Origin of the sequence: Devosia marina (assembly GCF_009758415.1) — a bacterium.
In the GTDB taxonomy this organism is placed as follows: Bacteria; Pseudomonadota; Alphaproteobacteria; order Rhizobiales; family Devosiaceae; genus Devosia; species Devosia marina.
In genome coordinates this window covers 1,358,759-1,415,641 of sequence record NZ_WQRF01000001.1, presented here as the reverse complement: position 1 = coordinate 1,415,641, position 56,883 = coordinate 1,358,759, and the positions used below count along the sequence as shown (strand labels likewise).

Annotated in this window: 53 protein-coding genes and 2 other RNA genes (2 of these 55 only partly in view); 31 read left to right on the top strand and 24 right to left on the bottom strand. The window is 62.4% G+C overall.

The features are described 5' to 3' along the window. The 12 genes from GO014_RS06860 to GO014_RS06805 all read right to left on the bottom strand — a co-directional run. Positions 1-525, bottom strand: the start of a protein-coding gene (locus GO014_RS06860; protein ID WP_157289600.1) for a carboxynorspermidine decarboxylase. 576 nt of this gene lie to the left of the window's left edge; only the first 525 of its 1,101 coding nucleotides appear in the window; it begins with the start codon at positions 523-525; its stop codon lies off the left edge, out of view. 145 nt (positions 526-670) lie between these two features. Beyond that, entirely contained in the window at positions 671-817 is a 147-nt protein-coding gene (locus GO014_RS06855) for a hypothetical protein (protein WP_157289599.1), read from the bottom strand. Between the two features lie 134 nt (positions 818-951). Continuing rightward, an RNA gene (rnpB, locus tag GO014_RS06850) (RNase P RNA component class A) lies at positions 952-1,335 on the bottom strand. 32 nt (positions 1,336-1,367) lie between these two features. Further along, complete coding sequence (locus GO014_RS06845) at positions 1,368-2,144, bottom strand: J domain-containing protein (protein ID WP_246204394.1); 777 nt, start codon at positions 2,142-2,144, stop codon at positions 1,368-1,370. A gap of 60 nt (positions 2,145-2,204) precedes the next feature. Next, positions 2,205-2,933 (bottom strand): hypothetical protein, encoded by a 729-nt coding sequence (locus GO014_RS06840; RefSeq protein ID WP_157289598.1) that lies wholly within the window; start codon positions 2,931-2,933, stop codon positions 2,205-2,207. A gap of 129 nt (positions 2,934-3,062) precedes the next feature. After that, positions 3,063-3,956, bottom strand: a complete 894-nt coding sequence (metF, locus tag GO014_RS06835) for a methylenetetrahydrofolate reductase [NAD(P)H] (protein ID WP_157289597.1) — start codon at positions 3,954-3,956, stop codon at positions 3,063-3,065. Between the two features lie 3 nt (positions 3,957-3,959). Further along, positions 3,960-4,919 (bottom strand): ArsR/SmtB family transcription factor, encoded by a 960-nt coding sequence (locus GO014_RS06830; RefSeq protein WP_104893824.1) that lies wholly within the window; start codon positions 4,917-4,919, stop codon positions 3,960-3,962. A gap of 618 nt (positions 4,920-5,537) precedes the next feature. Further along, the gene (locus tag GO014_RS06825) at positions 5,538-6,143 is read right to left on the bottom strand and encodes a nucleoside/nucleotide kinase family protein (RefSeq protein WP_157289596.1); all 606 of its coding nucleotides are present in this window, start codon (positions 6,141-6,143) and stop codon (positions 5,538-5,540) included. Between the two features lie 100 nt (positions 6,144-6,243). Beyond that, positions 6,244-6,630, bottom strand: coding sequence for a DUF302 domain-containing protein (locus GO014_RS06820; RefSeq protein WP_343030805.1), 387 nt, complete (start codon positions 6,628-6,630; stop codon positions 6,244-6,246). Positions 6,631-6,857: 227 nt separating this feature from the next. Next, a complete protein-coding gene (locus GO014_RS06815; RefSeq protein ID WP_157289595.1) occupies positions 6,858-7,889 on the bottom strand; it encodes a histidine kinase dimerization/phosphoacceptor domain -containing protein in 1,032 nt (343 codons plus the stop codon). A 3-nt stretch (positions 7,890-7,892) separates the two neighbouring features. Then, a complete protein-coding gene (locus GO014_RS06810; RefSeq protein ID WP_116588269.1) occupies positions 7,893-8,336 on the bottom strand; it encodes a response regulator in 444 nt (147 codons plus the stop codon). Then, positions 8,333-9,829: a sensor histidine kinase gene (locus GO014_RS06805; protein WP_157289594.1), complete on the bottom strand. Its 1,497-nt coding sequence runs from the start codon at positions 9,827-9,829 to the stop codon at positions 8,333-8,335. The genes GO014_RS06810 and GO014_RS06805 overlap by 4 nt, the downstream gene beginning before the upstream one ends. A gap of 219 nt (positions 9,830-10,048) precedes the next feature. Between GO014_RS06805 and rsmH the strand changes: the two genes are divergently transcribed. The 6 genes from rsmH to mraY all read left to right on the top strand — a co-directional run bounded on the left by rsmH (position 10,049) and on the right by mraY (position 17,260). Continuing rightward, on the top strand, positions 10,049-11,035 hold the full coding sequence (gene rsmH / locus GO014_RS06800) for a 16S rRNA (cytosine(1402)-N(4))-methyltransferase RsmH (protein ID WP_425482064.1): 987 nt from the start codon (positions 10,049-10,051) through the stop codon (positions 11,033-11,035). Next, positions 11,032-11,415 (top strand): cell division protein FtsL, encoded by a 384-nt coding sequence (ftsL, locus tag GO014_RS06795; RefSeq protein ID WP_157289593.1) that lies wholly within the window; start codon positions 11,032-11,034, stop codon positions 11,413-11,415. The genes rsmH and ftsL overlap by 4 nt, the downstream gene beginning before the upstream one ends. Continuing rightward, the gene (locus GO014_RS06790) at positions 11,415-13,151 is read left to right on the top strand and encodes a peptidoglycan D,D-transpeptidase FtsI family protein (RefSeq protein WP_157289592.1); all 1,737 of its coding nucleotides are present in this window, start codon (positions 11,415-11,417) and stop codon (positions 13,149-13,151) included. The genes ftsL and GO014_RS06790 overlap by 1 nt, the downstream gene beginning before the upstream one ends. A gap of 9 nt (positions 13,152-13,160) precedes the next feature. Further along, positions 13,161-14,597 (top strand): UDP-N-acetylmuramoyl-L-alanyl-D-glutamate--2,6-diaminopimelate ligase, encoded by a 1,437-nt coding sequence (locus GO014_RS06785; protein WP_425482063.1) that lies wholly within the window; start codon positions 13,161-13,163, stop codon positions 14,595-14,597. A gap of 159 nt (positions 14,598-14,756) precedes the next feature. After that, a complete protein-coding gene (locus GO014_RS06780) occupies positions 14,757-16,148 on the top strand; it encodes a UDP-N-acetylmuramoyl-tripeptide--D-alanyl-D-alanine ligase (protein WP_157289591.1) in 1,392 nt (463 codons plus the stop codon). A gap of 26 nt (positions 16,149-16,174) precedes the next feature. Beyond that, positions 16,175-17,260 (top strand): phospho-N-acetylmuramoyl-pentapeptide-transferase, encoded by a 1,086-nt coding sequence (gene mraY / locus GO014_RS06775; protein WP_116588275.1) that lies wholly within the window; start codon positions 16,175-16,177, stop codon positions 17,258-17,260. Between the two features lie 146 nt (positions 17,261-17,406). Here the strand turns inward: mraY and GO014_RS06770 are convergent, their stop codons facing one another. Then, positions 17,407-18,105: an anti-sigma factor gene (locus GO014_RS06770; RefSeq protein ID WP_157289590.1), complete on the bottom strand. Its 699-nt coding sequence runs from the start codon at positions 18,103-18,105 to the stop codon at positions 17,407-17,409. Continuing rightward, entirely contained in the window at positions 18,102-18,656 is a 555-nt protein-coding gene (locus GO014_RS06765; RefSeq protein WP_246204393.1) for a sigma-70 family RNA polymerase sigma factor, read from the bottom strand. The genes GO014_RS06770 and GO014_RS06765 overlap by 4 nt, the downstream gene beginning before the upstream one ends. A gap of 153 nt (positions 18,657-18,809) precedes the next feature. Between GO014_RS06765 and GO014_RS06760 the strand changes: the two genes are divergently transcribed. From GO014_RS06760 to ftsA, 7 genes are all read left to right on the top strand, one after another. Then, positions 18,810-19,595 (top strand): DUF4394 domain-containing protein, encoded by a 786-nt coding sequence (locus tag GO014_RS06760; RefSeq protein WP_157289589.1) that lies wholly within the window; start codon positions 18,810-18,812, stop codon positions 19,593-19,595. A 190-nt stretch (positions 19,596-19,785) separates the two neighbouring features. Further along, a complete protein-coding gene (locus GO014_RS06755; protein ID WP_116588675.1) occupies positions 19,786-20,946 on the top strand; it encodes an FtsW/RodA/SpoVE family cell cycle protein in 1,161 nt (386 codons plus the stop codon). Then, positions 20,943-22,061 carry an undecaprenyldiphospho-muramoylpentapeptide beta-N-acetylglucosaminyltransferase gene (gene murG, locus GO014_RS06750; protein ID WP_157289588.1) on the top strand — a complete coding sequence of 373 codons (1,119 nt, stop codon included), beginning with the start codon at positions 20,943-20,945 and terminating at the stop codon, positions 22,059-22,061. Before GO014_RS06755 ends, murG begins: the two co-directional genes overlap by 4 nt. Further along, a complete protein-coding gene (gene murC / locus GO014_RS06745) occupies positions 22,058-23,476 on the top strand; it encodes a UDP-N-acetylmuramate--L-alanine ligase (protein WP_157289587.1) in 1,419 nt (472 codons plus the stop codon). Before murG ends, murC begins: the two co-directional genes overlap by 4 nt. Further along, the gene (locus GO014_RS06740) at positions 23,473-24,393 is read left to right on the top strand and encodes a D-alanine--D-alanine ligase (RefSeq protein WP_157289586.1); all 921 of its coding nucleotides are present in this window, start codon (positions 23,473-23,475) and stop codon (positions 24,391-24,393) included. Before murC ends, GO014_RS06740 begins: the two co-directional genes overlap by 4 nt. Further along, positions 24,381-25,262, top strand: a complete 882-nt coding sequence (locus GO014_RS06735) for a cell division protein FtsQ/DivIB (protein ID WP_157289585.1) — start codon at positions 24,381-24,383, stop codon at positions 25,260-25,262. The genes GO014_RS06740 and GO014_RS06735 overlap by 13 nt, the downstream gene beginning before the upstream one ends. After that, complete coding sequence (gene ftsA, locus GO014_RS06730) at positions 25,259-26,572, top strand: cell division protein FtsA (protein ID WP_157289584.1); 1,314 nt, start codon at positions 25,259-25,261, stop codon at positions 26,570-26,572. Before GO014_RS06735 ends, ftsA begins: the two co-directional genes overlap by 4 nt. Here the strand turns inward: ftsA and GO014_RS06725 are convergent, their stop codons facing one another. Together GO014_RS06725 and GO014_RS06720 are read right to left on the bottom strand one after the other, a co-directional pair. Continuing rightward, on the bottom strand, positions 26,573-27,373 hold the full coding sequence (locus GO014_RS06725; RefSeq protein ID WP_157289583.1) for an aminoglycoside 6-adenylyltransferase: 801 nt from the start codon (positions 27,371-27,373) through the stop codon (positions 26,573-26,575). Positions 27,374-27,432: 59 nt separating this feature from the next. Beyond that, entirely contained in the window at positions 27,433-27,894 is a 462-nt protein-coding gene (locus tag GO014_RS06720; protein ID WP_157289582.1) for a VOC family protein, read from the bottom strand. Positions 27,895-28,131: 237 nt separating this feature from the next. Between GO014_RS06720 and ftsZ the strand changes: the two genes are divergently transcribed. From ftsZ to GO014_RS06685, 7 genes are all read left to right on the top strand, one after another. Continuing rightward, complete coding sequence (ftsZ, locus tag GO014_RS06715) at positions 28,132-29,796, top strand: cell division protein FtsZ (RefSeq protein ID WP_157289581.1); 1,665 nt, start codon at positions 28,132-28,134, stop codon at positions 29,794-29,796. Positions 29,797-29,906: 110 nt separating this feature from the next. Then, the gene (gene lpxC, locus GO014_RS06710) at positions 29,907-30,863 is read left to right on the top strand and encodes a UDP-3-O-acyl-N-acetylglucosamine deacetylase (RefSeq protein WP_116588285.1); all 957 of its coding nucleotides are present in this window, start codon (positions 29,907-29,909) and stop codon (positions 30,861-30,863) included. Between the two features lie 95 nt (positions 30,864-30,958). Then, entirely contained in the window at positions 30,959-31,804 is an 846-nt protein-coding gene (locus tag GO014_RS06705; protein ID WP_116588286.1) for an outer membrane protein assembly factor BamD, read from the top strand. A gap of 168 nt (positions 31,805-31,972) precedes the next feature. Next, a complete protein-coding gene (gene recN, locus GO014_RS06700) occupies positions 31,973-33,643 on the top strand; it encodes a DNA repair protein RecN (RefSeq protein ID WP_157289580.1) in 1,671 nt (556 codons plus the stop codon). A gap of 156 nt (positions 33,644-33,799) precedes the next feature. Beyond that, positions 33,800-35,974: an NAD-dependent DNA ligase LigA gene (ligA, locus tag GO014_RS06695; RefSeq protein ID WP_157289579.1), complete on the top strand. Its 2,175-nt coding sequence runs from the start codon at positions 33,800-33,802 to the stop codon at positions 35,972-35,974. Between the two features lie 19 nt (positions 35,975-35,993). After that, positions 35,994-37,247, top strand: coding sequence for a hypothetical protein (locus tag GO014_RS06690; protein WP_157289578.1), 1,254 nt, complete (start codon positions 35,994-35,996; stop codon positions 37,245-37,247). Positions 37,248-37,298: 51 nt separating this feature from the next. Then, positions 37,299-37,763 carry a YqhG/Tai3 family protein gene (locus GO014_RS06685; RefSeq protein ID WP_157289577.1) on the top strand — a complete coding sequence of 155 codons (465 nt, stop codon included), beginning with the start codon at positions 37,299-37,301 and terminating at the stop codon, positions 37,761-37,763. A 40-nt stretch (positions 37,764-37,803) separates the two neighbouring features. Here the strand turns inward: GO014_RS06685 and GO014_RS06680 are convergent, their stop codons facing one another. Beyond that, positions 37,804-39,627 carry an aminopeptidase P family protein gene (locus GO014_RS06680; RefSeq protein WP_157289576.1) on the bottom strand — a complete coding sequence of 608 codons (1,824 nt, stop codon included), beginning with the start codon at positions 39,625-39,627 and terminating at the stop codon, positions 37,804-37,806. Positions 39,628-39,749: 122 nt separating this feature from the next. Between GO014_RS06680 and GO014_RS19370 the strand changes: the two genes are divergently transcribed. Beyond that, entirely contained in the window at positions 39,750-39,881 is a 132-nt protein-coding gene (locus GO014_RS19370; RefSeq protein WP_281351140.1) for a hypothetical protein, read from the top strand. Positions 39,882-40,000: 119 nt separating this feature from the next. Next, positions 40,001-40,132, top strand: a complete 132-nt coding sequence (locus GO014_RS19365; RefSeq protein WP_281261866.1) for a hypothetical protein — start codon at positions 40,001-40,003, stop codon at positions 40,130-40,132. 119 nt (positions 40,133-40,251) lie between these two features. Here the strand turns inward: GO014_RS19365 and GO014_RS06675 are convergent, their stop codons facing one another. Continuing rightward, positions 40,252-41,121: a 50S ribosomal protein L11 methyltransferase gene (locus GO014_RS06675; RefSeq protein WP_157289575.1), complete on the bottom strand. Its 870-nt coding sequence runs from the start codon at positions 41,119-41,121 to the stop codon at positions 40,252-40,254. An 83-nt stretch (positions 41,122-41,204) separates the two neighbouring features. Here GO014_RS06675 and GO014_RS06670 point away from each other — a divergent pair, with 83 nt between their 5' ends. Further along, complete coding sequence (locus GO014_RS06670) at positions 41,205-41,534, top strand: putative quinol monooxygenase (protein ID WP_343030803.1); 330 nt, start codon at positions 41,205-41,207, stop codon at positions 41,532-41,534. Positions 41,535-41,671: 137 nt separating this feature from the next. On the opposite strand, the gene GO014_RS06665 is transcribed toward GO014_RS06670, so the two are convergent. Further along, on the bottom strand, positions 41,672-43,990 hold the full coding sequence (locus GO014_RS06665; RefSeq protein ID WP_246204391.1) for an ATP-dependent helicase: 2,319 nt from the start codon (positions 43,988-43,990) through the stop codon (positions 41,672-41,674). Positions 43,991-44,196: 206 nt separating this feature from the next. On the opposite strand from GO014_RS06665, the gene GO014_RS06660 reads away from it, so the two are divergent. After that, positions 44,197-46,377 (top strand): esterase-like activity of phytase family protein, encoded by a 2,181-nt coding sequence (locus GO014_RS06660; protein ID WP_157289573.1) that lies wholly within the window; start codon positions 44,197-44,199, stop codon positions 46,375-46,377. 218 nt (positions 46,378-46,595) lie between these two features. Then, entirely contained in the window at positions 46,596-50,243 is a 3,648-nt protein-coding gene (locus GO014_RS06655) for an AsmA family protein (protein WP_179952929.1), read from the top strand. Here GO014_RS06655 and GO014_RS06650 read toward each other — a convergent pair. From GO014_RS06650 to ssrA, 3 genes are all read right to left on the bottom strand, one after another. Beyond that, complete coding sequence (locus GO014_RS06650; RefSeq protein ID WP_116588297.1) at positions 50,209-50,448, bottom strand: ribbon-helix-helix domain-containing protein; 240 nt, start codon at positions 50,446-50,448, stop codon at positions 50,209-50,211. The genes GO014_RS06655 and GO014_RS06650 overlap by 35 nt on opposite strands. Positions 50,449-50,461: 13 nt before the next feature. Continuing rightward, the gene (locus GO014_RS06645) at positions 50,462-50,950 is read right to left on the bottom strand and encodes an SspB family protein (RefSeq protein WP_157289571.1); all 489 of its coding nucleotides are present in this window, start codon (positions 50,948-50,950) and stop codon (positions 50,462-50,464) included. 113 nt (positions 50,951-51,063) lie between these two features. Further along, positions 51,064-51,424, bottom strand: a transfer-messenger RNA (tmRNA) gene (gene ssrA, locus GO014_RS06640). Positions 51,425-51,489: 65 nt separating this feature from the next. Between ssrA and GO014_RS06635 the strand changes: the two genes are divergently transcribed. Then, positions 51,490-52,041 carry a thermonuclease family protein gene (locus GO014_RS06635; RefSeq protein WP_246204390.1) on the top strand — a complete coding sequence of 184 codons (552 nt, stop codon included), beginning with the start codon at positions 51,490-51,492 and terminating at the stop codon, positions 52,039-52,041. 3 nt (positions 52,042-52,044) lie between these two features. Here GO014_RS06635 and GO014_RS06630 read toward each other — a convergent pair whose 3' ends face one another. Continuing rightward, positions 52,045-53,307 (bottom strand): alpha/beta hydrolase family protein, encoded by a 1,263-nt coding sequence (locus tag GO014_RS06630; protein ID WP_157289570.1) that lies wholly within the window; start codon positions 53,305-53,307, stop codon positions 52,045-52,047. 243 nt (positions 53,308-53,550) lie between these two features. Here GO014_RS06630 and GO014_RS06625 point away from each other — a divergent pair, with 243 nt between their 5' ends. Next, on the top strand, positions 53,551-54,000 hold the full coding sequence (locus tag GO014_RS06625) for a hypothetical protein (protein ID WP_157289569.1): 450 nt from the start codon (positions 53,551-53,553) through the stop codon (positions 53,998-54,000). A 2-nt stretch (positions 54,001-54,002) separates the two neighbouring features. Here GO014_RS06625 and GO014_RS06620 read toward each other — a convergent pair whose 3' ends face one another. Then, complete coding sequence (locus GO014_RS06620; RefSeq protein ID WP_246204388.1) at positions 54,003-54,284, bottom strand: YdeI/OmpD-associated family protein; 282 nt, start codon at positions 54,282-54,284, stop codon at positions 54,003-54,005. 118 nt (positions 54,285-54,402) lie between these two features. On the opposite strand from GO014_RS06620, the gene GO014_RS06615 reads away from it, so the two are divergent. The 4 genes from GO014_RS06615 to GO014_RS06600 all read left to right on the top strand — a co-directional run. Continuing rightward, complete coding sequence (locus GO014_RS06615) at positions 54,403-55,197, top strand: thymidylate synthase (protein WP_157289568.1); 795 nt, start codon at positions 54,403-54,405, stop codon at positions 55,195-55,197. After that, complete coding sequence (locus GO014_RS06610) at positions 55,194-55,520, top strand: MazG nucleotide pyrophosphohydrolase domain-containing protein (protein ID WP_157289567.1); 327 nt, start codon at positions 55,194-55,196, stop codon at positions 55,518-55,520. The genes GO014_RS06615 and GO014_RS06610 overlap by 4 nt, the downstream gene beginning before the upstream one ends. A 58-nt stretch (positions 55,521-55,578) precedes the next feature. Continuing rightward, entirely contained in the window at positions 55,579-56,586 is a 1,008-nt protein-coding gene (locus tag GO014_RS06605) for a DUF4424 domain-containing protein (RefSeq protein WP_157289566.1), read from the top strand. Between the two features lie 99 nt (positions 56,587-56,685). Continuing rightward, positions 56,686-56,883 carry the 5' end (the start) of a GNAT family N-acetyltransferase gene (locus GO014_RS06600; protein WP_157289565.1) on the top strand. It continues 285 nt past the right edge of the window, so the window shows 198 of its 483 coding nt (coding positions 1-198); the start codon lies at positions 56,686-56,688; its stop codon lies off the right edge, out of view.

Below are 56,883 nucleotides of genomic sequence, written 5' to 3'. Positions count from 1 at the left end.
AGAAAAGGCCTCGACCGAGTCGTTCTCGCAATTGCAGTGCAGCATGAAACCGGACACCCGATCCATGGCCGCTTCCACTTTCGCCCGATCGCTCTCGCCGAGCCGGCTGAACTTGCGGGCCGGATCGGCCAGGTCGAAATGGGAATGGCTGACGCCGGGATTGACGCGCAAGCCGACCGGCAGATGTGCGGCTCTTTCACCGAAGCGGTCGACCTGGTTTACCGAGTTGAAGATGATCTTGTCGGCATTGGCGATGGCTTCATCAATTTCTCCATCCGACCAGGCGACAGAATAGGCATGCGTTTCCCCGCCGAACTTTTCCCGGCCCAGCTTCAACTCGTTGAGCGAAGACGAGGTCGTGCCATCCATATGCGGCGCGATCTGCGGAAAGGTCGACCAGGTCGCAAAGCATTTGAGTGCCAAAAGGCACTTCGCGCCCGATGCGGCACGCAGCGTATCGACGCGCTCAAGGTTCCGGGCCAGCGCGGTTTCGTCGATCAGATAATAGGGGGTGGCCAAAGGCATCGCGCTGACGTCAAGCTCCATGGGCGGAAAGGCGCACGATGTAGCGGCCCCGCCCGTCATGATCAAGTGGTCAAAAAAGCACTATCCCCGAAGCATGGCCTCGGGGACATGGCGTGATTGCTATTGCACGCGCAGACGTGGGCAATCAGTCGTCGGAAGTATCGGTCAGCGACTTCACGACGCACATCGATTTGTCAGAGAAGGGGCAGGTATCGCCGGTCCAGGCAAAGGCCGGGGCTGCAACGCCAGCAATGATGGTCAGGGCGATAAAGGCAGAGAGGATCTTGTTCATTGTGGGGCTCCTTGTTGTCGAGAACAGGAGATAACTTGTCATCACCCAGATTGCGGCAACATTGCCGCGAGCTATCCGTTGCTTGCCGCTGCGTTAAACTACGGTCATGAAACGGAAAGTCGCGCTAGGGAGGCAACGCCAGTTGACCTGTAAGCCGGGTTCTGTAGGGCCGCGTTGCCGCGACGTGGTGACCATTCATCTGAGGCGGCTGTTGCCAGCGCGCTCGTGCAACCAACCCGGACGACATGGCCTCGAAACAGGCTGGGCCGAAGCCCGCGTCATCCCTATTTGGTCTTGCTCCCGGTGGGGTTTGCCGTGCGGTCCCTGTCGCCAGGCACCCGGTGCGCTCTTACCGCACCCTTTCATCCTTACCCCGGCATGCTGGGGCGGTTTGCTTTCTGTGGCACTTTCCCTGGGGTCGCCCCCGGCGGCTTTTGGCCGTCACCGTGTTTCGATGGAGCCCGGACTTTCCTCCAGCGGACAGTTACCCATCCGCCAGCGGTCACCCGGTCAACTGGCGCCGCCTATGTGCGGGAGTGGCGCCTCGCCGTCAAGCCAGCAGCGGCTGCGGCTTGGGCCGCGTGATCGCCTGATAGGCCAGGTTGATTGCCGACATGCGCGCGGTGGCGACATCGATCAGCTCCTCGGGCACGCCCTTGGCGATCAGCCGGTCGGGGTGATGCTCGGCCACCAACAGCCGATAGACCCGGCGCACCTCCTCGGGCGGGGCGTCGTGGCTGAGGCCGAGGACGGTGTAGGGATCAACGCCTTCTTCAAGCATCACATGCTGAGCGGCAATCTGTTCGAACCGTGCGTCGTCGAAACCAAAAATTCCGCTGACTTCGCGCAGATAGTCGAGCTCTGCCTCATGCACCAGACCGTCGGCGGTCGCGATGAAGAACAGGCTGTCGAGCACATGCTCAAGCGTGTCGGGGGTATCGGCAAAGAACCGCGCGACCTTGCGGGCATAGGCGTCGTAGCCGGCCACATCCTGCTTGGCGAGGTTGAACAGCTTTTCCACCTGCTGCTCATTGCCCTTGGTGACTTCCACAGTCGCGTTGAATGCGCGGACTTCCGAGGCCGTGACGGCGCCATCAGCCACGGCCATCTTGGCGGAGAGGGCAATCAGGGCCAGTGTGAAGGCGGCATCGCTGCCTCCTGGGAGCCAGGTATCGGGGTCCAGAATATTGGCGACATGGCCGGCCACGCCGGTGCGCTGGGAAAAAGATCCCAGGAAGGCAGCGAATTTCTGCCAGACATCACGATTGTCTTCGGCCTTGCGGACGCAACACAGCATTTTCGGGGCTTCCCTTTCCCGCTGGGCCATCAGAATTACCCCGTCTTGCCGGTTTGGTCCATGGCCGTGGCGGCATGGTGGGTCTGCGGGTCACTCAAAGGCATAGTCGTCATAGCTATAGGCCCGCGGGAAACTGTTGACCCTGGCGCTGGAATTCGGGCCCTCGTCCAGGAAAAAGCCGTCCGGATCGTATTCGGACGGGACCGGGGCCGCTCGGGCCTGCTGGCGGGCGAGAAACTCCGAGAGCGGACCGCTCTCCCAATTTTCCAGGTCCTCGGCCGTCACCAAGAAGTCTGGCTGGTCGATCACCAGCGGGGGCTGCGTGATGACCGCGCTGCGGGGAACGGGTGCGGGGCGCTGGGAAACCGGGGTCGGGAAGGTCACCACCTTGGTGGGTAAAGTTGCCACAGGCTCCGGTTCGGGCGTGGGCGCAGGCTTGGTCACCTCTTCCTCGGCTGGCGCGAGGGCTGCGGTCTGGGTGTGCTCGGATTGAGTGCGCGCGGTCGGGCTGCCGTCGCTGATATAGCTGGGCAACTTTTTTCCCGATTGAAGGAAGCTGTCCACGGCATCGCTTTTGGCGACCGGCGGGTTGATGGTGGTTGTGGCGGTTTCAATGGGGTCGGGTTCGGCCGCCAGGGCAGGCTCGGGGGCCTGTACTGGGGGCGTGGGCGCAGGCGCGCTCTGCTTCTCGACCACGGCGATCTGCGGGGTATCCGTGGGGCCGAACTGGCGCAATGCGGCGTCGGCCGCGGGGATGGCAACAACGAGCACGGCGCCGGCCCAGGCCAGGCCATTGGTGATACGGCGATCAATCTGCATCGAAAAGGTCTTCCAACAAGCTCCGCCCGAGCGCGGGGACATCGCCCTTTTTCATGGCCATAATATGAAAAGCCATTTTGCCACGAGCCTGAACCCTGTCGCCTGAACGCAGGCTGAACGCCGCCGTCGCTAGGTCCGCCGCCCCAAAAGCCGCGCCAGGGCGAGGACCAGGTTGGAGCGGTTGAGGGTATAGAAGTGGAACTCGGTGACACCCTCATCGAGCAACTCGGTGACCTGCTCGGCGGCGACGGCCGCGGCCACCAGGGCGTGGGTTTCCGGATCCTCCTCAAGGCCCTCGAAGCGCTCGGCCAGCCAATCGGGGATGGATGCGCCGCAGCGGGCGGCAAAGCCGGAAATCTGCTTGAAGGAGTGGATGGGCTGAATGCCCGGCACGATGGGGGCGGTGATGCCGGCTTTGCGGGCGCGGTCGAGATAGCGCAGAAAATCGGTGTTGGAAAAGAACATCTGGGTGATGGCGCGGTCGGCACCGGCATCGATCTTGCGCTTGAGATTGTCGATATCGGCATCCCAATCGGCGCTTTGCGGGTGCTTTTCGGGATAGGCGGCGACCGAAATGTCGAAATTGCCCAGGCGGCGAATACCGGCGACCAGATCGGCCGCGTTCTGATAGCCATCGGGATGTGGCGTGAAGGGCTGGCCGACGCCTTCTGGCGGATCGCCGCGCAGGGCCACGATCTTGTTGACGCCAGCCTCGGCATAGCCGCGCACCACTTCATTGACCTCATCGCGGGTGGCGCCGACGCAGGTCAGATGCGCTGCGGCGGGCACGCCGGTATCGGTGGTGATGCGGCGCACCATGCGCAGGGTGCGTTCGCGGGTCGAGCCACCGGCGCCATAGGTCACCGAGACAAAACGGGGGCTGAGCGGGGCGAGCTTACCGATGCTGTCCCAGAAACGCTGTTCCATGGCGTCGGTCTTGGGCGGGAAGAACTCAAAGGATAGCTGCAGGTCCGGGCGCTGGTCAGCGGTCTTGCGGCTGGCGCGCAGATTGTCGTCGATCATGGTCTATTCCGTCTTGCTGCGGTCGCCGAGGTGCCAGAGGCACACGGTCAGCCCGCGATCCTTGCTGTCACTGGGAAATTCGCGCGCGGCGCGCACATCGAGCCCGGCCAGGGCCGCCCAGTCATTCATTTGCTCCCGCGACAGGCCAAGCCGGCGATGGGCGTGCTCGGTGCGCAGGAATTCGAGTTCATGGGGGGCAAAATCCACAATGAGGATCTCCCCGCCCGGCTTGAGCAGACGACGGGCCTGGGCCAGCATGCGGCCCGGATCGTCGAAATAGTGCAGTACCTGGTGGATGACGATGACATCGGCCAGACCAATGGCCGGGTCCAGCCCGCCAATATCGCCCAGGCGCACCTGGGCATGGCTGATGCCGGCTGCGGCCAGGCGCGAACGCGCCACGGCGAGCATTTCGCGGCTGGAATCGACGCCAATGCCGCGCGCATAGGCGGGGGCCAGCACTTCGAGCATGCGGCCGGTGCCGGTGCCCAGATCGACCAGCAGGTCGACCTTGCGCCCGCCCAGCTCGGCCAATACCGCCGCTTCCACGGCGGCTTCGGGCACATGCAGGGTTTTCAGCAAGTCCCAGCTTTCCGCGACCTTGGCGAAATAGTCGGCGGCCTGGGCCTGCTGGGCGGCGCGCGCCTCGGCCTGGCGGGCCTTGTCACGCTGGCGCTCGGGCGCATCGGGGTCGACCCGCGCGGTCAACCAGCGCGCCAGATCAGCGCCTTGCCCCTCGGGCGCCAGCCGATAATAGGCCCAGGCCCCTTCGGCGTGGCGCTGGACGAGACCGGCATCGGCCAGGAGCTTGAGATGGCGGGATACGCGGGGCTGGCTCTGGTCGAGGATTTCGGTGAGATCCTTGACCGAATGGTCGCCATCGGCCAGAAGCGCGAGCAGGCGCAGCCGGGTGCTTTCCCCCGCCGCCTTCAACACCCCGACCAGTTTGTTCAATCCGCTCATCGCGCCCTCAGATATAAAGATATCTTTATATCTATTTCCGGCTTGAGGTCCAGCGCATTCTTGCGAGCGTGGCACCCGCCATTCGAGCCTTGTTCGCTCACGTCGCGCCATTGGCGCGATGTGCCCTGCGTTCGGACATGCCACCCGCCATTCGAGCATAGCTCTTATGGCCTTCTTGACTTGTGCGGCTCCACCGGAGCCACCCATCCGCGTCGCGGATCGTCTGCGAAGTCACCTAAAATCTCCCCACCGGGGAGATTTTGCCCTTCGGGCATGGTTCGAAGCCGCCCGGCCCTGCGGCGTCGCGGTTGCACGGTAACGAACGGCCAGTGGCCCTTCCGAAACGAGGTAGAACGAGCCACTGGCCGTTCGTCACGGAAACACGGATTTTCCACGGGTCCGGATTCAGGCGGTACCGTTGTCGCAGGTCCGGCTGCCGAGCTTCTACCCGCGTAAAGAGGCGCCCCTCTTCCCGGCCTCCCCATCCGGCCCTGCGTCGGGGCCGCGTGTGCGACGGGGATGGGAGGAGGATAGGGGAGGATTTTGGGGCGGGGATTACTTTTTTGCTCAGCGGCAGATATCGAGCCCATGTCTGCCGTCGACGAGTGTGGTGCGCGCCTACGAAACGGACATTTCCGAGTACCCGCGCCCCATGACGATATAGTCGGCGCGATCCCTTGGGTTGCTTCCTAGATACACTTCAACGCAAGGCATGAAGAGGTATCGCCATTCGTCGGCCCAGTCTCCAACACCACGCTCCAAGCTTGCCAGCAGCGTGCTCTTGGCGTCACTTTCTACCCAGAATGATATGTCGTAGAGGGGCTTCAAATCAGGGTGCAACGATGACACTCCCTCAATAATGACCGGTTGGGCCAAGGTGACGTGCCGGGCCTTCTCCACTGCGCGTCCGGTGCTCCAGTCATACGGGAAATATGAACAGTTGCCGTCACGGTGCAGTGTTTGCACTGTGTTGAGAAAATCTCCATAGCGGATGTACGGGAAAGGAAAGCTTGGCTCGACTGAGCCGCGCCACTGTGCTTCCGGCTTTACGAAATCATCCAAGTAGATCGCTTCGGCACCAATAGCCTCAATCATCTGGTCAGCGAGAGTGCTTTTGCCGCTCACTGGCAAGCCGTCGATGGCAATCAGCCGCGCCCGAGCAGCCGTTGATATCGCTTCGGTCGCGTCGACTACTCGGCCCCCGTGTCCTGCCCCTAGTGGCATGGCGCGCTCCTTACCCATGTCTGCAAGGGCGAAGTTTTACACTAAACCAGCCTGTCTTCTATCCACCCCACATCTGCCACTAGGCACTCGTTCTCCGTCGCTAGAGCGCCTTTACGACATCGGAGAGCATGGCCTGAACCTTGCCGGCCACGGCTTGCAGTTCCGCATTGCCGATGGCCTGCATTGAGGCGACAGGATCAATGGCGCTGACTTCGACCACGCCGTTTTCCTGTTCGCGGACGATTACATTGCACGGCAGCATGGCGCCGACCCGGGGTTCGAGCTTCAATGCCTCGAATGCCATTTTCGGGTTGCAGGCGCCAAGGATCAGGTATCCGGGCAGGTCGGCGTCCAGCTTGGACTTCATGGTCTTCTGAACGTCTATCTCGCTCAGGACGCCAAAGCCGTTGTCGGCCAGGACCTGTTTGGTGCGCGTTACGGCCGCGTCAAATGCGGTGTCAGGCAGTTGCTTGTCGAAAGTATACACGTTCCGTCTCCTCCTGGGATGAGTGAGTTGAACGCTTGGGTGGCCAGATGGATCGCGTCGATTTGTAAAAAAATGTTACGGCGCTCCTGACGTGATCGAAATTGTCGAGCACCCAAACCGGTGCCCGGGCCAGACGAGGTGCTGGTCGAGACGGGCGGAATGGTGGTGACCATGCCGGTGGCGCAGGGACCGTTGCTGCTGGCGCAGCCGAGCGTGGCGGTGGGTGCCTAGCCTTCGAAGGTCACCACGACCTGGGTGCCAGGGCCTTCGCCATATTCGACGCTGGCATCGAGGCTCGCGGCCATGGCCTTGACGATGCGGCTGCCCAGGCCCGTGCCCTGCGGCTTGCCATTGCCGGTCCAGCCAATGCCGTCATCTTCGACCACCAGGCGCACCTGGGTGCCGTCGCGGCGCATATTGATGCGCACTTCGCCCGGGTCGCGGTCGAGATAGGCATATTTGAGGGCGTTGGTGACCAGCTCGGTAACGATGACGCCGAGCGAGGCCACTTTTTCTGTGGGCAGGGGGAAGCCTTCGACATCGACGCGGATGCTGGCGGTGCTGCCTTCGGCCTGCAGGGAATTTTCCAATTCGCCGATCAGGCTGTTGATGTACTCGCCCATCTGCACATTGCGCACATCGTCGGAGGTGTAGAGGTGGCGGTGCACGCCAGCGATGGCCTGGATGCGCACCTGGGTTTCAGCCAAAGCGCGCTTGGCCTCGGGGTCATCAAGGGCATTGGACTGCAGGCCCACCAGGGCGGCGACCATGGCCAGCGAATTGCCGACGCGATGATTGACCTCGCCAAGCAGCATTTCGGCGCGGTCGCGGGCGTCTTCCACTTCGCGCTCGGCCTTGGCCTTGGCGCGGGTGAGGCGCACATGCTCGATGGCGTGGTCGATGGCGGACAGCAGCAGGGGCATGAAGTCTTCCGAGCCGGATTTGGGCACGAAATCGGTGGCGCCGGCCTTGAGCGCGTTGACGGCAATCGACATTTCCGAGGAGCCGGTGACATAGACTGTGGCCGGGCGGTCTTCCAGGCCTTCCATGCCGGCGAGCACGTCTAGGCCGGTGCCGGTGGGCAGGTAATGATCGAGCGCGACGACGTCGATGACACCATTGCGGATCAGTTCGAGGCCCTCTTCGCCGGACTGGGCATGCGAGAAGATGTAGCCGCGCCGCTGCATGGCCTTTTCGACCAGACGGATCAGGCCTGGATCGTCATCGATGTAGAGGACATGCGGTGTGCGGCTCGGCATCAGCTATTCGGTCTCGGGGATCTGCATCACGGAGAAGAACAAGCCAAGCTGCTTGATGGCGTTGGCAAAGCCGTCATAGTCGACCGGCTTGGTGATATAGACATTGGCGCCCAGATCGTAGCAGCGCTGGATCTCGCGCTGGTCATCGGTGGTGGTGAGCACAACGACCGGTGAGCGCTTGGTGTGCTCGTTGTTCTTGACCTTTTCGAGGATGTCGATGCCGGTCATGTCGGGCAGGTTGAGGTCGAGCAGCACCAGCAACTGCCGGCCCTTGTTGACCAGGCCCGAACCGTCCGGCCCCATCAGATAGGCGACCGCGTCGGTGCCATTGGTGAAGGGCACGATCTCGTTGGCGACGCCGGCGCGGCGGATGTTCTTCTCGATGAGGCGGGCGTGGCCTTCATCGTCCTCGACCATAATGATGGTGACGGGCCGTGCATTGTTCATGCGCCTAGTCTCCCCAGAAAGCCGCGGGAATCGCGCGGCAGATTAATTGTGAATGTGGTGCCTTTGCCCAATTGCGAGGTCAATGTTACATCGCCGCCCAAGCTGCGCACCATGGTGCGGACATGGGCGAGGCCAATGCCTTCGCCCGGATTGTTCTGCGAGCCGGAGCGCCGGAACAGTTCAAAGACGCGTTCATGGTCAGTGTCGGCAATGCCTCGCCCATTGTCCTCGACCTCAATGACCACGCGATTGCCCGGAACGTGCCGGGCGCGAATATCAACCCGCAAGGGGCGCTCGGGTTCCCGGTACTTGACGGCATTGTCCAGCATGTTGCCCAGAATCTGCTCGAGCGAGAGGCGGTCGGTGATGAGCTGGCCGACGCGGATATCGGTTTCGATGGCGCCGTCGCTTTCGGCCACCTGGTGGTGGACCGCTGCTGCGCTGGCTTCGACGATCTCATTCAACTCGACCGGTTCAAGCTTGAGCTGGCGTCGGCCTTCGCGGGAGATCTTGAGGATGGCGTTGATCAGCCCGTCCATCTTGCGCGTGGCGGCGCGGATGAAGGTTATCGCCTCGGGGAGGTCTTCGGTTGCGGCAAGCCGGGCCTGGCTGGCGACCGGATCATCTGCGCTGACCTCCTGATCTTCCATATAGGCCTTTACCTCTTCGACGCTGGTTTCGAGCTCGGCCGTGAACCCCATGATATTGACGAGCGGGGCGCGCAAATCGTGGGTGACGATGTAGGCGAAGCGCTGGATTTCCTCGTTGGCCTTGCCCAGGTCGGCGGTGCGCTCGCGCACGCGTTCTTCGAGCCCGGCATTGGCTTGCTCGACTGCCTTGCGGGCATTGGCCAGTTCCTGGGTATAACTCAGGACTGCCCAGATGGCGCCGGCGATCACCGCGAATATGGCGAGTGCGCCGACAATGGAGACGATACGCAGCAGGTTGGCCGTATCGCGCTGGTCCCGGACACCGCTATCGATCCTGACGTCCGCAGCGCTGATCAGCGCCTCGAAAAAGGATCGGGCTCGCTCCATGGCCTGGTTGCCGGCGTCCGTGCCGACAATCTCGATAGCTTGGTCGCGCTGGCCTGCCGCGACCAGATCGATGGTTCGGTTCATTTCGGACAGTTTGAAGTCGATATCAGCGTGAAGCTGGGCCAGTGGATCGGCAGCTTGTGGATAAGGTGCCAGAACCGCGTCGAGACGCGCCAGTGCTTCCGCGATGAGGGGCAGCGCGTCGTTGTACGGATCGAGATAAATCGGGTCGCTGGTGATGACAAAGCCGCGCTGGCTGGTCTCGGCGTCCTGTAGAAGGGCACGCAGGTCTACGGTCGCGCCGCGTGCTTCACGGGCTTCTACGACTTCATTGAAATAGACTTGGGTCCGCTCGACCAGCCAGAGCGTCGTGCCCACGATACCCATGAGGGCCAGCAGGCCGACGAGCAGCAGCAAGGCGGTGGACCGCACGAATGTCTTGCTGGTGATCGGCATGGTTTTCCTTATTGGAGGTGCCTCTACATCGCCCGAAGTGACGCATAGGGCAATATGCATAGATTAACTGGGGCCGGTTTTTATGACGTGCGCCTGGCGCGGTCCTGCGGCGAATGGGAAACAGATTCTTAAGCGTCGCTGTGCAAGATCGGCCAATAGTTTAAGTAACCGGCCCGAGGCGGCCGGAGTGGAGTGTTAGCGGATATGGGCAAGCCTTCCCTGCCCGAAACCGAAGAGCCGGGTGGTCCGCATGTGCCCGTGCTGCTTGCAGAAGTGCTGGCGGCGCTGGAGCCGGTGGCGGGCCGTCGCATAGTCGATGGCACCTTCGGCGCAGGGGGCTATTCGCGGGCCATGCTGGAAGCCGGAGCCGAGGTCATCGGCATCGATCGCGATCCTTCGGTCGCGCCGCATGTTGACGCTCTCAAGGCCGAGTTTCCGGATCGCTTCACTTTTGTCGCCGGTACATTCTCCGAGCTGGACACGCTTGTTGCCGGTCTCGATGCGGTGGATGCGGTGGTGCTCGATATCGGTGTGTCCTCGATGCAGCTCGACCAGGCGGAACGCGGTTTCTCCTTTATGCGGGACGGCCCCCTCGACATGCGCATGAGCAAGTCGGGCACCAGCGCTGCGGACCTGGTCAACGAACTCGAAGCCGAGCCGCTGGCCAATCTGCTCTATGCCTATGGCGAAGAGCGCAAGTCGCGCCGCATTGCCCAGTTTATCGTGGCGGCCCGGCAGGAGGCGCCAATTACCACCACGCTGGAATTGGCGCGCATCATCGAAAAGGCCATTGGCCGCAAGCCAGGTGATGCGCACCCGGCGACGCGCTCGTTTCAGGCCCTGCGCATTGCGGTCAATGGCGAGTTCGATCAATTGGTCGAGGGCCTGTTTGCGGCCGAACGGCTGCTCGCCGAAGGCGGGCGGCTGGCCGTGGTGAGCTTTCACTCGCTTGAAGATCGCATCGTCAAACGCTTCTTCGACCCCGACAAAGGCGGGCCAACGGCATCGCGCCATCTGCCGCAGGTCGAGACAGCGCCTCGCCGCTGGCAGCCTGTGTCCAAGGCGATCAAATCGGGCAAGGCCGAGCTGGTCCGCAATCCGCGGGCCCGTTCGGCGGTTCTGCGCAGCGGCGTGCGGACCAGCGAGGCTGCGCGCGCCGTGGACCTTTCCGGGCTGGGTGTCCCGCAGGTCAGGGGCGCCGCATGATCCGCAATCTCAACATCTTCTTACTGTTCGTGTCAGTGGTGATGCTGGCCGGTGTTTATGCGCTGAAATTTTCCATTGAGGGGACAGCGTCCGCACGCACTGCGCTGGCGACTCAGATCGAAGACCAGGAAGGGCAGCTTTCCCTGCTCAAGGCCGATTGGGCCGTACTGAACCAGCCCGGCCATATCGACCCCATCATCAAGCGGCATCAGGAAGAGCTGGCGATCGGTCCTGTGCAGCAGGAACAGTTTGGCGCCTTCACGGCGCTGCCTATGCGTCCGGCAAAACCCGATACTGCGGCGATGGATGCCCTGTTTGCTGCCATTTCCGAGGGTATTGATCCGATCGACGCCATTCTTGAGATGGAGGTCATTGAATAATGGCTGCCATCACAGAGGGCCATGTGCCGACTATTGCAATCGAGGGGGCCCGCAAACAGCGCGGAAACCTGACTCAAGCCCGCATTCGCTGGATGGTGCTTGCGGTCGTGCTCGGCCTGGGGCTGGTGAGTGGCCGGTTGGTGCAGTTGGGCATGGCCGAAACCGACCAGACCATTGAGGGGCAGACCCGCGATGCGATTACCGCGACGCGGCCACCGATTCTGGATCGCAACGGGCTGGAAATGGCGGTCGATATCCGCGTTCCCTCGCTTTATGCCGAACCGCGCCGGATCATCGATGTGGAGGAAGCGGTCCGCGAGTTGCGCACCGTGCTACCCGATCTCGACGAGGACTGGTTGCGCGATCGGCTGACCGGCGATCAGGGTTTTGTCTGGGTCAAGCGTGAACTGACCCCGGCCATCCAGGAAGCGGTGATGCGGCTGGGCATTCCCGGCATCGACTTCATCACCGAATCCAAGCGCTTCTATCCAGGCATGAACGAGGCCGCCCATATTCTGGGCTCCACCAATGTGGACAATCAGGGCATTGCCGGTATCGAGCGGCATATGGACACTGAATCGGTGGCGCTGTTGCAGGAGCTGGGGCTGGCGCGGGGTAATGCGCTGACGCCGGTGGAGCTGAGTGTCGACATGCGTGTGCAGCATGTGTTGCACGAACAGCTGATGGACGCGATGACGCGCTATCAGGCCGTTGCGGCAGCTGGCGTGATGCTGGACATTCATACCGGCGAGGTGATCGCACTGGCCTCGGTGCCAGATTTCAATCCGAATGAGCCGGCGACGGCACTGGTGAAGGACACGTTCAATCGGATCACATCGGGTATTTTCGAGCCGGGCTCGATCTTCAAGACGGTGACCATGGCGGGAGCGCTCGATAGCGGCGCAGTGGCCATTACGGACGAGTTCGACGCGCGCTACGGTATTCGTTTCGGCCGATACACAATCGACGACTTCCACGGCAAGCACCGCATTCTGGCGCTGCCTGAAGTGTATAAGTATTCTTCAAATATCGGCACGATCCGCGTCATGCAGGCCATGGGCAAGGACAATTACCGTGCCTTCCTCAGCCGCATGAAATTCGACAAGCGCGTGGAGTTCGAACTGCCTGAAATGCGCGTGCCGACGGTGCCGGACAGTTTTTCGGAAGTGGGCGCGGCCACGGCTTCGTTCGGTCACGGCCTGTCTGTGTCGCCGCTCCATATGGCCACGGCCTATGCGGCCTTCGTGAATGGCGGCAACTATATTGCCCCGACGCTCTACAAGCGCGATATCGCCGAGGCCGAGGCGCTTTACGAGCGAGTGCTGCGGCCCGAGACCAGCGCCTATCTGCGCTATCTGATGCGGCTCAATGCGATTTCGACGGGTGGGTCGGGATCGCGAATGAACAAGGCTGCGCAGGGCTATCGCGTGGGGGGTAAGACCGGTACGGCGGAAAAGGTGGTGGATGGGCGCTATTCGTCCAGCAAGGTGACCAATTTCTTCGCTTCGGCCTTCCCACTCGACAATCCGCGCTACACCATGGTGATCATGGTGGACGAGCCCAAGGCGGAAAACGCCCAATCGGGCACGACGGCTGGCTGGAATGCCGGCACGTTGACCGGCCGTGTCGTCCAGCGTGTCGCCCCAATGCTCGGAATTGCCCCGGACTTCAGCGAAGCGGTCGATCAGCAGATCGTGCCTGCGGAAGTCAGACAACTCTATCCAGAAGGATTCTGATCGGTGTCTATCAGTGTAACCCAGTTGCTCGAAGGGTCCGGCGCCCGCCCCAAAAAGGGTCTCGGCGCGGTCTTCGGGCTGAATTCGGATAGCCGCCGGATTGAACCGGGCGATATTTTCTTTGCGCTGCCGGGCGCCAAGGTGCATGGCAATCAATTCGTGGCGGATGCAGTCCAGCGCGGTGCATTGGCCGTTGTGACCGATACTGCCCCGCCGGGGGATCCCGGCGTTCCGGTGATCATCGTCAAGGATGTGCGGGCGTCCTATGCGCGTGCGGCCAGCCGCGTGTTCGAACCGCAGCCGGAAATCCTTGTGGCGGTGACGGGCACCAATGGCAAGACCTCGGTCGCCTCATTCGTGCGCCAGATCTGGGACCATGCCGGGGTGCCTGGCGCCAGTATCGGCACGTTGGGCATCGAAACCTCGAAGCGCGTCATTGAAGGCGCGCTGACCACGCCGGATTCACGCACGCTGCACCAAGCGATGCGGGCGCTCAAGGCGCAGGGGATCGATCATGTGGCGCTTGAGGCCTCGAGCCATGGGCTGGACCAGCATCGGCTTGATGGCGTGCATTTTGAAGCGGTGGCCTTCACCAATCTCAGCCGCGATCATCTCGACTATCACAAGGACATGGACGAATACCGCAATGCCAAGTTGCGGCTGTTCACCGATCTGCTGGTGGATGGGGGCGCGGCGATCGTCAATGTCGATGACCCAGAGCATGAGCAGTTCATGTTCGCGGCGCTCTCGGCCAGTGCGACACTGCTGACGGTGGGGCGCGAAGGCGCATATATGGAAATTCTCTCGATCGAGCCGGAAGGCTATGGGCAGCGCGTGGAAGTGCGCCATATCGGTGAGAAGGTCAGTTTCCATCTCAAGATCCCGGGCGAGTTCCAGGTGTCCAATGCGCTGATCGCGGCGGCTCTGGCCATGTCGGCGGGTGTGGACAAGGCGGATGCCTTCGCCGCGTTGCCGGAGCTGGTGGGCGCCCGCGGCCGGTTGGAGCTGGTGGCCGAGCATAATGGGGCGGCGATCTTCGTGGATTATTCGCATAAGCCCGAAGCGCTGCGCGTGGCACTGCAGACTCTGCGGCCCTATGCCAAGAACAGGCTGCAGGTGGTGTTTGGCTGCGGCGGGGACCGGGACAAGGGCAAGCGCCCTCAAATGGGCGAAATTGCCAGCGATCTTGCCGATGTGGTGATTGTCACGGACGACAATCCACGCACCGAGGACCCGGCCGCGATCCGCGCCGAAGTGCTCGCTGGGGCCAAGGGGGCGAGGGAGATTGGTGACCGTAAGCAGGCCATTGAAGAGGCCGTCAAATCGCTCAAGCCGGGCGATGTGTTGCTGGTGGCCGGCAAGGGGCACGAGACCTATCAGATCGTGGGCACCACCAAGTCGCACTTTTCGGACCACGAAGTGGTCGCGGCGGCGATCAAGGGGTAGGGAGCAGATGCGGCCATTTGCACCCCTCCACACCCTCCCCCTTGCGGGGAGGGCCGGGGAGGGAGAATCCCGCGCTCCGGGCATCTTTTCTTGCCGCCGCCCCCTCCCAACCTCCCCCGTCAAGGGGGAGGTGTCGCATCCAGTGCGCGGAAATCCCTGATGACACCTCCTCTTTTCACACTCGATGCCATCCTGGCGGCCACCGGTGGCAATGCCACCGGGGTTTCGGCGGGAGAGATCAATTCGATCTCCATCGACTCGCGTGAGTTGGGGCCCGATGCGCTGTTTGTAGCGATCAAGGGGGATCGGTTTGACGGGCATGACTTTGTCGATACGGCGCTGGAGAACGGTGCGGTCGCGGCGCTGGTCAGCCGGGGCGAGGGGGACGGCCGGATTGTCGTGCCCGATGCGCTGGGCGGGTTGCGCGATCTGGCAATTGCCGCGCGGAAGCGAAGCCGGGCCTTTGTCGTTGGCGTGACGGGGAGCGTTGGCAAAACGACGACCAAGGAGGCGCTGCGGCTGGTGTTCGAGGCGGCGGGGGAGACGCACGCCTCGATCAAGAGCTTCAACAATCATTGGGGCGTGCCGCTGATGCTGGCGCGGATGCCGGAGACAGCTCAGTTCGGCGTGTTCGAAATGGGCATGAACGCGCCCGACGAGATCCGGCCGCTGAGCAAGCTCGTGCGACCGCATGTAGCGGTGATTACCAATATTGCGCCGGCGCATCTGGAGAAGCTTGGGAGCCTCGACAATATCGCACGGGCCAAGGCCGAGATATTCGAGGGCCTGGAGCCGGGCGGAACGGCGGTTCTCAATGCCGATCACCCACAGATTAATCTTCTGCTCGAACTCGCAGCGGCGGCCGATGTCGGGCGCGTGGTGACCTACGGATTCGCGCGGGGCGTCGACTGGCAGATCACAACACCGGAAATGGCAGCGGACCGCAGCTTTGCGACGGTTGTGCACGAGGATGAGACCCATGCGCTGACACTGGGCGTGACCGGGCGGCACATGTTGTCCAACGCGACGGCGGCGCTGGTGGTGGCGCATCTGGCGGGGATCGAGCCGGAGACGGCGTTGCGCGCATTGGCCGGTTTTGGCGCACAGCCGGGGCGGGGGCAGCGCGTGGTGGTTGGGCCGGAAGACCGGCCGCTGCTGCTGATCGATGAGAGCTACAATGCCAATACCGCCTCAATGGGGGCGGCGCTGGAGGTGTTTTCGGCGCTGGAGGCGCCGGGCGGGCGCAAGATCGTGGTGCTCGGGGACATGCTGGAGCTAGGCGAAGCCGGCGCGGCAATGCATGCCGGACTGGTCGACGCGGTCAAGAATAGTGGCGCGGAACGTGTGCATCTGGTGGGCGAGAGCATGGCAGCGCTGGCCGCAGTGCTGCCGCCAGCCCTGTTGGCGGGGCACTACAACTCCATTGGAGAAGGTCTGGACGTGATCGTGGCCGACCTTGCTTATGGCGACGCAGTTATGGTCAAAGGGTCCAACGGCGTGGGCCTCTCGCGCGTCGTCACCGAAGTCAAATCGCGATTTGCGCAAAGCTGATACACCCGAAAGTGTAGTAGACAAGAATGCTCTATTTCCTTGGCCAATTGGGTGAGCAGTTCGCCGCCTTCAATGTGTTCCGCTACATCACCTTCCGCACGGCGGGCGCGGTGGTGACGGCGCTGTTTTTTGTTTTCATGTTTGGCCCGGGGATGATTGCGTTGCTGCGCGTCAAGCAGGGGCGTGGACAGCCGATCCGTGAAGATGGTCCGGCGGGACATTTGCTGACCAAGAAGGGCACGCCCACCATGGGCGGACTGATGATCCTGTCAGGCGCAGTGATCTCGACCCTTTTGTGGTCGAACCTGACCAATGGCTATGTCTGGGTGGTGCTGTTCGTCACAATCGGGTTTGGCGCCATCGGCTTTTACGACGACTATCTCAAGGTCAAGCGGATGAGCCATACCGGCTTCGGCTCCAAGCAGCGGCTCATTCTTGAGGCGCTTATCGGGGGTATCGCGGCCTTCTTCATCTCGCAGCTGGCTTCAGGCTCCTATGGGACTTCGTTGCTGTTCCCCTTCGTCAAGGATCTGGCGCTCAATCTGGGCTATTTTTACATCCTGTTCGGCGGCTTCGTGGTGGTGGCGGCGGGCAATTCGGTCAATCTGACCGACGGGCTGGATGGCCTGGCGATTGTGCCGGTGATGGTGGCGGCGGCCTGTTTCGGGCTTATCGCCTATCTGGTTGGGTCGCAGACCTATGCCGACTATCTGCTGCTCAATGGTGTGCCGGGTACGGCGGAACTGGCGGTGGTCTGCGGGGCGCTGATCGGGGCTGGGCTGGGCTTTTTGTGGTTCAATGCACCGCCGGCGCAGATCTTTATGGGGGATACCGGTTCGCTGGCCCTGGGCGGTGCGCTGGGCACGATTGCGGTGGCGACCAAGCATGAGATCGTGCTGGCGATCATTGGCGGGCTATTCGTACTCGAAACCGTGTCGGTGATCGTGCAGGTGACATCGTTCCGGCTGACCGGCAAGCGGGTGTTCCGCATGGCGCCGATCCATCACCATTTCGAGCATCTGGGCTGGACCGAGAGCCAGGTGGTAATCCGGTTCTGGATCATTTCCTTCGTGCTGGCGCTGATCGGGCTGTCGAGCCTGAAACTGCGCTGAAACCATTTCGGCGCGGGCGCGTTCTTGCGTTCACCTGTGACGCAGGAGCGGGCCTGGAGCCCCAAGATGAACATGTCCGGAGACAACCGGACACAAGATCCTGACGAAAAGTCCCCGGCCTCGTCCGGGGATTGTTGTTTCTGTCGTTAGAGCGGCGACTTGGCGAAGCCCTTCACCAGGATCGGTCCGGTCGGACGCCCTGTCGGTGAGCCGCCGGATGGTTCAAGCGTAATCTCATAGAGCTGGCCGGGTTCAGGCGGCGGCAGGTCGGGCCCGGACAGGGACAGCGTTGCCGGATCGTCAAAAATGCCTATGGAAACCGGACCGGTCTCCGGATCGGGCAGGGTCCAGACCTGATAGACCCGGTTCGCAGGACGGGCGGTCAGATCAAGCGGAACGAGGCGAATGGTGTCGTCGGCAAAGGCCTCGACTATGGCGCCGGGCTCCGAGCCATCCTCGGTCAGAAGCACCGCGATCATTACCGGCTGGCGCGAGGTCGTCAGGTTGGTGCCGGTCAGATAGCCGACGGCCAAGGCAACCAGAATACTGGCGGCCATGCCGAGCCGCCGGGTCCAGCGATTGTCATTGGCGGGGCGGAGGTGAGCCGGTTGCGCCTGTTCGTCTTCTGGCGCATCGAGGCGTTCGGCGATGCGCTGCCAAAGAGCGAGGTCGACGGGCAGTTCGCCGGCGGTGTCATCAAGCGTTTGAAGCTGCGCGCGCAGTTTCGCCACCGCCGCGGCCAGTTCGGGTTCGCTGCCGAGGCGCGCTTCGAAATCCTGTGCGTCGCTGCCTTCGAGCAAGCCCAGCACATATTCGCCGATGCGTTCGCGATCTTGCGGGGTCATGCCAGGCACTCCTGCAGGGCGACGACGCCACGCCGGACCCATGACTTGATGGTGCCCAGTGGCACTTTCATGGTGGCGGCGGCCTCGCCGTGGTTGAGGCCAGTGACATAGCAGAGCAGAACAGCTTCGCGCTTGGAGGCGTCGAGGGCCTCAAGGCAGTGGCGGAGGGCATCGCGGGCAGACAAGGCATCGAAGGCCGCTCGCACATCGGCAGAGCGGTCGCCCAGTTCGGCCAGTGTTTCACCGTCCTTGTAATCCATGCGTGCGCCGTCGCGCAGCATATTGAGGGCGCGGTTCCTGGCCATGACGGTCAGCCAGCCCCGCGCAGTGCCCTTGGAACGGTCATAGTTGCCGGCATTGCGCCAGACAGACAGAAAGACCTCCTGAATGGCTTCTTCGGCCAGATCGCGACGGCGCAGGATGCGTTGGGCGACGGCCAGTAGGCGCCCGGATTCAGCTTCGAACAATTGCGCCAGCGCGGCGCGCTCGCCCTTGGCGATCTGCGGTATCAGGTCTTCAGGCGCGGTGTGTGGCTTCATGGTGTGGAGCATGTCGGCAAATCTCGTTCCTGTCGATTACCCGCCAGCCGGTCTTGTGGATGCAGTGCCAAAGTTTTTTTGTGGCCGTTGCATCCGGCCGCAGTCGCCCATGTGTACCCCTGATGTAACCGCGCTCGAGAAGCGCACCCCAGAGGAGACATTCCAATGACTGCATCTTCCCTTATTGCCCTTCGATCTGCCCTGATCCTGGGTGCGGCCGGCCTCGCCACCAGCGCCTATGCGGCCCCGGCGGTCGGACTGGTTGGCGACAAGACGCTTGTCATGTTCGACACGGAAACCCGCGAGGTCTCGGGCACTATGGACGTTACCGGGGTCGACGCGCTCGCCGGTATAGATGTCCGTCCGTCAGACAAGATGCTTTATGGCGTGACGCTGTCCGGTGAGGTCGTGACGATCGACACCGCTTCGGGCGCTGCGACCATGAAGTCGACCCTGTCGGAGAAGCTGCCCAGCTACGAGGGCGCCATTGTCGATTTCAACCCGATGGCAGACCGCCTGCGTCTGATGAGCACGGACGGCACCAATCACCGCGTCAATGTCGATGATGGGATGGTGACGGTGGACGGTTCACTGGCCTTTGAAGAAGCCGACATGCATGCCGGGGAGGCCCCTGACATTGTCGAGGCCTCTTATATCAATTCCTATGGCAAGCCCGAGTCGACCGCGATGTATGACATCGACGCGACCATCGCGGCCCTGATCCAGCAGATCTCGCCCAATGACGGCACGCTGGCTACCATCGGAAGGCTGGGTGTTGAAGGCGCTGCCTATGCCTTTGATATTGCCACCACCGAAGACCTGACCAATACCGCATTTCTGGTGATCGACAATGTGCTGCATACGGTCGATCTGGAAAGCGGAGCGGCCGAGGCCTTGGGCCCGATCGCCGGTGTCGACGGAATGATCACGGATGTCGCAATTCTGCAGTGACGCCGGCTGCCGCCTAGAAACCGACGCAGCTGGATGCGTTTGTTTACCAGTGGCGCAGGCAAGGGTCCCCGCATTGCTGGGGCCCTTTTTGCATCGGGATTCGCAAAACGCGAAGGCTTTGGCAAATCGGTAACCAAGTGGTTGATACACTCGATACAGTTTGTATTGCGTAGCCCGGTGTTTCCCGATGATGTTCTCCCGAGCCGAAAAAACGCCTCTGGCCGAGTGGTGGTGGTCGATTGACCGCGAACTGCTCGGGGCGCTCATCATGCTGCTTGCCGTGGGCATGGTGCTCAGCTTTGGCGCAAGTCCGGCGGTGGCCGAACGTATCGGGCTGGATGAATGGCATTTCGTGATCCGCCATGCACTATTCTTGCTGCTGGCTGTGCCGGTGATGCTGGCTACGTCTCTTCTGGGGCATCGTCAGGCCCGTTTCGTGGCCTTCGGCACGCTGGTGGTGATGACCATTCTGCTCTGGGCGACGCTATATTTCGGCACCGAAGTCAAGGGCGCCCGGCGCTGGATCTCGATTGCCGGCTGGACCATCCAGCCGACCGAATTCGTCAAGCCGGCCTTTGCGGTTATCGGGGCCTGGCTGTTTTCGGAATATATGATCCACCGCAATGTGCCAGGACGTGCGATAGCCACGATTATTATGGGACTGCTTGTCGGCGCGCTGCTGCTGCAGCCCGACCTGGGCCAGACGGCGCTGGTGATGGCGACCTGGGCCGTGTTGCTGTTTTTCTCGGGCATTTCCTGGTGGGTGATTGTCGGGCTTGGTGGGGTGGCCGGGGGATTGCTGATCGGCGGCTATGCGTTTTTTCCGCATTTTGCGCGCCGCATCGATTCCTTCATCAACCCCGAGGACGGCAATACCTACCAGGTGGACCGGGCGTTGCAGTCGCTGATGGAAGGCGGATGGTTTGGGCGGGGGCCGGGTGAATCCGTGGCCAACCGGCTCATCCCGGACGCCCATGCCGACTTCGTGTTTTCGGCAGCGGCAGGGGAATTCGGCATCGTGTTCTGCATGGGGCTGGTTGGTCTGATCGGTTTTATCGCCATTCGCGCCATGCTGGCGGCGCAGCGCCAGGCAAGCCTGTTCGCAAGACTGGCCGCTTCGACCCTGGCGGCGCAGTTCGCGATGCAGTCGGGCATCAACCTAGCGGTAAACCTCAATCTGATGCCAGCTAAGGGTATGACGCTGCCGTTCGTGTCCTATGGCGGCACCTCGATGATCGCCGTGGCCTTTGGCATGGGGCTGATGCTGGCGCTGACCCGGACCAAGCCTGAGGAGCGCATGGTGACCGGCCTTCCCAGCTACCGCAGCGCCGTGGTAGCTCCCGCCGAATGAAAACATTTGTACTTATTGCCGGCGGCACGGGCGGCCATCTGTTTCCGGCAATGGCCCTAGCGCAGGAGTTGATCCGGCGCGGCCACGCGGTCGAATTGATGACCGACCACCGGGTGGAAAGCTATGGCGCCGATTTTCCGGCCCGGCGGATCCATATCGTGCCGGCAGCCACACCGTCGGGCCGCAATCCGCTCAAGCTGATCGGGGCGGGCATGACCATTCTGCGCGGGATCGGTGCGGCCTGGAACGTGCTGCGCAAGCTGCGCCCTGATGCGGTGATCGGCTTTGGCGGTTATCCGACATTTCCCCCTTTCGTTGCGGCCAATCTGCTGGGCGTTCCCGGCGTGCTGCATGAACAGAACGCGGTGATGGGGCGGGCCAACCGGGCGCTGGCGCGGTTTGCCGATGTGCTGGCGATGAGCTTTCCGGAAACGCGCTTTGCCGAAAATCAGACGCTGGAAAAGGTCGTGACCGGCAATCCGGTGCGTGACCGCGTGCGGCCCTTGGCGGGCAAGCCCTATCCGGCCCTGGACCAGAAGGGCGCCATTCGCCTGGTGGTGACCGGCGGCAGCCAGGGGGCTCGGGCCTTGTCCGATATCGTGCCGGCAGCCATTGCGCTGTTGCCCGATGATCTGCGCCATCGGCTGCATATCCTGCAGCAGGCGCGAGCCGAGGATATCGAGCGGGTGGCAGAGAGCTATCGGCAGTCGCGCACCAGCGTGGAGCTGGCCAGTTTCGTTGCCGACCTGCCCGAGCGGATCGCCGATGCGCATCTGGTGATCGGGCGGGCCGGGGCTTCGACGGTTACCGAGCTTTGTGTGATCGGGCGCCCGGCCATTCTGATTCCTCTGCCGGGTGCGCTGGATTCGGACCAGAAGCACAATGCGCTGTTCCTGCAAGAGGGCGGCGGTGGCTGGGTGGCCGAGCAGGACATGCTTTCACCGCAATCGCTTGCCACTCGACTTCACGAGCTGTTGAGCAACCCCGACCAACTCAGGCGCGCCGCGAGCGCTGCGGCGGCTCTTGGCAAGCCCAGGGCCGTCGAGCGGCTGGCCGATATCGCCGAGACGCTGGCGGGCAAGAATACCCAGATCCAAGGGAGACCCACACCATGAAGATGCCCCGCAATATCGGGCCGGTTCATTTCATCGGCATAGGCGGCATCGGCATGAGCGGTATTGCCGAAATCCTGCACAACCAGGGTTATGTGGTGCAGGGCTCGGACCTGACGCTCAATCCCAATGTGCAGCGCCTGCGCGACATGGGGATCACGGTAGAAATCGGCCAGAGCGGCGATAATCTGGGCAAGGCCGAGGTGGTCGTGGTGTCGTCTGCGATCAAGAAGGATAATCCCGAACTGATGGCGGCACGGGCGCGGGCGCTGCCGGTGGTGCGTCGGGCCGAAATGCTGGCCGAAATCATGCGCTTCAAGACCGCCATCGCCATTGGCGGCACGCATGGCAAGACGACCACCACGACGCTGGTGGCGACGCTGCTCGATGCGGGCAATCTCGATCCGACCGTCATCAATGGCGGCATCATCAATGCCTATGGCACCAATGCGCGGCTGGGTGGCGGCGAGTGGATGGTGGTCGAGGCCGATGAGAGCGATGGCACTTTCGTCAAGCTGCCGGCCGATGTGGCGGTGGTGACCAATATCGATGCCGAGCATCTGGATCACTATGGCAGCTTCGAGGGCGTGAAGAAGGCGTTTCACCAGTTCGTGGAGAATGTGCCATTTTATGGATTTGCCGTGATGTGCCTGGATCACCCCGAGGTGCAGGCACTGGTGGGCGACATTCGCGACCGCCGCGTCATCACCTACGGGCAGAACCCGCAGGCCGATGTGCGGCTGACCGATCTTGAGAACCGTGACGGGGTGCAGCATTTCTCCGTCGAGATCCGGGATCGCATTCGCCAGACGCAATTGCGCATTGACGGGCTGGAACTGCCCATGCCGGGCATTCACAACGCACTCAACGCCACGGCCGCCATTGCGGTGGCGGACCAGCTGCATGTGCCGGCCGAGGCGATCCGCAAGGGGTTGCGCGAGTTCACCGGGGTCAAGCGGCGCTTCACCAAGACTGGCGAAGTGAGTGGGGTGACCGTGATCGATGACTACGGGCATCATCCGGTGGAGATCTCGGCGGTGCTCAAAGCCGCGCGGCAATCGGCGCGGCGCGATGTGATCGCGGTGGTGCAGCCGCATCGCTATAGCCGAGTGCATGACCTGTTCGATGATTTCGCAGCCTGTTTCAACGATGCCGACACGGTCATTGTCGCGCCGATCTATGCGGCCGGTGAACAGCCGATGCCTGGCGTGACGCATGAAGAACTGGTCAATCGCATCCGGGCGCGCGGGCATCGCGATGCCCGGGTGATCGACCGGCCGGAAGCACTGGCGCCGCTCCTGGCCTCTCGTGTGGAAGAAGGGGACTATGTGGTCTGCCTTGGCGCGGGCAATATCACGCAATGGGCCGCGGCCCTGCCGGGTGAGCTTGAGGCGCTGATGGGGGCCGATACCCCATGAGCAAGCATGTCGCCGTCCTGATGGGCGGGTGGTCCAATGAACGGTCGGTTTCGCTGAGTTCGGGGACCGAGTGCGCGGCCGCGTTGCGGCGGGCAGGCTACCAGGTCACCGAGGTCGATGTCGGGCGCGATATTGCCAATGTGCTGGCGGCGCTGAAGCCCGATGTGGCGTTCAACGCGCTGCACGGGCCATTTGGCGAGAGCGGGATGATCCAGGGGCTGCTCGAGCTGATGCAGATCCCCTATACCCATTCGGGCGTCCTGGCCTCGGCGCTGGCGATGGACAAGCATCAGGCCAAGATCATGCTCAAGTCCGCCGGGGTGCCAGTGACTGACCATGTGATCGTGCACCGTGCGGAAGCAGGCAAGGCGCATGTGATGCCGCCGCCCTATGTGATCAAGCCGATTGCCGACGGGTCGAGCTTTGGCGTTTTTATCGTCAAGGGCGACACCAGCCACCCGCCGCAGGAAATCCTGCGCGAGGACTGGAACTCGGGCGAAGAGGTGATGGTGGAGCGCTATATTCCCGGGCGCGAGCTGACCTGTGCGGTGATGGGCGATGTAGCGCTGGGGGTGACCGAGATCGTCACCGAGCTGAACTTCTACAATTTCGAGGCAAAGTACGCCGAAGGCGGGTCTGTCCACGTCATTCCGGCCGATCTGAAACCGAAAATTTACGACAAAGTGCAGAAGATGGCATTGGCCGCCCATGCGGCTCTTGGCTGCCGTGGCGTGACCCGTTCGGATTTCCGGTACAACGATGCGGTGGGCGAAGATGGCGAGTTGGTCTGTCTGGAAATCAACACCCAGCCGGGCATGACGCCGACCTCACTGGTGCCCGAGCAGGCGGCTCACGCCGGGCACTCTTACGAAGAGCTGGTCGCCTGGATGGTGGAGGACGCGAGTTGCAACAGGTAAAGAGCGAGACCTTTCTCGCCGGGGCGCGGTTGGTGGACCCCCGCGCGTTGCCTGTTTCCATCCGCCCTCCACGCCGTAAGCTTGCCAATCTTTTCAACCGGGCCCTGGTGCTGCATGGCGGACTGATCCGCCGTGGCGCGATGGTGGCCATGTTGCTTGCCGCCGGTTTTGCCCTGTACCAGGTGCGCGAGCCGATCGGCCAATTGGCCAATACACTGGGTGGTGTTGCCCAGGGCAATTTCGCGCAGGCGGGGCTCGCCATCGGCGAAATCTCGATTTCGGGCCAGTCGCTCACTCGGGAGCAGGATATTTTCGATGCGCTGGGCATCCAGCCGCATACGTCGACGCTGGGTTTTGACGTGGAGGCGGCGCGCCAACGCGTGGCTGAACTGCCGGCTGTCGAAACGGTCATCGTACGCAAGACCTATCCGGGCGATGTCGACGTGGTTATCACCGAGAAAACGCCGGTAGCGCGCTGGGCTGTCGATGGCGTGACCTTCCTGATCGATGGCCGGGGTGAGCAGATTGCCGAGGCCGGTCCCGATTACTCTGGGCTGCCGCTGGTGATCGGCGATGGCGCGGCGGACGATGCGCTGGTGATGATCCGGGCGCTCAATGGATTTCCGCTGCTGCAGGATGGTCTGGTCGCGCTGTCGCGCATTGCCGACCGCCGCTGGGATATGATCTTCGACACGGGCCTGCGCGTGCAATTGCCGGAGCAGGGCGTGGCACAGGCGATGGCGCGCCTTGTGACCTATCAGAATGACTATCAATTGCTCGACCGCGACGTATCGGTGATCGATCTGCGCGTCGACAGCGTGGTTGCCGTGCGCCCAAACAAGACTGACGAAGACACCGACAAATCATGATGAGCGATGCAATGACATCCCGGCTGCGGCCGGTTCAGCCGGGCAAGGCCACGCTGGTGGCGGTGCTCGATATTGGATCGACCAAAATCTGCTGCGTCATCGCCCGGCTGGTGCCGCGGGCCGAGGGCAAGGCGCTCAAGGGCCGCACACACCAGGCTGAGGTGGTCGGCTTCGGCTATGGGCCGGCGGCTGGGGTCAAGAGCGGGGTTGTCACCGATATCGACAAGGCCGAGCAGGCCATTCGCAATGTCGTGGGCATGGCCGAGCGCGCAGCGGGCCTGACGCTGGAAAGCGTGCTGGTCAATGTGACGGCCGGACGACTGGGCTCGGAGACCTTCTCGGCCGCCGTGTCGCTGGATGGCCAGGAGGTCGAGAAGACCGATATTTTCCGCGTGCTCAAGGCGGTCAATTCGCGCTCGGCGCGGCCGGAACGTTCAATTATTCATGCATTGCCGATCGGTTACGCCTTGGACGGGCAGAAGGGCATTCGCGACCCCAAGGGAATGGTCGGCGAAAAGCTGGGCGTGGATGTTGCGGTGGTGAGTGCGGAAACACTGGCCATGCGCAATCTCGAACTGGTGCTGCACCGGTGCCATCTGCAGATCGAGGCGTTGGTGGCCACGCCCTATGCCTCTGGCCTGTCGACGCTGGTTGACGATGAAGCGCAACTCGGCGTCGCCTGCGTTGATTTCGGCGGCGCGACCACCACGGTATCGGTCTTCAATGACGGGCATATGGTCTATGCCGATGCCATTGCCATTGGCGGGCATCATCTGACGCTGGATATTGCGCGGCAGCTTTCGGTCAGCGTGGCCGATGCCGAGCGCCTCAAGACCTTTCATGGTTCGGTACTGCCGGGGCAGGCGGATGAGCGCGAGATGATCGCCATTCAGCCTGTCGGTGCTACGCATGATGAAGCGCCGGGGCAAATTCCCCGCGCTGTCCTGACCCGCATCATGCGGCCGCGCATAGAAGAAATCCTGACGGCCATTCGCGACCGCATGCAGGCGACCGGCATGATGGATGTGTGCGGGCGCCGCTTTGTGCTGACCGGCGGGGCCAGCGAGATGACCGGCCTGCCGGAAGTGGCGCGACGTATTCTGGCCCGCAATGTGCGAAACGGCCGGCCGATGGGCATTTCCGGCCTGCCGGACATTGCCAAGGGGGCGGCCTTTGCCACCATGGCCGGCATGCTGGTCTATCCACAGGTCTGCGCCCAGGAATATGTCGAGCCGCGCAGCGTGCGCAAGCTGACAGGCACGGATGGGTATATTGCCCGGGTGGGCAACTGGCTGCGCACGAGCTTTTAGTTACCAGGCCCTGCCGGCTTGTTCGCCCAATGTCGCAGACAGGCGGCGGCGCGTTGCAGCTTCGAAAGCGTCCGGCCAGTCGATGCCGAGACGATCTGCCATCGCCCTGGCACGGGGCATGAACTCCTGCGCAATGGCGAAGTTGGCGGCGATAACCGCTTCCCGTTCCGGCGGCGGATAGGGAAGGGATTTGAGCATCTGCATTTGCTCGGGTGTCAGCAGCCGAGACTGGTGCAGTATTCCGCCCGGATCAGGCAGGGTCACATCCTGCATCAGCAGCGTCTCGAGATGGCCGCGCAGCATGCCGACGCCAAGCACCATGGTCACATATTCTTCCCGTCCCAGTGCGACGGGCATGAGGCCAAGCATGCGGATGAATTCGTGTATCAGGTAGCGCACAGTCCCGGCATCGGGCTCGCGCGGTGGCAGGCTGTCCGGCAAAGCATCATAAATGCGGTTGCGATCGATCAGCGGCTTGACGGTGTTCTTCGCGCGTTGCCCGAAACTGTCGCGCGCGACAATCGTCAAATCACAGCGCAGCCAGTCCTCCGAAATGGCGTTGAGCACCAGGACGCCGCGTGACAATTCGTTCCAGAAGACAATGGGTGTGATGGCGTGAAGGGCAGACCGCCAGTGGTCGGCGACGACGCGTTCCTGCCCGTCGGCGACGACCGCTATCAGGTCCACGTCGCTCCATTCGTCGGCGCTGCCGCGACCAAAGCTGCCGGCCAGGAACAGACCGCGGACGGCCCCGATATCCATTGCCGGTGCAGCCGCCTCGATAAGGTCCTGCTGATCCACGATTTCCCCCTTCATCCCGCCGCGCAATATTATGCGAGATGGGGCGAAGGGGAAGGCTGTCAGGCTCCAGCGTAGGCCTTTTCGATCGTGGCAATATCGATCTCGCGCATTTGCAGCATGGCCTGCATGGCGCGGTTGGCCCCTTCGCGGTCGGGACCGGTCAGGGCCTTGGTGAGCTGGCGGGGCACGACCTGCCAGGAGAGGCCGAAGCGATCCTTGCACCAGGCGCACATGCTTTCTTCGCCGCCATCGCTGGTCAGGCGGCTCCAGAAATAGTCGGTTTCCTCCTGACCATCGGTGTCGATAACAAGGCTGACCGATTCATTGAAGGTGAAGCGCGGGCCGCCATTGAGCAGCATGAGCTTCTGGCCGGCCAGTTCGAGGACGGCGGTGAAGGCGGGCTTGTCGGGTGCGTGGCGCACCAGATCGTGGACACGAGCGTCCTTGAAGGTCTCGGTGTAGAAGGCGATGGCCTCGTCGATCCGGTCATCGAACCAGAGGCAGGGCATGATGCTGGTCATGGGGTCTCTTCATCACTTTTGCATAACTAAATGGGTATATGCGTAAATGGTTATTAATTAACCGAATGGTTGTCAATGCCGGAAATTGCGGGGCTCGGCGTGGTTAACCGGTGCTGAACGCGTAACGAGGGGGTGTCGCAATTTGCGCAGAAGTTAACCGGACCGACTCACTTGTTAGGGCGGAGTTAACGAATGGATGGGTAAATCTTAACTAACCACGCCACTATGGGGCCATCAATGACCATCAATCTGACTATCCCGGACATTCAGGAACTGAAGCCCCGCATCACCGTGTTCGGTGCGGGCGGTGCCGGCGGCAACGCCGTCAACAACATGATCGAGTCCGGTCTGGACGGCGTCGATTTTGTCGTCGCCAATACCGACGCGCAGGCGCTGGCCCTGAGCAAGGCACAGCGCATCATCCAGCTCGGCGTCGGCGTAACGGAAGGCCTGGGCGCTGGCTCGCACCCTGAAGTGGGTCGCGCGGCCGCCGAAGAGAGCTGGGACGAAATCAACGATCATCTTTCCGGTTCGCACATGGTGTTCATCACCGCCGGGATGGGTGGCGGCACCGGCACCGGCGCGGCGCCGGTGATTGCCCGTGCGGCGCGCGAGCAGGGCATTCTGACGGTTGGCGTGGTCACCAAGCCGTTCAATTTCGAAGGCAATCGTCGTGCCCGCCTGGCGGAAGACGGCATTGACGAGCTGCATCGCCATGTCGACACGCTGATCGTCATTCCGAACCAGAACCTGTTCCGGGTGGCCAATGAGAAGACCACCTTTGCCGACGCCTTTGCGATGGCCGACCAGGTGCTGTTCTCGGGCGTGGCCTGCATCACCGACCTGATGGTCAAGGAAGGCCTGATCAACCTCGACTTCGCCGACGTGCGCGCCGTGATGCGCGGCATGGGCAAGGCGATGATGGGTACCGGCGAGGCCTCGGGCGAAGATCGTGCCCGTCACGCTGCCGAGGCGGCCATTGCCAATCCGCTGCTCGACGATGTGTCGATGCAGGGCGCGCGGGGCTTGCTGATCTCCATCACCGGCGGTCCGGACCTGACGCTTTACGAAGTCGACGAAGCGGCCAGCCGCATCCGTGAGGAAGTTGATACCGACGCCAATATTATTCTGGGCGCCACCTATGATCCGAACCTGAATGGCACGATCCGTGTGTCGGTCGTTGCGACCGGCACTGATGCGACCATGGTTCAGGCGATGGAGCCGGCCAAGCCGCATGCCTCGCGCACCCCGCTCTCGGTCAAGCGCCACGTGCCGGCCGAACATTCGGTCGTGCCGCAGGCTGCCCAGCCTGTGGCTGCCGAGGTTGAGGCAGAGGAAATCGGTCACCAGGTTGAGGCCGCGGTTGCCCAGGCCTTTGCCGCCCATCAGCCGCAGCAGGCCTATGCCGATGAAGACGACGGCATCGTGGTCGAGCCCTATACGCCTGAAGCCGATAGCGTGGCCGAGGCTGATGAGGCGCCGGCCGTGCAAGAGCAGCCGATTCCAAGCGTATATGTGCCATCGCATGCTGCCCGCCCGGAAGGACAGCGTCGCATGCCGCGCACGGAGGAGCTTCCCGCTGTTGCGCGCCGGTCACAGGACGCGCAGGAACGTCACGACGCCGAGCCGCGCAATGCCCGCGCCCTGTTCAAGCGCCTGGCCTCGAATGTGGGTCTCAATCTGGGGCAGCAGCAGCCCGAAGGGCGCGCCGAGCCGCAGGCCCCGGTTGCCGATGATGCGGCCGCCCGCAGCGCCATTGAGGCCGGTGTGGCAAGGACTTCCCGCGTTGCTCCTGCCAGCGAGGGTGCACGCGGCCAGTTGGACAATCAGGGGCGAGCCCCGGCGGCGGCGCCGGCCAAGGAGCACCTGGAAATTCCGGCCTTCCTGCGCAAGCACGGTTGATCCTCTGAGGATCATCGATCAAAAGCTCACTCGGTGCGGCTTCCGCACCGAGTTTTTTTTGGCTAACAGTCTCAATTGAGCGTGAACGTCCGGGCGGAGCATATCCAGGCATGAACAAACTTTCCCAGCGCCAGCGCACGCTTGCCGGCGAAATCAGCTTTGCCGGTTATGGCGTGCACAGTGCGCAGCCGGTCACGCTGACCATGGCGCCAGGGGCTCCCGACAGCGGCTACATGATCCGTCGTGATCTCGGCGACGGCCAGTTCACCAAGCCGGTGCCGGTGCATCATTCGCGCGTGACCCGGACCACTTTGTGCACCACTCTGGATTTGGGCGACAGTGTCAGCGTGGCGACGGTGGAACACGTAGTGTCCGCGCTTTCAGGCATGGGTGTCGATAATGCGGTGATCACGCTGGATGCACCGGAATGCCCGATCATGGACGGGTCGGCCCATCCATTTGCCGAAGCCATTCTGGCCGTTGGCCTTGAGATTCAGCCGGCGCAGAGGAAATTTCTCAAGATCGTGCGCGCGGTGACCGTGCGCAATAATGACGCCTTTGCGGCGCTCGAGCCCTATAATGGGCGCGCGCTGGACCTGGAGATCGATTTTGACTCCAAGGTGATCGGGCGCCAGCGGATGATCTTCGACTGGACGCCGCGCCGCTATTTCGAGGATGTGGCACAGGCGCGCACATTCGGGTTTGTGCGTGACGCCAAGATCCTGCGTCAGGCCGGCTATGCGCTCGGTTCGAGCCTGGATAATTCGATTACCGTGCATGAGGATCGCATCCTAAATCCGGGCGGGCTGCGGTTCGAAGACGAGTTTGTGCGCCACAAGCTGCTCGATGCGATTGGCGATCTGTCGCTTGGCGGCCTGGCGATCTGGGGCAAGTTCCGCTCCTACAAGGGTGGGCATGCCCTTAACGCGCATGTGCTGGCCTCGCTCTTTTCCAGCGACGCCAATTATGAAATAGTCAATGCTGAAGACCTGCCGCTGGAATTCGAAAGTTTCGAAGATCAGCCCGAGGGTCTGGAAGTCCATCATTACTTGCGGTCCGTGCGCTGAGGGGCCTTGGGGTCCAGCAGCCGCGCCACAGTTTTGATCCATTTGCCGACTAGGCCCGCAGTCCTGCTGCGGAATGATTTTGAACGGGGCCGTTCGTGAAGCTTGACGTTTTGAGCCAGTTTTCCAGCCGGGCTATCCGGTTCGCTGCCATGGGCCTTATGGCCGTGGTCCTGACCGCATGCTCGGGCATGAACCTGTTCGGTCCGCCCAAGATCAAGGAAGAGCCGATTGTTCCGGCCCAGACGCTCTACCAGGGTGCGCTGGACGACATGGATCGGCAATACTACCAGACCGCAATCACCAAGCTCGAAAAGCTGGAGCGTCAGCATCCGCGCGATCCGCTGACCGAAAAAGGCAAGCTGATGCAGGTCTATGCGAATTATCGCATTGGCCGTTTTGACGAGGCGATTCTAGCCTCAGACCGTTATCTGGCGCTCTATCCGTCCAGCTCGGAAGTGCCCTATGTGCTCTGGCTCAAGGGCACGGCCTATTTCGCACAGATCAAGGACATCACCCGCGACCAGCAATTGTCGCGCGATGCGATCGACACCTACAATCTGTTGATCAACAATTACCCCAGGTCCGAGCACGCCGTGGATGCGCGCGACAAGCTGCTGGTGGCCTATGACCAGCTTGCCGGCAAGGAAATGTCGGTGGGCCGCTATTATCAGGGCAATGGTCAATATGCCGCTGCCATCAACCGCTTCCGTGAAGTGGTGGAACGCTGGCAGACCTCGACCCATATCGAGGAAGCGCTTTATCGCCTGACCGAGACCTATCTGCTGCTCGGGCTGACCACCGAAGCCAAGTCCGCTGCGGCGGTCCTGGGCCATAATTATCCGGCCAGCGACTGGTACAAGCGGGCGTTCGAACTCTTGGGCAAGCAAGGCCTTGCGCCCGAGCTCAATTCGGGTAGCTGGCTGGCTGGCGTGCGGGCCTAAACCAGCTCGAAAATCAATGTTGCTATTTTGTTCCGGGGCGCTATCATGTGTCCCGGTTTCGCTTTTTGCTGCGTCTTAACTGTGGATGCGCGCCGGGAAAGGTGCAGGGTCACACGACGGAAGTGATAAAAGCGGAGCTTTGGTGGTGCAGCCACGGGAAGTTCGCGCATGCTCAACGCGCTGTCAGTCCGCAATATCGTTTTGATCGATCAACTCGATCTGGCCCTGGATGCCGGCATGACCGTGCTGACAGGCGAAACTGGCGCCGGCAAGTCGATCCTGCTTGATGCGCTGACCCTTGCCCTGGGGGGGCGGGGCGATGCCTCTCTGGTCCGGCAGGGGCAGGAAAGCGGGCAGGTGGTGGCCGTCGTCGAGCTGGCGGCCGATCATCCGGCGCGGGCCCTGTTGCGCGACAATGCCATTCCCGATGATGAAGATGTGATTCTGCGGCGCGTACAGTTCGCCGATGGGCGAACGCGCGCCTTCATCAATGACCAACCTGTATCGGCCTCGCTGTTGCAGAAGGTTGGCAGCCAGGTCGTCGAGATCCATGGACAGCATGATGACAGGGCCCTGGTGGATGTGGCCACGCACCGGGCCGCGCTCGATGCCTTTGGCGAATTGAGTGCGGAGGCCGATGCGGTGCGCGATTGCTGGGCGGCGCTGATCGAGGCGCAGCAGGCCGTGACTGAACAGCGGGCGCTTGTGGCAGAGGCGCTGGCCGCCGAGGACTATGCCCGGCACACCGTGGAAGAATTGAGCAAGCTCAATCCCGTCGCTGGTGAGGAAGAGGAGCTGGCTGAACGCCGGCAGCAATTGCAGCAGGCCGAAAAGGCGGCCTCAGATGTGGTCGAGATCGACGAAATTCTCAACGGCCCGAATGCGCCCACGCCAACGCTGGCGTCGCTGATGCGGCGGCTGATGCGCAAGATCGATGGCGGCGCAGAGTTGTTCCAGCCCATCGTGGATGCGCTCGACGCATCGTTGACAACACTGGATCGCACCGGTGACGCGCTGGAAGAGCTCAAGCGCGAAATGGCGTTCGATCCGGCCGAGCTGGAAGATGTCGAGGAGCGTCTGTTCGCCCTGCGGGCGGCGGCGCGCAAGCACCAGACCGATTGCGATGGGCTGGCCGACGTGCTGGCCAAATATGCCGGCGATCTGGAGACGCTGCAGAGCGGCGAGACCAGGCTCAAGGCGCTGGAGGCAGAAGAGGCGACGGCTCGGGCGCGCTATCGTGAAGCGGCAGATATTCTGAGTGTTGGGCGCAAGAAGGCGGCCGATGCGCTCAGCAAGGCCGTGGAAGCGGAATTGCCAGATCTGAAACTGGGCGCGGCGCGGTTCATCGTCGATCACCAGGCCGATGGCGAGCGGGTGTCGGCGGCCGGCTATGACCAGATCGCGTTTCATGTGCAGACCAACCCAGGCACCGCGCCCGGTCCACTGCTCAAGGTGGCCTCGGGTGGTGAGTTGAGCCGGTTCCTCCTGGCGCTCAAGGTGGTGCTGGCCGATCGCGGCTCGGCGCCGGTGCTGATCTTCGACGAGATCGACACCGGTGTCGGTGGGGCGGTTGCCGACGCAATCGGGCGGCGGCTGTCGCGACTGGCCCAGACGGTGCAGGTGCTTACGGTGACCCATGCGCCGCAGGTGGCAGCCGGGGCCAACCGGCACCTGTTGATCGAAAAGCAGATGGTGGAAGAGGGAGCCTTTGTGCGTACCCATGTCCGTCCACTCGACAAGGCCGCGCGACAGGAAGAGGTGGCGCGCATGCTGGCGGGTGCGGAAATCACCAAGGAAGCGCGCGCTGCTGCCAAGAAATTGCTGGCGGCGGTGGGATAAAGACCTTGTTCGGGTACGCCCTCCCACTCTCCCCCTGATAAGGGAGGGCGCACCGTGGAGCCCAGCCGTATTGGTGTTCCCCGATCTGTTCCTTCCCCTATCAGGGGGAGGCGAGGTGGGGGTATTCTGTCCGCAAGAATCTTGTCCGAGTATTCCATGTCTGACCTGCCTCTCAAAGACGTCTCCGATCTCTCCGAGGATGAAGCCCGCGCCGAGCTGGAGCGGCTGGCTGGTGCCATTGCAGCGGCCGATCTGGCTTATCACCAGCAGGACCAGCCGGAGATTTCGGACGCCGAATATGACGCGCTGAAGCGCCGCAATGACGCGATCGAACAGGCGTTCCCGGCGCTGGTCCGGACGGACAGTCCGTCGGAGCGGGTTGGCGCGGCCCCGGCGGAAGGCTTTGCCAAGGTGCGTCACGGCGTGCCCATGCTCAGCCTGGCCAATGCGTTTGCCGACGAAGACATCACCGAATTTGTGGCACGGGCCAAGAAGTTCTTCATGGCCGATATCCTGCGCGATCCCGATTTTGTGCTGGAGTTTACCGCCGAACCAAAGATCGACGGGCTGTCGGCCTCACTGCGCTACGAGAACGGCGTCTTCGTGCGCGGGGCCACGCGCGGTGATGGCACCGAGGGCGAGGATATCACCGAGAATTTGAAGACCATCGGGGATATACCGCACCGGCTCGAAGGATCGGGCTGGCCGGCGGTGATCGAAATCCGCGGCGAGGTCTATATGACCCATGCCGAGTTCCAGCGCCTGAAAGCGCATTCGGCCAAGTTCGGCGGACAGGATTATGTCAATCCGCGCAATACGGCGGCCGGATCGTTGCGCCAGAAGGACCCCAAAATCACGGCCAGCCGCAATCTCAATTTCTTCGCCTATGCCTGGGGCATTGCGGAGGACGAACAAGGCAATGCAACCCCGCCGGCGGCGACCCAGACCGAGGTGGTACAAAAGTTCAAGGAATGGGGCTTTGCCACCAATCCGCTGATGCTGCGCACCCAGAGTGCCGAGGCGCTTATTGGGCATTACTGCAAGATAGAGGAGCAACGCGCGACGCTGGGCTACGATATCGATGGGGTGGTCTACAAGCTCGACCGGCTCGATTTGCAGCAGCGCTGGGGCTTCGTCGCGCGGGCGCCGCGCTGGGCGATTGCCCACAAGTTTCCGGCCGAACAGGCGACGACCATTCTGACCGGCATCGACATCCAGGTTGGGCGCACCGGGGCGTTGACGCCCGTTGCGCGGTTGCAGCCGGTGACGGTGGGGGGCGTCGTGGTAGAGAATGCCACGCTGCATAATGAAGACTATATCAAGGGCATCGGCAATAATGGCGAGCCGATCCGCAATGGCGTCGATCTGCGGGTGGGCGACACGGTGATCGTGCAGCGGGCTGGGGACGTCATTCCGCAGATCGTCGATGTGCTGCTCGACAAGCGCCCCGCGGACGCAACGCCGTTTGAATTTCCGCATATCTGCCCGGCCTGCGGCTCAGAGGCGGTGCGGGAGCTCAATGAAAAGACCGGCAAGCTGGACTCGGTGCGGCGCTGCACGGGTGAATTGATCTGTCCCGCGCAGGCCGTCGAGAACCTCAAGCATTTCGTTTCGCGCAATGCGCTCGATATCGATGGGCTGGGCGACAAGCAGGTGGCGCAGTTCTATGCCGAGGGGCGCATCGCCCGGCCGGCTGACATCTTTACGCTCAAGGCGCGGGATGAACGTTCCGTCAAGAAGCTCAAGGATGCGGACGGGTTCGGGCCGGTTTCCGTAAGAAAGCTGTTTGATGCGATCGATGCGCGGCGAGAACCGGAGCTGGACCGGTTCATCTTTGCGCTGGGCATTCGCCATGTCGGGGAGACGACGGCGGCATTGCTGGCCAAGGAGTTCGGGACGGTGGAGCGGTTCCGGGAAACGGCAATCGCGGCGGCGCAGCATGAGGATGGACACTCTGTGTTTCCGCAGATTGGCGGGATTGGTGAAACCGTGCGCTCATCGGTGATGGCGTTCTTCGCCAATGAACGGAATGTGCAGGCGCTGGACGATCTGCTGGCCGAGGTGCGGCCGCAGCCCTATGTGGTCACGATTTCGGCGGATAGTGTGGTGGCGGGCAAGACGGTGGTGTTCACCGGTTCGCTGGAAAAGATGACCCGGACTGAGGCCAAGGCCATGGCCGAGCGGTTGGGTGCCAAGGTGGCCGGTTCGGTGTCTGGTGCGACCGATATTCTGGTTGCCGGACCTGGCGCCGGATCGAAGCTGAAAAAGGCCGAGGAGCTGGGCGTCGAGGTCATCAGCGAGGACGAATGGTTCGAGCGGGTTGCGCAGTGAGCTGAAAGAGGAGGGCGCGATGCGCAGACTCATTGGTTTGGCGCTGGGCGCCATGATGCTGCCGGGCATCGCGATTGCCAGTGAGGCGGGCGATCAGCTGGCCGAACTGCTCTATGCCGGAGAGGCGGCAGGCCAGCGTGCCATTTATGAAGAGCAGTGTGCCGTGCCTCACGCCGATGCCTGCTTTGGGCTGGGGCTGATCGACCTGATCGGAGCCATTGAGGGGCTGTCGCAGGGTTTTTATCGTCATGGGGCGGTGACGCCGCGACTGCCGGCCGCTGCGATGATGCTGGGGCTTGATGCGAATGTACCTTCGGCGCCGGCCAATCCTGATCCGGAAGCGCTGGACTATGCGGGGTTGCGCGGCATTCTGGGCGAATTCGTCGTTGGGCTGGACCGGGCGCGGGCCAGCTTTGAGGCCGCGGGTGCTGAGGGTGATTATGTCATCACTATCGATCCGCTGCGTGTGCGTCTCGATATTAACGGCGACGGCGCGGTGGGTGAGCAGGAAACGCTGGCGACCCTGCTGGGTGGCGAATTGGCGCTGCCGCAGGGCAAGAGCAAGGGGGACAAGACGGTGGTGCCCGATCTCAGCATCGGGTTCGACCGGGCCGATGCGATCTGGCTGGCGGGCTATAGCCAGATCGGCGCGCTCCCCTTCGACATGCTGCTGGCCCATGATTTTTCGCGTCTGTTCGAGGCGGTGGGGCACAGGCTGTTTCCCGAGGCCGGCCTGCCGATGCAGGATTATTCACGCGGCGGCACGCTGTTGATGGATCCGGAGACCGATACATTTCTGGCCGATCTGATTGCGGGGCTGCACACCAGCAATTTTCCGATTGTCGACAGGGAGCGCTTTGCCGGTGTGCAGGCTCGGATGCAGGCGGTGACGGCCCTGTCGCGCCAGAACTGGGCCGCCATATTGCTCGAGACGGACGATCATCGCGAACTGGTGCCATCGCCGCGCCAGACCTCGTTGGTACCTGGCCAGCCGGTAACCCAGGAAATTGTCGAAGCGTGGATGGCGACGCTGGACCGGCTCGATGAGATTTTGGCGGGCGAACTCCTGCTGCCGCATTGGCGGTTCCGCCAGGGCTTTGACCTCAACGCCTATTTCGAGACCGCGAGCGAAACCGATATCGTGATGCTGCTGGCCGGGCAGGGCGCCTTGCCGTTTCTCAAGGAAGGGCCGGTTGCCGATGCCAACAGCTTTGCGGAAGGCATTCGGGTATTTGGCGACAATTGGCCCAATTTCGCGATCTGGTTCAATTGACCACATAGTTTGGTCCGGCGAGATTGGTACACCCACATCAAGGAACCTCCCATGCGTCTGCCTTTTGCTGTCGCTGCTGCCTTCCTGACCCTGACCTCGCTGGTCGCGGCCCAACCATTCGACACGCCGGAGGCGCTGTTGGAGGCCTTTTATGCGCCCTATATCGGCGGTGAGCCTTTCCCCGACGAGACAGTTTTCCGATCCGCTGCGCTCAACGCCATGTATGTGGCGGATGCTGAAAACACCCCGGAAGGGGAAATGGGGGCGCTTGATTTTGACCCCTTTATCGATGGGCAGGATTTCGACCTTGCCGATTTTTCTGTCGGTTCGCCTGATATTTCAGGCGACACCGCTCTGGTCGAGGTAAGCTTCTCCAATTTCGGGGAACCACGCCTGATTGCCTATGAACTGACGTTCGAGGACGGTGGATGGCGGATCAACGCTCTTGAGGCGGTAGATCCGCAGCATTCCTATCGGCTGAGTGAGATATTCGAGAGCGCCAAAGAATACTGGTAGAAGCGGCGGCGCCTGTTTCGCAACTGACGCCGCCTGACCTTCAGATTTCCGTCGTGGCTTGTTTCAGCCAATCTTTTACCGCGCCGCTGACGAGGGGGCCAATCTCGGTCCAGACGCGGGCGTGATAGGCATTGAGCCAGTCGCGCTCGGCTGGGGTCAGCAGGGCGGGATCGATAAGGCGGGTATCGATGGGCGCCAGGGTCAGCGTCTCGAATTCGAGATAGCCGGGAAAATCGGCCGCGTCGCGCACCGTGATGAGGTTTTCGATGCGGATGCCATATTCACCGGCCTTGTAGTAGCCGGGCTCGTTGGAGAGGACATTGCCGGCCTCGAGCGGGGTGGTGTAGCGCGAAGAGATGCCGATCGGGCCTTCATGGACGCCCAGGAAGGCGCCGACGCCGTGGCCGGTGCCGTGATTGTAGGTGACGCCATCCTGCCAGAGGAATTGGCGGGCCAGAACGTCGATCTGGGCGCCTGTCGTGCCGGCTGGAAAACGGGCCGTCGAAATAGCGATCATGCCCTTGAGGACGCGGGTGAAGCGGTCTTTCTGTTCGGCGGTGGCCGGTCCGGTTGAGAGCGTGCGGGTGATGTCGGTGGTGCCGGCGAGGTATTGGGCGCCAGAATCCACCAGCATGATCTCGCCGGGGTTGAGCTTGCGGTCCGTCTTGGTGGTGACGCGGTAGTGCACGATGGCGCCGTTGGGACCGGCGCCGGAAATGGTGTCGAAGCTGGCGTCGATGCAGCTTTCTTCTTCCCGCCGGAAGCTTTCGAGCGCCGTGACAATGCCGGTTTCGGTCAACTCGCCTTTGGGTGCTTCGGTGTCGAACCAGCTCAGGAATTTGGCCAGGGCGACGCCATCGAGCTTGTGGGCCTCGCGCATGCCGGCCAGCTCAACTTCGTTTTTGCGCGATTTGGGGGCCAGCACCGGGTCGCGTTTTTCGATCAGTTTTGCGCCCCCCGCGCGCAGGGTTTCGGCGATGGCGGCGGGTGCGGTCTGCGGATCGATGAGGACGGGGTTGCCCGCCTTGCCCAGGGTGTCGAGCGCCTCGGAGAGGGTCGTGGCCTCGGCGACGTCCGCGATGCCTTCCAGCGATGCGGTCAGCTCCGGCGTGATCTTGGCCGCATCGAGAAAGAGCGTGGGCAGGCCGGTGGCCGGAACGATGGCGAAGCCGAGCACGAAGGGCGTGTTGGGCACATCGCGCCCCCGCATGTTGAACAGCCAGCAAATGGATTCGGGCAAGGTCAGCACAACGGCCCCGGCGTGATCAGCGGCGAGGGATTCGCGCAGGGCGGCGATCTTGTCCGTGGCCGATTGGCCGGCGCGGTTGTGGCCGAGAAAATCGATGGCGCTGACTGGCGGGGCGGGGCGGTCTGCCCAGATGGTGTCGACCAGATTGGCGTGCGGCATGGCCTCGGCGCGGCCGGCGAGCTTTTCGTTGAGGTCGCGGATTTCGCCTGGTGTGTGCAGCCAGGGATCATAGGCGAGCTTGCCGCCCTTGGGCACATAGAGGCTGATATCGGGACTGATGCCGCCTTGACTGACCTCGTGCACACTGACCAGAGCAGTGTCGGTCTGGGTTGGGGCCTGCAGGGTGTAGCGGCTGTCCACGAACAGGCCTGCCTTGTGGGCGCCGACCACGGCCATGCCGGCCGAACCGGTGAAGCCTGTCATGTAGGCCAGGCGCGCCTCGCTGGCCGGAACCGACTCGCCGCGATGGGCGTCGGCACGCGGTATGAGGAAGGCATCGATGCCCGCTTTTTGCATGGCTGCCCTCAAAGCAGCGATGCGTGGCGCGACATTTGACGGGTCTGCCTTTTCCTCAAAGCTCTGGAAAACTGCCGGTTTGAACTGCGTGTTGGTCATTGCGCATCCTGGCCGGCCGGAGGGCATGCGATGCATTTCCGGCATGGCTGTCTTGTTATCTTGTCTCTGGTTTCGCGCCGGGCGAAGCCTATGTTGTGGGCAAGAGAACAGGAGCACATGAAATGAGCAAGCAGAACAATCTCTTCCAACGCGCGTTCAACGCCATTGTGGATGGCCGCACTCGTCAGGCCGAGCGTTTTGTCGCCCGCTTTGAGCGTGATCACGATCTGGGCCGCAAGGTAAACGGCCGTTAAGTTTGCCCTGCAAATTCGGTATGGCTGGCTTGCCGGCAGAGCCCTTCCCGGGGCGGTGCGAACAGCCTAGATAGGCGATGTCGGATGGCAATAGACCTTCCGCCGCATGGAGATGAAAGATGACTGAAAGCAAGACTGGTTTCCGCAACGCATTGGGTGGTCTTATCGACGCTCGTGGTCGCGAAGCCACCCGTCAGGTCAGCTTCCGCATGCAGCATCAGTTGATCGGCGCCGTTACCAAGCGCCCCTGAGGCTGCTGTTCACGACAAGCTGACGATCAATGCCGATCCCCGAAGCCCGCTTCGGGGATTTTGCTTTTTGGGGGCACACCCGGTGGTGCCTCCATTCTTCTCCCCGTCGGGGAGAAGGCTCAGTTCTTCTCCAGTACCAGCGTGGTCCATTCCTTGCGCTTGAGGTGATCCTTGAGCGCGAAGCCTGCTGTCTGGTAGGCGGCGATGACGCCATCGGCCTGGGTATTGAGAATGCCCGATAGAATGGCCGTGCCGCCGCGCTGGGTGATGCTGCCGACGCCGGGGGCAAGCTCGGTCAACGGACCGGCCAGAATATTGGCAACCACCAGATCATAGGGGGCGCGGGCGGTGATCTCGCCGTGATCAAGCCCGGTGGCCTCGATGGCGTCGATCTGCTCGCCAACACCGTTTTCGACCGCGTTGTCGATGGTGGTGGTCACCGCGATAGGGTCGATGTCGGTGGCCAGGATGACCGCCTCGAGCCGCTTGGCCAGGGCAATGGCGAGAACGCCGGTGCCGGTGCCGATATCGATCATGCGAGTGGGCGTGCGCTCGGTCAGCAGGGTCTCGATGGCCTCAAGGCACCCGGTGGTGGTTTCGTGATGACCGGTGCCGAACGCCTGGGCGGCTTCGATTTTCATCGGCGTCAGGCCTTCGGGCACGGGCGCGGTTTCGTGGCTGCCATAGACATAGAAGCCGCCGGCAATGACCGGCGCCAGACCTTCAAGCGATTTGGCGACCCAGTTGATTTCCGGATCAATCGGCGCGACCGAGAAGGCGACATCGCCGCCCAGAACCCGGCGGGCCAGTTCGGAAAAGGCGGCGACGTCCGGCGGGCTGTCGCAGGTGGCTTCGAACACCCATTCGCCGGTTTCTTCGTTTTCGTGCGCCGATGCGGTCAGGGCCAGATCGTCGCGCTCGGAGACGGCGTCGACCAGGGCATAGGCCTGCTCCTTGGTCAGGGAGACGGAAAGCTGGTCGACGGACATGGAAAGGCCTTGCGCTGATAGGGTGGCTTTCCTTGCGTCAGGGGCAGGGGCGAAGTCAAGGACGGGGCTTGACGCACGGGTTCATGTTGTTCATCATTTGTTCTGTTTTGAGGGACGGCAAAATGTATGGATTGATCGGGCGCATGCTGGCCGTAGATGGGCGGCGAGAGGAGTTGTTGACGACCTTGCTGGAGGGGAGCGCTCCCATGCCCGGCTGCCGGTCTTATGTGATTGCGCGCGACCCGGGCAGCGACAATGGCATCTGGATCTCGGAGGTGTGGGACAGCCGGGAGCAGCACAAGGCGTCGCTGCACCTTGCCCATGTGCAGGCAACCATTGCCAAGGCCAGGCCGATGATTGCTGGATTTGCAGAGCGATTTGAAACCGAACCGAAGGGCGGGATCGGAATCTAGGCGCTTCAGAGCAGATCAGAGTCACGCGCCGTTTGCAGGGAGGCAGCCGCGATAGGGGGCGTTGCCCCCGAGATACTCGCGATTTATCTTCCCCTCCGGCAAGCGTGGATGAGGGCCAGGTTTCAATCCCAGGTCCGCTATCCCTTCTTCACAAAACTCTCCAACACCTTCTTGGTGCCGGCTTTTTCGAAGTCGATGGTGAGCTTGTTGCCCTCGATCTGGATGACTTCGCCATAGCCGAATTTGAGGTGGAAGACGCGTTCGCCCAAGGCGTAGCCGCTGGACTGGTTGCCGAGGTCGCCCTCGATGGTGAGCGGGCCTGAACCCTTGCGGTTGGCCTGGTTGGCGCGGGCGCGCTGCCAGCCGGGGGTTTCATAGACGCTTTCGAAGGGGTCGGCCTTGTTGAAGCGGCTCGATGCGCCGCCCCCATAACCATAGCCGCCATAGGCCGAGCCGCGATCGGTGACTTCCACCACATCGGGCGGCAATTCATCGATGAAGCGGGAGGGGATGGCGGATTGCCAGAGGCCGTGGATACGCCGGTTCTGCGCGGCGGAAATGCGCACGCGCTTGCGGCCGCGAGTGATGCCGACATAGCCGAGGCGGCGCTCTTCTTCGAGACCGGCGCGGCCTGACTCGTCCATGGAGCGCTGGCTGGGGAAGGTGCCGTCTTCCCACCCAGGCAGGAAGACGGTGTCGAATTCGAGGCCCTTGGCCGAGTGCAGCGTCATGATGGTCACCGCGTCGCTGGAATCGGCGCTGTCGCGGTCCATGACAAGGGAAATGTGTTCGAGGAAGCCGCCGAGGGACTCGAATTCCTCCATGGAGCGGCTGAGCTCCTTTAGGTTTTCCTTGCGGCCCTGGCTCTCGACCGACTTGTCGGCGGTCAGCATGTCCATATAGCCGCTTTCCTCCAGAATATGCTCGACGAGCTGATAGGGCGGCAGGCTGTCGGCGCGCCAGGCCCAGTCGTCGAACTGGGCGACAAGGGCGCGCAACGTGGTGCGCTGCTTGGGTTTGAGATCCTCGGTTTCGACCATCAGCCGGACCGCCTGCAAGAGCGGGATACGCTGGTGGCGGGCAGTTTCCATCAGCATCTTGACGGTGGCATCGCCGAGTCCGCGCTTGGGCACATTGATGATGCGTTCGAAGGCGAGATCGTCGGAGGGCTGAGCAACGAGCCGAAGATAGGCCAGGGCGTCGCGGATTTCCTTGCGCTCGTAGAAGCGCGGGCCGCCGACGACGCGATAGTTCAGGCCCAGGGTGATGAAGCGTTCTTCGAATTCGCGCATCTGGTAGGAGGCGCGGACCAGAATGGCCATGGAATTGAGGGCGTCGCCCTGGCGCTGATATTGCTCGATTTCCTCGCCGATCGTGCGGGCTTCTTCTTCGCTGTCGTAAACCTGGGTGAAGGAGATCGCCTCGCCGCCCTCGGCGATATCGGTGAACAACGTCTTGCCCAGACGGCCTTCGTTATAGGCGATCAGGGTCGAGGCGGCTTTCAGGATGTTGGCGGTGGAGCGGTAATTGCGCTCGAGCTTGATGACCTTGGCGCCGGGAAAATCGGTCTCGAAGCGCAGGATGTTGTCCACCTCGGCGCCACGCCAGCCATAGATGGACTGGTCGTCGTCGCCCACGACGCAGATATTGGCTTCTGGCGCCGGCTTGCCCTGGGCCAGCAGCCGCAGCCAGAGATATTGGGCGGTGTTGCTGTCCTGATATTCGTCGACGAGCATATATTTGAAGCGGCGATGATACTCGGCAAGGACTTCGGGGTTTTCGCGGAACAGGCGAATGCATTCGAGCAGCAGATCGCCGAAATCGGCGGCGTTGAGAGTCTTCAGGCGCGCTTGATAGTCGTAATAGAGCTTGCCGCCCTTGCCATTGGCGAAAAATCCGCTATCGGCCGCCGGCACATCCTTGGGCAGGAGGCCGCGGTTTTTCCAGGCATCGAGCATTCCGGCGAACTGGCGGGCGGGCCAGCGCTTCTCGTCTATGTCTTCCGCGGCCAGCAATTGCTTGATCAGGCGGATCTGATCGTCGGTGTCGAGAATGGTGAAAGTCGGCTTCAAGTCGACCAGTTCGGCGTGGCGACGGAGAATGCGCGCCGAAATCGAGTGGAAGGTGCCGAGCCAAGGCATGCCTTCGACGGAATCGCCGGCAAGGCTGGCGATGCGATCCTTCATTTCGCGGGCAGCCTTGTTGGTGAAGGTCACCGAGAGGATTTCGGACGGCCAGGCGAGGCGCTGGCTCAGTATATGGGCAATACGCGTCGTCAGCACCCGGGTCTTTCCGGTGCCTGCGCCAGCCAACACCAGCAGCGGGCCTTCGGTCGAGACCACGGCATCGCGCTGCTCGGGGTTCAAGCCGGCCAGATAGTCCGGGGCTTGCTGGCTGCGCAGCTGGCTGGTGATCGGGCCGCCCTGGGGGCGGGGCAGGGGTGCGGTGTCGGCCATGCGTACTCTGTTCCAAGGTCCGCGCGATCCAGGGCAGGTGCGCGGCCGAGCCTTGACGAATCTCATTTTGTTCTACTGGCCAATATAGGGGTGGCGGCCGGTCCTGTATAGAAGTCCGGCTTGTCACCGGAACGTCATGCCAGCGTCATCGATCTGTTTCCCCGCGGTCCTAAGCCGGGCCCGCATCATTCTGGGGGACCCAATTCATGATTGCTCAAAAGCGTCTCGCTGCCCTGAGCGCAGCTCTGCTCCTTTCCACGGCTGGCGTGCAGGCCGCCGAATATTTCAATCGCATTGCCAGTTTTCCGGTCGCGTTGAACACGCCTGAGGCAGAAGAAACCTCGTCCGAAATCATCACCGTGTCGGACGACGGCATGACGTTGATCTATTCGGACAGCCCGGCTGGTGGCATCGGCTTTATCGATATTACCGATCCGTCCATGCCCAAGGCCGCCGGTTTCCTTGCGCTGGATGGCGAGCCGACGACCGTGGTGGTCGATGGCGCGAAGATCTTTGCCGGCGTCAACACCTCGGAGAGCTACACCGAGCCTTCGGGCCATCTGGCTACCATCGATCTCAACACCCAGAGCGTTGAGGCTTCGTGCGAGTTGGGCGGCCAGCCGGATTCGGTGGCCCGCAATGCCGATGGTTCGCTGATCGCTATTGCCATCGAGAATGAGCGCGACGAAGATCTCAATGACGGCGAACTTCCGCAATTGCCGGCCGGTGCGCTGGCGCTGGTGAACGTTGCCGACGGCGCCGTGGATTGCGGCACGCTCAGAATCGTCGACCTGACCGGCCTCGCCGACGTGGCAGGTGACGATCCGGAGCCGGAATATGTGTCGATCAACAGCCTCAACGAAGTCGTCGTTTCGCTGCAGGAAAACAATCACTTCGTGATCGTCGATGGCAATTCGGGCGAGGTAGCGGCGCACTTTTCCGCCGGTTCGGTGAACCTTGAGAACATTGACACCGAGGACAATGGCTCGCTCGATTTTACAGGCTCGCAGGCCGAGCGCCTGCGTGAGCCCGATGCGGTCAAGTGGATCGACGACGAGCGCTTTGTGGTGGCCAATGAGGGCGACTATAATGGCGGTTCGCGCAGCTTCTCGATCTTCAACAAGGCCGGCGACATGCTGTTCGACAGCGGCGCCTCGCTCGATCATCTGGCGGCCCAGTACGGCCATTATCCCGATGGGCGTTCGGACGCCAAGGGTGTGGAGCCCGAAGGCGTGGACGTGGCCAAGTTCGGCGACGACACCTATCTCATGATCGGCCTGGAGCGCGCTTCGCTGGTTGCCATCTACAAGGACACCGGCGCAGAGCCGGAGTTCGTCCAGGCCATTCCATCGGGCGTTGGCCCGGAGGGCGCGGTGGCGATCCCCGAGCGCAACCTGCTGATCACGGCCAATGAGACCGATCTGGGTGCCGATGGCCTGGCGCGCAGCCATGTGATGATCTTCGAACTCGCGGAAGCGGATGCTCCGAGCTATCCGCACATCATGTCGGACCTCGACGCCGATGGCCGTCCGCTGGGATGGGTTGCCTTGTCAGGCCTCGTCGCCGATGCCGAAAAGCCGGGCATGCTCTACGGTGTTTCGGACAGCTTCCTGGGCGCACAGCCGTCGATCTATACGATTGATGCCACGGCAATGCCGGCCCGCATCACGGCCAAGACCGTGGTGACCCGCAACGGCCATCCGGCCCAGAAGCTTGACATGGAGGGTATTACCCTCGACGGCGAAGGTGGCTTCTGGCTGGCTTCGGAAGGCCGCACCGACCGTCTGATCCCGCATTCGCTCTATCGCGTCGATGCGGACGGCGAAATTGCCAAGGAAGTGCCATTCCCGGCTGAATTGCTGGCCGAGGAAATCCGCTTTGGTTCGGAAGGCGTCACCATGATTGGTGAAGGCGACGATGCCACGTTGTGGATCGCCATCCAGCGCGAGTGGAAGAACGACGCCAAGGGCACCGTCAAGCTGGTGTCCTACAATATCGCCAGCGGCGAATGGGGTGCGGTGAACTATCCACTCGAAGCACCTGCCGAGGGGGCCTGGGTTGGCCTTTCGGAAATCACCGCCCATGGCGACCTGGTCTATATCGTCGAGCGCGACAACCAGATTGGCGACAAGGCCCAGCTCAAGGCGCTCTACAGCGTGCCGGTTGCCGAACTGGTGGCGGGCGAACTGGGCGGCGAACTGCCGACCGTCACCAAGACGCTGGTACGTGACTTTATTCCCGACCTCACCTCCACTGGTGGCTATGTGCTGGACAAGGTTGAAGGCTTTGCCATCGACGCCAGTGGCGAAGGCTTTGTGGTCACCGACAATGACGGCGTGGACGACAGCTCCGGCGAGACCATGTTCTGGTCCATCGGTACTCTTTGAGGTCCAGCCACTCGAGCTTAGCTCTCGCGGCCTTCTCCCCTAAATTCGCTCCGCCGGAACGAATTTGCCGATGGCACGGGTCGAAGTCCCTTTGTCCTTGACGGCGGCCGGGCGTTTGCCCGGCCGTTTTCGTATGCTCAAAAAGGGCTCAGGCGGCTTGCTTGTGCGCGGCAAGTGCCTACACTCACGCCAGTTTCAGCCGGGGCAGAACAGGCACAGTGCTTAATCGCATCTATATCGTGGTCGGCCTCTTTGCCATTGTGGTGCTGGCCGGCGCCTTTCTCGCGCCGCGCTTCATCCAGTGGGGCGATTATCGTGACCGCATGGAAGTGCTGGCGACCAGTGTTTTGGGCGCCGAGGTTTCGATTCGCGGCGACATTTCGTTTTCGCTGCTGCCGAGCCCGCGCCTGGCGTTTTCCGATGTGATCGTCGGCGATGCCGAAGCACCCGCCGCAACGGTCGGCGCGGTCGAGGCCGAGTTCGTGCTGATGGATTTTCTGCGCGATATCTACAATGTCACGGCACTTTCCCTCGAAAGCCCGGTCGTGCACCTGACCGTGGATGAGAACGGGCTGTTCGGCAGCGGCGTGGATCTGAGCGGGGCGGGCAGCGGTGTGGCGCTGGGGCATGCACGCATTTCCAATGGCAGCGTCCGGCTGGAGGATCTGCGGTCGGCCGAGACCTTTGTCGCGCGGCGTATCGATGGAGACTTGCGGCTTTCGAGCTTTGCCGGACCGTTTCAGTTTCAGGGGCGGGCCGATTATGACGACGCACGCTATGAGGTCAGATTCAATTCTGGTGCTGCGGACGACCAGGGCAATGCGCGGGTGTCGAGCTTTGTGCGCGAGGCGTTGGGGGCCTTCTCTGTGACCCTGGAGGGCGTATTGTCGGCCAGTGCGGCGCCGCGCTTCGAGGGGAGCCTGGCCTATCGGCAGGCGCCACCAGAAGCCGAGCGCGCCGACGATATTCGCGGCGATCTGGTGCTGGAAAGCGCGGTTACAGTATCGACAGACCGCGTGGTGCTCTCGGGCTATACATTGCAGCCGGATGAAAATCGGGCCGGTATGCGCCTGACCGGCGCTGCGAGCGTGCAACTGGGCCTGCGGCGCAGTTTTGACGCCGTAGTGTCGGGCGGGGTGTTCTCATTGCCGCCGCGCGATGCCACTGAGGTGGCCAGCGAACTACCCTATGAATTTGTGCGCATGTTGTCCGAACTGCCCGCACCACCCATTCCACCCATGCCGGGACGGCTGGGGGTGGATCTGGCGGAAGTGGGCCTGCGCGGCTTTGCCCTGCGCGAATTGCGTGTCGACGCCACCAGCGATGGTACCGACTGGACCATCGAACAGGCTGTCGGCCGCTTGCCAGGGGAAACCGAGATGCGGTTTGCCGGCGTGGTCTCCAATGACAATGGTGTGGTTGGCCTGCAGGGCGATGTGACCATAGTGGCAGCCCGGCTGGAGGCGCTGTCGCAATTGTGGAAGCGGCCAAGCGAGGATAGCCCGCTGTTCAACACACCGGGGAGCCTTGAGGGGCGGCTGATGCTGGCAGACGATGCGTTCGGGCTGAGCCATGGGCGGCTGAACGTGGATGGCAAAAACCACGAGCTGGAGTTGCGGATTGGATTTGGCGCCGAGCCGCGGCTTGATACGGTGCTGGAACTGGCGAGCCTGGATGACCGCGAAACCGCAGCCTTGCTGGCGCTGTTTCCCGATGCCGTCAATGACGCCAATTTCACAATCAGCTTCCCAGATGGCAGCTTTTCCATCACGGCCGAGCACGCTGATGTGATGGGGCTGATTGCCTCTGATCTTGTGGCCGAAGCGCAATGGTCGCCCGAGGCGATCCGGTTCTCGCGCCTTTCGGCATCGGATTGGGGCGGCCTCATGCTGAGCGCGGCGCTGCGCCTGTCGGGGAGTTTGAGCGAACCCCATGTCACTGGGTCGGGGCAATTGGGGGTGACGGACAGCGATGCGCCGGGGCTGATGGCGCTCTATGAAATGGCCGGTGTGCCGTTTGGCTGGCAGGAGGGCCTGGCCGGTACCTGGCCGGCGGACCTGCAGTTTCTGATTGCCGAGGCGGAGCAGGGCGTGGAGGGTGCGGGCCAGGTGCTGACACTGAGCGGCGATCTGGCGGCGGCGGCTATCGACCTGCGTGCCGAGATGAGCGCCGGCCTTTCGGGTCTGTCCACGGGCGAGCTGCGGCTGGTGGCCTCGTTGGAGGCCGAGAATGGCGAGGCAACGCTTGGCCGTCTCGGGCTGACCGATGTTCCGCTGTTTACCGGGGACGAAGCGCTAGTCGCCAGCCTGTTCTTCGAGGGCAGCGGCCCGGACGGATTTGATGGGCGCATGGCGGTGAGCCAGGGCGGTCAGACGGTGAGCTATTTCGGCGCTTTGCGGGTGGCGCAGAGTGGCGAAATCAGCGGCGATGGCACGCTCGACGTGCTGCTTGATGATGCAAGCGGGCTGGCCAGCCTGGTCGGCGCGCGTGGCGCCAGCCTGCCCGGGGTCGAGGCCAGCGCAGCGATATCCTTTGAAGGCGTGCGGCGGCTGACACTGGACAATATTGCGGGGGCGAGCGGGGACGCCGGGTTTGGCGGCTATCTGGAGATGCAGCGTCTGGGGCAGTTGCCGAGCTATAGCGGGCAGATAAACACCGATTCCCTGGGGCTTGGCGGGCTTGCGGCAGCCATGTTCGGGCGCGGTGCGCAGATCGGCGATACGTCAGCAATCTGGCCCGAAGGACCGCTTGCGGCCAATGCCGTGCCGCGCCCGGCCCGCGGCGAGATCGCGGTTTCCACCGGATCGCTGACCCATGGGGGATTGAACTTGCTGGGGGAGACCAGCTTCAATTTTGTATGGAGCCCGGAATCAGTGTCGATCAGCCGGCTTGTCGGCGCGATCGGCGGCGGTACGCTAAGGCTGTCCATTGAGCAATGCTGCGCCGGTTCGCTCTCGGCGCGTACGGTGTCCGGACAGGTTACGCTGGATAGCGTGGCGCTGGACGATATTGTACCTGAAGCAATCGGGTGGGGCCTGTCGGGCGATCTGTTTGCCGGGCTGCAATTTGAAGGCACGGGCGAGAGCCTGGGAGAGACCGTGCGCAGCATGACCGGGGAAGGCAATTTCGCGTTCTCCGATTTCGTCGCGCAGGGCCTGTCGCCGTCGGTTTTTCCGGCCATTGCGGGCCTGGAAAATGTGCTGGACATGGAAGCCGTTGCACTTGAGACCTTGATCGGCATTGCCCTTTCGCAAGGGGATTTCGAGGCCGAGGACGCGCGGGGCGCATTCACCATTGCCGGGGGCACGGTGCGCGTGGCCAATCTGATTATCGAAGGGGTTGGCGGACGGCTGGCCGGCAGCCTCAACCTGGTGCTCGATACGCTCGGGCTGGACGGCAACTATGTGCTGACCCCGCGTGACTATGTCGATCCTGATGGACTGGTGGAACCTGACACGGCCCGGATCATTGCGCAGGTGACCGGTACACTACTGGCGCCGGTGGTGCGCGTCGATCTCAGTGAGATGGTGGCGGCCATCCAGGTGCGGGCCAATGAATTGGAAGTCGAGCGGCTCGAGACTTTGCGACTTGAGGATGAGGCGCGGCAGCGTGCGGCGGCACAGGAACGCAACAGGCTGATCGAGGAGCAACGCCGGCGCGCCGCTGAGGAAGCCGCGCGGCAGGCTGCGGAGGAAGAAGCGCAGCGGCTCGAGGAAGAGCAGTTGCTGCAGGAACAACAGACTGAAGAGGAGGCCGGGGACGAGGGGCCGGTTACGGGGCCGCTCAATCTCGGTTTTCAGCCCGGGGTGAACCAGCCCATCGGCAATGGCGTCAACCAGCCGATCCCGCTTTTTCCGGGTCAGTAACGGGGCGGTCCCGATACCAGGCCAAAACCGCAAGCCGCATGGCCGAAGACAGGTTCGTGGTGTGCCGGTTCTCGTCAATATCGCGCACAAGGCCAGTAAGGCTCAACTGGCGGGCTGACGCCATGTCCTCCAGACCGCGCCAGAATTCCGGCTCGAGCGCAATTGAGGTGCGATGGCCGGCAATGGAGAAGGAGCGCTTTTCCATGCCTGACCGGTTTTCAGGGCTTTTTGCGGAACGCGTCGAGGCTGACCACTTTTTCGCCGCTGCTTTCTTCGGACGCAGCCTCGCCCGATGCCGCTTCGGTCACTGCGTCGGCGTTGGCTTCATCCGCCTCGCGCTCGTCGGGAGCGGTGGCCGGGTCGAATTGCAGCGCAAACTGCACCGAGGGGTCAAAGAAGCTTTTGATGGCCGCAAACGGGATGTGCAGCATTTCGGGCTGGCCGTTGAAGCTCAGGCCGACCTCGAAGGCACTTTCGGTGACCTTGAGATCCCAATACTGGTTCTGCAGCACGATGGTCATTTCCTTGTCGTACTGCTTGAGCAGTTCCTCGCTGATGCGGGTGCCGGGCGCGCGCGTAGCAAAGGAAATGAAGAAATGGTGCTCGCCAGGCAGGCCGGTTCGCGACACCTCGGCCAGAACCTTGCGCACGACGCCGCGCAGGGCTTCCTGGGCGAGAATGTCGTATCGCATGTGGTCTTCGGCCATAGTGCCCTAATCTCCTCTTGAGTTCGGATCGAATCCCGAACGGCCCATATCAGCCCTACGTTCCCATGAAATTCAAGAACAAAGGCGGCAGGAACTGCAAGCAAATGGAATTGAGTGCAGGCTTCTGTTGCCAGGTGCCTGCGAACCCCGCCTGACGCCCGGCTAGGGGCGGAGGACTTAAATTCCCAGTGCTAGCACCGCTTACGCGGCGAGAGCGACCGGAGCCTTATTGTTGTCATTAGCAACTATAAGTTTCGGACCGATAACGGTGGTACCTCACCGAGCAAAAGCACACTCTTTACGCCCTCGTCGATCCTGTTTCGTCCCCATTGGCTCCTCCCTGGAAAGGAGGGGAGATGGTGGAGACGCCGGGTACTGCCCCCGGGTCCGATGGGTTTATTACAATGACCGTTTATTGCCATAGCCCTTGCGAGCACTCCCTATATAGGTGAGGGGGCAAGCGGATGCAAATCGGGATGGATCGATTCAGCTCTGTTTAACAACTCGTGATCATGCTGAGGGCCCACAAGAGGGCAGGCATGAGCACGTCACGACAAGGCTTTGCGCGGCGCGGCAGTGGCCGCAGGCGGCGCAGTGGGGTGCTGGACACTTTACCGCTGCTGCCACTGATGCTTGTTGCCCTCGGTGTGGGGGGCGGTGTGACCACCATGCTCGATGGGAGCGCTCTGAGCGACTGGTTGCTAGGCACGCATGATCGAGCGGCGCCAGCGGCAAGCCAGCACTATTCGGGACAATTCGGCATCTGTTCGGGTTCCCTACGTATTACCTGTGTCGTGGACGGAGATACGTTCTGGCTTGATGGCACCAAGATCCGCATTGCCGATATCAACACCCCCGAAGTCAGTTCGCCACAATGCTCGCAGGAGGCCGTGCTGGGCCGGCGCGCGACTGAACGTTTGCGGGAATTGCTCAATGCCGGTCCCTTCGCGCTGGTGCAGGACGGGCGCGATGAGGACCAATATGGCCGCAAGCTGCGTGTGGCGATGCGCGATGGGCATTCCCTCGGCGCCCAATTGGTAGCCGAGGGGCTGGCGCATGAATGGCAGGGTTATCGCCAAGACTGGTGCTGAGGTTCAGCGTTCGGCCGGCAGATGCTCGACGACCAGGCCCCTGGTGGTGCGCGGAGCAAATCCGGGCCAGGTCCGGTCGCCGGCTGGCTCGGTCCAGGGAGATGAGGCCAGGTCGAGATAGCGTGCCAGGCTGTCGTCTGCCTTGAGGGTCAGGCCCAAAAATGCCGTCAGGAAGTGTTGCGCGATATTGTTCATCCGCACGTTTGACCAGACAAAATCGGCGTAGTGCTCATAAGGACTGCCTGGGCCGCCCTGTTGCAGGGCTTCGGCTGGCGGCGGCATGGGGGCCGCTGCATTATGCCCGGCGCCCTGGAAGCTGAGCATATAGCGATCTGCGTTGACGGCGCCCTCGAAGACGCGGCGGATGCCGCCGGCATAGTCGGAAATTTCGTCCTGGGTGCCGCCGATCACGAGGAGGGGTATCTCGATACCGGCCAGTCCTGCCTCGTCCCAGAGACCAAGCTGCGCGCCCCAGGGCGCGATGGCGACGGCAGCCTTCAGGCGCAGATCGCGTGCAGCCTGATAGGCGTCCGAATTGGCCGCGAGGGTGTCGAGCGCCCCTGGTGGTGCCATGCCCGAGCCCATGGCGGCTTCGGACAGTCCCGCACCGGCGCTCGTGACAGCGCCGTAGCCGCCCATGGAGTAACCAATGATCGCGCTATTATCGGCGTCTACCAGACCGGATAGAAATCCATCATCTTCGGCCGACATCGCCGCAATGCGGTCGAGGACGAAGAGCTGGTCAGGTGAGCGGTTCGCCAGGGTGCTGGCAAAGCCCAGCTTGTTTTCATAGGTGCTTTCGAAATGGTCGATGCTGGCGACCACATAGCCATGGCTGGCGAGGTGTTCGCCAAACGGGCTGAGCAAATAGCGATTGCCTGGATAGCCGTGCGAGATGATGACAAGCGGATAGGGGCCGCTGGCCTGGTCGGGCGCGGCATCGCGCACGGCTTGGCCATGCAGCGTCACCGTCACGGTGCTATTGGCCATCTGAACGTTGGAGTAGCTGCCGCCGGTGCCGGCCGTGTGCGGATCGGCGGGATACCAGATTTCCAGGCGAAGGGGACGATCATATCGGGCCTGGGGGCCGGAGAGCACATCGGGCCGGTCGGTGTAAAGCAGGTCGATCGTCACGACCCCGACGGCATGCGGTCCAGGCTGCGCCAGTTCGGGCGCATCGGGCAGCCGCTGGTCGATCCGGTTGTCCTGGGCCAAGGTCACGCCTCCCGTTACCGCAAGCAGAAAAATCACCAGAAGCTGTCGCATGCCGGTCTCCTCTTGTGGGGCAGAGTAGAGCCAGAAAACGAAAGATCAAGTCTTTCACATGCGTTCATTTTGGTTCGTTTGTGGCGCTGGACAAACCGTGTGGCGCGCGGTCATGTTGGTCCGGCAAGGGAGTTTCAACCGATGTCGATGGAGCCGTTGAGCGGCAGGGATTGCAATGGCTGCACGGCCTGCTGTTCCTTCCCGCCTATCCACAGCGAAACATTGCTGAAGCCGGCCAATACAATGTGCATGCATTGCGCCGAGGGGCAGGGGTGTACCGTCTATGCGCAACGGCCCGATGTCTGCCGGGGTTTCTTCTGTGGCTGGTTCTTTCTCGAAGAGCTTGGCCCGGAATGGCACCCCAAGCAGAGCGGGGTGGTGATCCGGTCGGAGAGCTTCGACAATGACACGGTCACGCTGCTCATCCTGGAACTGAGCGCCTTCCTCGTGTCCGAAGAGTTTGCCGGGATGGTGGGGGGCTGGGTAGAAGAAGGGTTTGGCGTGGAGTTCGAGCGGCTGGGACCGCCGGGGCATCTGCCGGCCAAGATGCGCATGAACGAACTGCTCGAAGAGGCTGTCGCAAAGCGCGACCTACGAGAGATGCAGACAATTTTTGCCTGGTCCCTGGCGCATATCGACAAGACCCATGTCTGGGAGCGTGACAAAACGGCGTTGCGGAGCGCGCTTGGCTGACGCTAGCCGTTCCACTTCATCTTCATGTAAATCCCGCCTGTTTCCAGTTCTTCGAGCATCTGGCCCAAGCGCTTGCGGCGGGTGTCCTTGCGCTTGGCGTTGTTGATCCACATTAGATAATCATTGCGCTGATAGGCGGGGCGGGCCTCATAAAACGCCATGAGCCCGCGTTCATCCAGGGCGGCGCGCACGAAATCGGGCATGGGCTGGATTGGGCGGATCAGCTTACCGGGGATCGGTGAGCCGAGAATATTGTGGTCGAGATCGGTCTTGGGCCGGCCCATATTGTCACCTCGTTCGTCGTGCGCTCTTTCTGTAGCAACACCGTTGCGCAGGATGTGTCAGTTGAAAACGCATAAATCCCGCCGGGCCGATGAATGCGAATCGCCGTAGAATTCACGCATGCAGCCTTATCTTCAGCTCCTTTCCGACATTCTCGAAAACGGCACCGACAAATCGGACCGGACCGGTACCGGTACGCGCAGCCTGTTCGGCTATCAGATGCGGTTCGACCTTTCGAAGGGCTTTCCGCTGGTCACGACCAAGAAGCTGCATCTCAAATCGATCATTTATGAGCTGCTCTGGTTTATCCGCGGCGAAACAAATGTCCGCTGGCTGCAGGAGCGCGGCGTTAGCATCTGGGACGAGTGGGCCGACGAAAATGGCGATCTGGGTCCTGTCTATGGCTCGCAATGGCGGAGCTGGCCGGCACCTGATGGACGCAAGATTGATCAGTTGCAGGCCGTTGTCGAGCAGATCCGCAGCAAGCCTGACAGCCGCCGGCATATCGTTTCGGCCTGGAACCCCGCCGAGGTCGACAATATGGCGCTGCCGCCATGTCACGCTCTGTTTCAGTTCTATGTCGCCAATGGCAGGTTGAGCTGCCAGCTCTACCAGCGTTCGGCCGACAGCTTTCTGGGCGTGCCGTTCAACATCGCGTCCTACGCGTTGCTGACCCACATGGTGGCGCAGGTGTGCGACCTCGGGGTTGGAGATTTCGTGCACACGCTGGGGGACGCGCATCTCTATAGCAATCACTTCGAGCAGGCGCGCCTGCAGCTCTCGCGTGAACCGAGACCTTTGCCGAAGCTGGTGATGAATCCGGAGCGCAAACGGCTGGAAGATTTCGTCTTCGAGGATTTTGCCTTCGAAGGCTACGACCCGCACCCCCGCATTGCTGCACCGATTGCGGTATGAGCCGGTCGCTGGCCGAACTTACTGCGCTGGTCGCGGAAGTGTCCGATATCTACGCCTCGCGCAATGACATTACCCGCGACGATGACTGGTATCTGCTCAAGATGCAGGAAGAGCTGGGCGAACTCGTTGCCGAATTTCTACGCGCTACCGGCCGCGGGCGGATGAAGGGGGCCGATGCCGCCGATGTGCGGCAGGCGCTGGAGGATGAGGCGGCAGACGTCCTTGCCATGCTACTGCTGTTTGCGCGCGACAATGGTATCGACCTCGATGCGGCGCTAGAGCGGAAGTGGTTCAAATATCTAGCCCGTTCGCCCCAGGTTTGACCGTGTCCGGCCGGGCGCGGCATGCTAGGGATGCCGGCGTGGAGGAGAGGGGGCCGTGATGAGGAGATGTTTCGCAGCGTTGCTGGTGCTGACGGCCACGCCGGCATTCGGCAATGATACGGCGGCGGTTCTGACAACGGGTGGGCTGGAATTTGTCTCGCATGGCCAAATCGCCATGGAGAGCGAGGAGCTGTTCATTTCGCGCGAAGAGATCCGTGTCGTCTATCGGTTCCGGAATGACAGCGACCGGGACCACGATCTGCTGGTGGCCTTTCCTATGCCAGACATTGTGCCGGATCATTTCTCGCCGGTGGCCTATCCCATGGGGGCGAGTGATAATCTGTTCGGGTTCGAGACAAGGTTCGAGGGCGAGCCGGTCGAGGCAGAACTGCACGAATATGCATTTGCGGCCGGTGTAGATCGGACCAAGCTTCTGACAAAGCTTGATATTCCACTGGTGCCGATCAGCCAGGAGGCGATTGATGCAGTCGATGGGCTGGATGAGGCGGGGCTTGCCGAGCTCCTGCATCTGGGCCTGGCCATGCCAGATGAATACGACGCGGGGCAGGGTTGGGAAACCCACCACTGGCCGGCCTGGACCTATCGTGCGACCTATACCTGGGAGGCGACCTTCCCGGCGGGTGAAACGGTTACCGTTGAGCATCGCTATACGCCCAGCGTCGGCGGAACGACCGGGGTGTCGTTTCTGTCCGAACCCTATGAGGATGGGTATGATCCGGCCGCGGAATATCGGCGCAAATATTGTACCGATGAGAATTTCGTCGCTGCGGTGCGCAAGACACTGCCTGATCCGGACGAACCCTGGGGCGCGCCGTTCACCGAAAGCTGGATTTCCTACATCCTGACCACGGGTGGCAATTGGGCCGGTGGCGGCATCGAGAATTTCCGGCTCGTCATCGACAAGGGCAGTACCGACAACCTGGTCTCATTCTGCGGTGAGGGCGTGACCAAGATCGGGCCGACGACCTTCGAAATGGTCAAGGAAAACTACTGGCCGCGCGAAGAACTCAATATCCTCATCCTGGAGCGTTATGAGGCGCCATAGCGCCGACATCGCCAGGCCCGAGTCTCATCCGTGCCAACGGATGTCGTCGTAATTGCAATCAATGGAGGCCCCCGCCTTGCGGGGCGTGTTATCAAGGACTTGACCAAGCTCACTATCCGCCCCGCCGTCCCAGCGGACGCCGGCCAGATCGTCGAATTCATCCGCGCGCTGGCCGTCTATGAGAAGCTCGAACACGAAGTGCAGGCCAGCGAGGCCGATCTTGCGCGCGACCTGTTCGGAGCCGAACCCAAGGTGTTCTGCGAGATCGCCGAATGGGAGGGCGAGCCGGTCGGCTTT

Excerpts from the sequence above, each read along its gene's own strand:
- GO014_RS06810 (WP_116588269.1), bottom strand. The coding sequence starts at position 8,336 with ATGAACAATGCACGGCCCGTCACCATCATTATGGTCGAGGACGATGAA.
- recN (WP_157289580.1), top strand. The coding sequence starts at position 31,973 with ATGCTCAACGCGCTGTCAGTCCGCAATATCGTTTTGATCGATCAACTC.
- GO014_RS06825 (WP_157289596.1), bottom strand. The coding sequence starts at position 6,143 with ATGCCACTAGGGGCAGGACACGGGGGCCGAGTAGTCGACGCGACCGAA.
- GO014_RS06840 (WP_157289598.1), bottom strand. The coding sequence starts at position 2,933 with ATGCAGATTGATCGCCGTATCACCAATGGCCTGGCCTGGGCCGGCGCC.
- GO014_RS06615 (WP_157289568.1), top strand. The coding sequence starts at position 54,403 with ATGCAGCCTTATCTTCAGCTCCTTTCCGACATTCTCGAAAACGGCACC.
- murC (WP_157289587.1), top strand. The coding sequence starts at position 22,058 with ATGAAGATGCCCCGCAATATCGGGCCGGTTCATTTCATCGGCATAGGC.
- GO014_RS06625 (WP_157289569.1), top strand. The coding sequence starts at position 53,551 with ATGTGCATGCATTGCGCCGAGGGGCAGGGGTGTACCGTCTATGCGCAA.
- metF (WP_157289597.1), bottom strand. The coding sequence starts at position 3,956 with ATGATCGACGACAATCTGCGCGCCAGCCGCAAGACCGCTGACCAGCGC.
- GO014_RS06605 (WP_157289566.1), top strand. The coding sequence starts at position 55,579 with ATGAGGAGATGTTTCGCAGCGTTGCTGGTGCTGACGGCCACGCCGGCA.
- GO014_RS06645 (WP_157289571.1), bottom strand. The coding sequence starts at position 50,950 with ATGGCCGAAGACCACATGCGATACGACATTCTCGCCCAGGAAGCCCTG.
- GO014_RS06855 (WP_157289599.1), bottom strand. The coding sequence starts at position 817 with ATGAACAAGATCCTCTCTGCCTTTATCGCCCTGACCATCATTGCTGGC.
- ftsL (WP_157289593.1), top strand. The coding sequence starts at position 11,032 with ATGATCCGCAATCTCAACATCTTCTTACTGTTCGTGTCAGTGGTGATG.
- GO014_RS06670 (WP_343030803.1), top strand. The coding sequence starts at position 41,205 with ATGTTGTTCATCATTTGTTCTGTTTTGAGGGACGGCAAAATGTATGGA.
- GO014_RS06650 (WP_116588297.1), bottom strand. The coding sequence starts at position 50,448 with ATGGAAAAGCGCTCCTTCTCCATTGCCGGCCATCGCACCTCAATTGCG.
- GO014_RS06610 (WP_157289567.1), top strand. The coding sequence starts at position 55,194 with ATGAGCCGGTCGCTGGCCGAACTTACTGCGCTGGTCGCGGAAGTGTCC.
- GO014_RS06765 (WP_246204393.1), bottom strand. The coding sequence starts at position 18,656 with ATGCTCCACACCATGAAGCCACACACCGCGCCTGAAGACCTGATACCG.
- GO014_RS06760 (WP_157289589.1), top strand. The coding sequence starts at position 18,810 with ATGACTGCATCTTCCCTTATTGCCCTTCGATCTGCCCTGATCCTGGGT.
- GO014_RS06755 (WP_116588675.1), top strand. The coding sequence starts at position 19,786 with ATGTTCTCCCGAGCCGAAAAAACGCCTCTGGCCGAGTGGTGGTGGTCG.
- GO014_RS06690 (WP_157289578.1), top strand. The coding sequence starts at position 35,994 with ATGCGCAGACTCATTGGTTTGGCGCTGGGCGCCATGATGCTGCCGGGC.
- GO014_RS06620 (WP_246204388.1), bottom strand. The coding sequence starts at position 54,284 with ATGGGCCGGCCCAAGACCGATCTCGACCACAATATTCTCGGCTCACCG.
- GO014_RS06770 (WP_157289590.1), bottom strand. The coding sequence starts at position 18,105 with ATGACCCCGCAAGATCGCGAACGCATCGGCGAATATGTGCTGGGCTTG.
- GO014_RS06635 (WP_246204390.1), top strand. The coding sequence starts at position 51,490 with ATGAGCACGTCACGACAAGGCTTTGCGCGGCGCGGCAGTGGCCGCAGG.
- ftsZ (WP_157289581.1), top strand. The coding sequence starts at position 28,132 with ATGACCATCAATCTGACTATCCCGGACATTCAGGAACTGAAGCCCCGC.
- GO014_RS06790 (WP_157289592.1), top strand. The coding sequence starts at position 11,415 with ATGGCTGCCATCACAGAGGGCCATGTGCCGACTATTGCAATCGAGGGG.
- ligA (WP_157289579.1), top strand. The coding sequence starts at position 33,800 with ATGTCTGACCTGCCTCTCAAAGACGTCTCCGATCTCTCCGAGGATGAA.
- GO014_RS06845 (WP_246204394.1), bottom strand. The coding sequence starts at position 2,144 with ATGGCCCAGCGGGAAAGGGAAGCCCCGAAAATGCTGTGTTGCGTCCGC.
- GO014_RS06815 (WP_157289595.1), bottom strand. The coding sequence starts at position 7,889 with ATGCCGAGCCGCACACCGCATGTCCTCTACATCGATGACGATCCAGGC.
- GO014_RS06685 (WP_157289577.1), top strand. The coding sequence starts at position 37,299 with ATGCGTCTGCCTTTTGCTGTCGCTGCTGCCTTCCTGACCCTGACCTCG.
- GO014_RS06630 (WP_157289570.1), bottom strand. The coding sequence starts at position 53,307 with ATGCGACAGCTTCTGGTGATTTTTCTGCTTGCGGTAACGGGAGGCGTG.
- GO014_RS06665 (WP_246204391.1), bottom strand. The coding sequence starts at position 43,990 with ATGGCCGACACCGCACCCCTGCCCCGCCCCCAGGGCGGCCCGATCACC.
- GO014_RS19370 (WP_281351140.1), top strand. The coding sequence starts at position 39,750 with ATGAGCAAGCAGAACAATCTCTTCCAACGCGCGTTCAACGCCATTGTG.
- murG (WP_157289588.1), top strand. The coding sequence starts at position 20,943 with ATGAAAACATTTGTACTTATTGCCGGCGGCACGGGCGGCCATCTGTTT.
- GO014_RS06805 (WP_157289594.1), bottom strand. The coding sequence starts at position 9,829 with ATGCCGATCACCAGCAAGACATTCGTGCGGTCCACCGCCTTGCTGCTG.
- GO014_RS06830 (WP_104893824.1), bottom strand. The coding sequence starts at position 4,919 with ATGAGCGGATTGAACAAACTGGTCGGGGTGTTGAAGGCGGCGGGGGAA.
- GO014_RS19365 (WP_281261866.1), top strand. The coding sequence starts at position 40,001 with ATGACTGAAAGCAAGACTGGTTTCCGCAACGCATTGGGTGGTCTTATC.
- GO014_RS06675 (WP_157289575.1), bottom strand. The coding sequence starts at position 41,121 with ATGTCCGTCGACCAGCTTTCCGTCTCCCTGACCAAGGAGCAGGCCTAT.
- GO014_RS06780 (WP_157289591.1), top strand. The coding sequence starts at position 14,757 with ATGACACCTCCTCTTTTCACACTCGATGCCATCCTGGCGGCCACCGGT.
- mraY (WP_116588275.1), top strand. The coding sequence starts at position 16,175 with ATGCTCTATTTCCTTGGCCAATTGGGTGAGCAGTTCGCCGCCTTCAAT.
- lpxC (WP_116588285.1), top strand. The coding sequence starts at position 29,907 with ATGAACAAACTTTCCCAGCGCCAGCGCACGCTTGCCGGCGAAATCAGC.
- GO014_RS06720 (WP_157289582.1), bottom strand. The coding sequence starts at position 27,894 with ATGACCAGCATCATGCCCTGCCTCTGGTTCGATGACCGGATCGACGAG.
- GO014_RS06740 (WP_157289586.1), top strand. The coding sequence starts at position 23,473 with ATGAGCAAGCATGTCGCCGTCCTGATGGGCGGGTGGTCCAATGAACGG.
- GO014_RS06680 (WP_157289576.1), bottom strand. The coding sequence starts at position 39,627 with ATGACCAACACGCAGTTCAAACCGGCAGTTTTCCAGAGCTTTGAGGAA.
- ftsA (WP_157289584.1), top strand. The coding sequence starts at position 25,259 with ATGATGAGCGATGCAATGACATCCCGGCTGCGGCCGGTTCAGCCGGGC.
- GO014_RS06660 (WP_157289573.1), top strand. The coding sequence starts at position 44,197 with ATGATTGCTCAAAAGCGTCTCGCTGCCCTGAGCGCAGCTCTGCTCCTT.